Genomic DNA, 57,671 nt, shown 5'->3' with positions numbered 1-57,671 from the left:
ACCGGCTCGTTGTTCAGGCTGTTGACCGGGGCGCTGACCGAGCCGCTCATGTCGGCGGGGCTGGCGACGAAACCGCTGGTGACGTAGGTGTTCGAGTCGCCCTTGTCGCCCAGTTCGGCGTTGACGCCGGCGAAAGCGGTCCGGCCCGGCTCGAGGGTGATGTCCTGCGGCCCGCCCGGGATCTCGACGTTCTCGCTGGGAACTTCCTCGATCGGCTCGTTCGCCATGTTGGTGGGCGTCAGGTTCACCCAGCCGCCGAGCTCGCAGGCCTTGTCCGAGGTGTTGGTCATGGTCAGCAGGTACTGGTTCGGGTTGGGCTGGGCCTGCAGCTTGATCTGGAAGTCCGTCGCCGAGCAGTTGGACGCGGAGATGTCATCGCCCTGCGAGGTGCCGACGCCGACGGCGTTGACGGCCTGCGAACCGGATTGGGGCAACCCGGCCGGCGAGTTCGTCGCGGCCTGGCCGCTGCATCCGGCGATCAGCAGCGTTCCGCCGAGGAGGGCGGTCGCGGCACCGGCGGTACGAATTCGCTTCAGCATGATTGGGTCCTTCCCCCAGGGTGCTATCGGGTCTTTCTCACCCGCTTTTGATTCGTAAGACGTGCCGCCCCCGGCTCGGTTGCTCCGCGTTGGAAAAGGAATTTGAACAAGCCTCTCACCTGCGCGTTCGTTGACCGCGGGAAGTTTTGGGTCAATGTCCGCGCGGTATCGGGGGAATCCCTTGGGGGTTGTCCCCCATATATCCGGGATCGACGTGCGCGATTCCGGATCGTCGTGTATGCGGCGGGCGTCGCGGAATCAGGAGAAATTGCGATTCAGGGTCTGGCCCTGCGCGGGACCGACCGCGCGGGACAAGCGTGTCCCCCGGGCGCGGTCGGTGGATCGAGCCCCTCACAGCACGCGCATGGGAGCTTTCCTGTCACATGCTGGTGGCAGGAAAGCTCCCATGCTGCCTGGCGGCTCCGACGGTGACAGGAAAGTTCCCATGCACCTCAGTCGATGCAGGGGACCCCGTCCGCGGTGATGGGGTTGTTCCCGGTGTCCGCCTGCGTGCGCAGCGGTGCGGCCTTGTTCAGGCCGTCGAGGCGGAGGGTGGGGGCGCCGGCGAAGTTCGACTTGCCGGGGCCCTTGTAGTCCTTGCCGATGTAGACCTCGACGCTGCCCGGTGTGATGTTGGGGTTGACCTCGGTAGGCAGGCCTCCGAGGGACTCGGCGACCAACTTGCCGACGTCCTGCTCGCCGTTGGCGTAGTAGACGACGGAGGAGGCGCGGGTCTCGGAGTTGGAGCTGCTGCCTTCCTGGAAGCCCTGACTGGTCAGCTCCTCCAGCACGTTGGCGGCCAGCCCGCTGATGCCGGAGGCGTTGTAGACGCTGGTGGTGACCTTGGTCGGGGACTTCAGGGTCGCCAGCTTCTGCGCGCGCTGCTGCGGGGGCAGGAGCAGGTCGGCCGCGAACTGCTTGCTCTCGGCGATGTTGAGCGTGACGTCCTCCTGGCCGGACTCGCCGACCAGGTGCACCGGGGCGCTGTAGAACTGCACGTTGCCGCCGGCGATGCCCTGCATCTGCTCGGCGAAGCCGAGGATGTCGCTGGCCAGCGCTGGGTCGAGGGTCACCGACTTGTTGATCGCGTCGATCAGCGCGCTGAGCTTCGCCGGGTTGGCCAGGGTGCCGGAGGACAGGATCCGGTGCGCGAGCGCGGACATGAACACCTGCTGGCGCTTGCCGCGGGAGAGCTCGTTGAGCAGGCCGTGGCGCTGCCGGACGAAGGCGAGCGCGTCGGCGCCCTGGATCGTCTGCACGCCCTTCTTGAAGTTGGCGCCGGAGTAGCTGTCCTTGGTGGCGTCGTTGAGGCAGACCTCGACGCCGCCGACGGCCTTGGTGATCTCGTAGAACCCGAGCAGGTTGACCTCGGCGTAGTGGTCGATGCTGACGCCGGTGAGCTTCTCCATGGTCTCCAGCAGCGCCTGCTTGCCGGCCAGCCGCGACTTCTCGTCGAGCTCCTTGGGGTCGGTGACGCCCTCTTCCTGGAGCTTGGCGCGTTCGGCGTCCTTGCCGCGGTTCATGGTCTCGGTGAGCTTGTGCTTCTCCTCGCCGACACTGCTGTTGACCATGGTGTCCCGGGGGAAGGACATGGCGCTGGCGCTGTGACCGCCGTTGGGGATGCGCACCAGGATCATGGCGTCGGTGAGGTCGCCGCCCTCCTGCGTGGTGTGCAGCTCCTGCAGGATCTGCTTGGGCAGCGGGTTGCCCTGCGCGTCGGTGCGGCTGTCGTTGCCGATCAGCAGGATGTCGGTGGCGCCGTCGGGGGCGCTGAACCCGCTGCCGATGACGTCGGCGGTGCCGGTGCCGCCCGCGCCCGGCCGGAACATCGCCCAGGCGAAGCCGGTGATGCACAGGACGATGACCGACAGCAGGGCGGTGAGGGTGCGGGCGCCGTTGCGGGTGGTCTTCCGCTGCCAGAAGCCGCCTCGGCTCCAGACGTCGTCGGGATGCAGGTCGGCATCACCGCTTCGAGCAGATTCCCTGGCCGCAGCCTTACTCTGAGCAGTCGCTGAGCTGCTCCTCGCGGCACTCGCGGCGCCGGTCGCAGCGCCTGCCGCACCGGTGCGACGAGCACCCTGCGGTCGGCCGGCAGGAGCGCCGGAGCGGGCCGGTCCGCCTCCGGGGCCACGTGGCGGAACACCTCTTCCGGGTCGCCCATCAGGGCTCCCGGGCCGCCTCGGCCGGTCGTCCACGCGATTCCTCCTTGGGGGCTGCGGGGGCGAGCGTTACACCTACACGAGTGATTTTGCCCGACTTCTCGGAGAAGGCTAACGGTGATCCACTCGAACCATGACGGGTCCCTCGAGAACTGGTGATCTCACTCATAAGGGTGAACCACGTCTGTGACGGTACGTAACTCGGGAGTCGATGGGGTCGAGCATCGGCGCATGTCAGACTGCCCATCGCGGGCCGTGCGCCTACTGCCCGCGCAGGACGAGGAAGAGGCGGAATGCGGATTCTGGTCACCGGTGGGGCCGGCTTCATCGGCTCGCACTACGTCAGGCAGCTGCTCAGCGGGGCTTACCCGGCCTTCAGCGGTGCCGAAGTGATCGTGCTGGACAAGCTGACCTACGCGGGCAACGAGGCGAACCTGGCGGAGGTGGCCGACGACCCCCGGCTGCGGTTCGTGCGCGGCGACATCTGCGACCGCGACCTGCTCGGCGAGGTCATGACCAGCGTCGACGTGGTGGTGCACTTCGCCGCGGAGACCCACGTGGACCGCTCCATCACCGGTTCCGACGCCTTCGTGGTGACCAACGTGGTGGGGACCAACGCGCTGCTGCAGGCCGCGCTGGAAGCCGGTGTGGGCAAGTTCGTCCACGTCTCCACCGACGAGGTCTACGGCTCGATCGAGACCGGTTCGTGGCCAGAAGATCATCTTCTCGAGCCCAATTCGCCTTACTCGGCGGCCAAAGCGGGCTCCGACCTGCTGGCGCGCGCCTACCACCGCACGCACGGGCTTCCGGTGTGCATCACGCGGTGCTCGAACAACTACGGCCCGTACCAGTTCCCGGAGAAGGTGCTGCCGCTGTTCATCACGAACCTGATGGACGGGCGCAAGGTTCCCCTCTACGGCGACGGCATGAACGTGCGCGACTGGCTGCACGTCGGCGATCACTGCCGAGGCATCCAGATCGTCGCCGAGTCCGGGACTCCGGGTGAGATCTACAACATCGGCGGCGGCACCGAGCTGACCAACCGGGAGCTGACCGAACGGCTGCTCGCCGAGTTCGGACTGGACCGCTCGATGGTCGAACCCGTCGAGGACCGCAAGGGCCACGACCGCCGCTACTCGGTCGACCACGCCAAGATCGCCGAGCTCGGCTACGCCCCGCAGATCGACTTCGAGACCGGGCTGCGCGACACCATCGCCTGGTACCGGGACCACCGGTCGTGGTGGGAACCGCTGAAGGAGCGCGCGGCGGTGGCCCGATGACCCGCCTGGCGGTGCTCGTCCCGGGCGGCAAGGGACAGGTCGGCTCCGAGTTGTCGGCGATCCTCGACGCCCGCCGCGGGAGCCTGGTGCACGCACCGGGATCGTCCGAGCTCGACATCACCGATGCCGAATCCGTGCGCGACGCCGTCGAAGCGTTCGCCCAGGCCGCCGGCGACGCCGAACTCCGCCCGGTCGTGATCAACACCGCCGCCTACACCGCGGTGGACGCCGCCGAGTCCGATCCCGAAGGGGCGCACCGGGTCAACGTCGCGGGTCCTGCCGCGCTCGCCGAGGCGTGCCGGGACGGCGGGCTGCCGCTGCTGCACGTGTCCACCGACTACGTCTTCCCCGGCGACGCCGACCGCCCCTACGAGCCGGGCGACGAGACCGGGCCGCGCACCGTCTACGGCCGCACCAAGCTCGAAGGCGAGCGGGCGGTGCTGGAATCGGCTGCGAGCGCCTGGATCGTGCGCACCGCCTGGGTCTACGGCGCGCACGGCGGCAACTTCGTCAAGACCATGGCCCGGCTGGCGGCCCAGCGCGACGAACTGTCCGTCGTGAACGACCAGATCGGCTCGCCCACCTGGGCCGCGGACCTGGCTCGCGGCCTGCTGGAACTCGCCGAACCGGTCGCCGCGGGCACCGGCCCGCAGCAGCGGGTGCTGCACTGCACCAACACCGGATCCACCAGCTGGTTCGAGTTCGCCCGCGCCATCTTCGCCGAACTGGGCCTCGACCCGCACCGGGTGAACCCCTGCACCAGCGCCGACTACCCGACCAGGACCCCGCGCCCGGCCTACTCGGTGCTGTCCGAGAACGCCTGGAGGGACGCGGGTCTGACACCGCTGCGGCCTTGGCAGGACGCGCTGAAGGAGGCCTTCACCACCAGCGGGGAAGCCTTCCGCCTCCGCGGATGAGCGGAAGGTTCCCCTACGCCACGGCGCGCAGGTAGGCGGCACGGGTCCGGCTCGCGCAGTGCTCCCAGCTGAAGCTCTTCGCGTGCGCGCGACCGGCTTCGGCATCCGGTGGCGCGGCCAGCGCGCGGCGCAACGCCTCGCGCAGCGCGGCCGGATCCTCGGCCGGTGCGAAGACCGCGTGCGCACCGGCGACCTCCCGCAGCGCGGGGAGGTCCGAGCACACCACCGGCACCCCGCACGCCAGCGCCTCCAGCACCGGCAACCCGAAGCCCTCGTCGCGGGACGGCAGCACCAGCGCGCTCGCCCCGGCCACCAGACCGCGCAACTCCTCGTCGGTGAGGTAACCGGTGCGGATCACCCCGTCGACCTCGCCGGCCGTTCCCGGGCCCGCGATGACCAGCGGCGGGAGATCCGGAGCAAGAGCCGACCGCAGCACGTCGAGCCCCTTGCGCGGGCTCTCCGCACCCACGAACAGCAGGTACTCGGGCGGAATCCGATCGTCTGAGGCCCGTGCCGCCGAGAACCATGCGGGATCGACCCCCAAGGGCGTGACCGCGAGCTTCTCCGGCGAGACGTCCAGGCGCTCGGCGACCTGGTCGGCCACCGCCGCCGTCGGCGCGCACACCACGCGCGCCCGCTGCGCCGAAAGCCGCACCAGCGCGGGCAGGTCCTCGTCGGCCAGCGAAGGATCGTCCAGGAACGCCAGGTCGTGCACCGTCACCACACCCGCCGCGCGCACCGACGGGGGCAGCACGAAGTTCGTCCCGTGCATTACGTCGACGGTCCCGGACAGCAGCTCGACCGGCGGGAAACGCCCGCCCCGCCACAACATCCGCAACGCGCGAGCCGGGATCGGCGGCCCCACCACGTGAGTTCCGGTCGGCGCCTCGGTGCGCAACCGGCGCCACCCCCGGGCGCTGAAGCCGATCAACCGGACGTCCACCTCGGACGCCAGCGCCGCCACCAGCGACGCCGTGTAGCGGCCGATGCCGGTGCGCGGCCCCAGCAGCGGTGTGGCGTCGAGCAGAACCCGCAGGTCAGCGGCCACGGAGCCGTTCCCCGGCGATGCGCCGCAGCCGGCCGGTCGCGCGCTTGGCGACCTCGGCCGGACCACCGGCGTCGAGGTACTCCCGCAGCAGCGACAGATCCCGACGCACCGCTTCCACCCGTCCCGGCTGCTCGCTGCGCACCAGCGGGGCGGCGGCGGTGAGCCGGTCGGCCGCCGGACGCGGATCGCGGCAGAACGAGGTCAGCGGCGAGAGCACCGCCTCCCAGGTGAAGCGCTCGCGCACCGGCTCGATCCGGCGGCGGCACTCGGCGGCGAACTCCGCGTCGTAGAGGACCTTCTCCAGCGCGTCGGCGAGAGCCTCGGGATCCTCGGCGGGCACCACGACGCCGATGCCCTCGCTGCGCACCAGGTCGGCGAACGAATCACCGTCGGTGGTGATCACCGGCAGCCCCGACCACAGGTAGTCCAGCACCCTCGTGCGGAACGCGAAGGTCGTCTCCACGTGCTCGAAGTGCGTGGTGACACCGCAGTCGGCGTCCAGCAGGAAGTTCTGCCGCTCCTGGTAGGGCACCCAGCTCTCGTTGAAGAACACGAACTTGTCGGTCAGGCCGAGCCGCTGCGCCAGCGCCCGGGTCTGCCCGGCCATGCCCATCTCCGGCACGTCCGGGTTCGGGTGCTTCATGCCCAAGAAGAACAACCGCACATCGCTTCGCCGCTGCGCCAGCCGGTCGATCGCGCGCAGCAGGGTCAGCGGGTCGAACCAGCTGTAGACGCCACCCGCCCACAGCACGACCTTGTCGTCGGCCGAGATCCCCGGCCTGGTGCCCTTGATCGCGGGCGCGGTGCGGCGCGGAGCCACCGAAGGCAGCCCGAACGGCACCACCGACAGCAGGGACCGCACCGTCGGATCGTTGTCGTAGAGCCCCGGCGTCAACCGGCCCAGCGACGCGAGGTGCCCGAGCCAGAAGTGCCGCTGGCGCTCCGAGGCGCACAGGAAGAAGTCCCCGCGCTCCAGCTGGGTGTTGAGCACCTCGGTGACACCGGCGAGGTCCTTCGCGCGGCGCTCCTCGTCGGAATCCCGGCCCTGCTCCAGCAGTTCCAGGTGCATCGGGTCGTAGACGTCGCAGACCACGATCTTGGTGGAGTCCACGCGCTTGAGCGCGGGCACCATCTCCAGGACGTGCCCCTGCAGCACGACGATGTCGGCCCACTCGACGTGCTCGGCCAGCTCCCGCGGCTTGGCGGCCAGCACCTCGAACTCCGACTCCGGCGGATCCACCCGGGCGTTGACGCTGACCAGCCGGACCCGGTGCTCGGCGGCGAGCACCTCGGCCATGTGCCAGGCGCGGATCGCCGGACCGGCCATCCGCTCGGTGACCGCGTCGCCGGTGATCACCACGATCTTGCGCGGTCTGCCGAACACCTCGTCCAGCTCGAACGCCTCCACCAGCGCGTCGTGCGCGGCCAGGTAGCGGGGAAGCGGGTAGGCGGGCTCCATCGCCTTGCGCATCAGCGGCAGCAGGTCGGCATCGGTGCGCACCCGCTCCCGCTGCTCCTGCTCGCGGGAGATCTTCAGCGACGGCAGCAGCTCGACGAACTGGTCGATGGCCAGCATCCCCGCCAGCGCCGAGCGGTCGATCGGCACCGGGGAGTCGTCCTCGGTCTCGCCGCGCCGGGTGATCTCCAGCTGCGTCGGGTCGATCTCGCCGCGCGCCGTGGCCCGCCGCACCGCCAGCGCCATCGCTGCGGGCAGCGCCTTGGCGAGCGTCTCGTCGGAGAGGTTCTTGTACAGCGCGGCCAGCGCGTTGCGCTCCAGCAGGTAGTGCTCGCGGGAGGAGGAGACCTCGGCCATCGACGCGTGGTGGCGGTGGAAGGTCAGCGACCTCGGCTCGTAGCGGACCCGCCAGCCGCGCAGGTTCAGCCGCCAGCCCAGGTCCACGTCCTCGTAGAACATGAAGAAGCGCTCGTCGAAACCGTCCAGCGCCGCGAACAGCTCGGCTCGCACGAACAGCGCCGACCCGGTTCCGAACAGCACGTCGCGGGGCGCGTCGTGCGAACCGTCGTCGAGCTCACCGGCGTGCCGCTTGTAGCCCATGCCGAACCAGGTGAGGCCGCCGTCGACGAAGTCGACGCGCTCGCCGTCCCAGTCCAGCACCTTGCTGGCCACCGCGCCCACGGTCGGCTCCGCCCGCAGCACCTCCACGGCCGCCCGCGCCCAGCTGCGGTCCGGTCGGGCGTCGTTGTTGAGGAACGCCAGCACCTCCCCGGACGCCTCGCGCGCGGCCAGGTTGCAGCCACCGGCGAAACCGGTGTTGCTCGCCGACTCGATCAACCGCGCCTCGGGCACGGCGTCCCGGATGCGCTGCGCGGAGCCGTCACCGGAGGCGTTGTCGACGCACAGCACCTCCAGCTTGTCGGCCGGGTAGTCCAGCTCATCGCGCACCGCGCGCAGGCAGGTGATGGTGTCGTCCGCGCCGCGGTAGTTCACGACGATCACGGAGACGACGGGAAGATTCGCTTCGACCACGCCCCAAGCCTGCACCATCGCGAGTCCGGGCCGCCCGGGTGTTCGGTCAATTCGGTCGCCGTGACCGGCCTCGGAGGCGGTTCGGGCCTCGCCAGGGGACGGTTCCGGTCCGAACTGCCCGGGCGAATCGGACATCGATCGTGGACGGTTCGGACCACAACCGCCCGCTGCCCCTCACCTCGGGCCCTGGCTGAGCAGCTCCCGGAGCCTCGGCGTGTAGAGGGCCGTGATGTCGGCGGCCCCGGCGAAGGCGTCGAAGTAGATCGACGTCAACTCCTCGTCCTGCTGGATGGCGCGCAGCAGAGCCAGGCGCTGCTCGTTCGGCGGCGTCATCCGCGCCACCGACAGCGTCGCCTCGTACCCCGAGGCCAAGGTGCGGTCGCGCTCGGCCGCGAAGCCCCGCAACGCCGCGTCCAGCCTCCCCGGCGAGTCGAGGAACCCGCTGATGTGCCTGGCCAACGCCTCGGCCTGGGTGAACGCGTCGCTGATCCCGCGCGCGGTGATCGAGTCCTTGTGGTGGCCGGCATCGCCCACCAGCACCCAACCCGGACCGGCCGCCTCGCGGAAGAAGTTCTGCTGATCACCAGACCCGCGCAACCGCTCCACCTGTTCCCCGCCCTGCAAGCGCTCGTGCAGCTCAGGTGCGGTTTCCCGAACGCGATCGAGGTGGGCGCGCTGGGCGTCGGCGCGCACCGAGCGGAACCGCGACTGCGGGAAGTAGGTCAGCACCAGCGTCGCGTGCCCGTGCGTGGGCGTGGCCGCCACCCAACTGCCCGTCGACTCGTAGATCTCCAGATCGGCGGGCACACCCGTCCAGTACGAGTAGTAGGCGCAGGTCAACCGCTCGTCCCAGGTCGTGAACCCCGCACCGGCGTGCGCGGCCACCGACGAGCGCATCCCGTCCGCGCCGATCACCAGCGACGCGCGCTCGGTGAACTCCACCCCCCGGTGCTCGCCGCGCACCCCCACCACCCGGCCGCCGTCGTCCCGCAACAACCCGGTGACCCGGCACTTCTCCCGCAACTCCGCGCCCGCCGCCACAGCCGCCCGCGCCAGCAGCTCGTCCAGCACGAAGCGGCGCGGCGCGTACCCCGCGCGCTGCCCGGCCACGCCGCGCCCGCACCCGGCCAGCCGCGCATCGGCGACCTGGTAGCGGGCGTGCCGCAGCGGCGGGCAACCGGTGGCGCGCAACTCGTCCAACAACCCCCACCGCGCCAGCGCGGCCACCCCGGGCTGGTGGATGACGTGGGTGGAAACGGTGTCTGAGGGGAACGTCCCGCGCTCCAGCAGCAGCACCCGGTGACCCGCACGGGCCAGCAGCATTGCGGTGGGCGAACCCGCGCAGCGGGCACCCACGACGATCGCGTCGAACATCATCGCCTCACAGTTCGAGTTCGGTGCGCAGCGCCCGGCGGTCGAGCTTGCCGTTGGCGTTGAGCGGAAGTCGGTCCAGCACCGTGATCCGGCGCGGCAGCATGTACGGCGGCAGCCGGTCGCGCAGACCCGCCTGCAGCGCGTCGGGATCGCAGTCGCCCCCGACGGCCGCCGCCAACTCCGGTTCGCCCTCGGTCGGCACCGCCAGCACGATCGCGTCCCGCACGCCCGGCAGCGCGCGCAACGCGGCCTCGACCTCACCGAGCTCGATGCGATGCCCGCGCACCTTCACCTGCTGATCGGTGCGGCCCAGGTGCAGCAGCACACCGTCCTCGACGGTCACCAGATCCCCGGTCCGGTACCAGCCGCCCGGCGCGAAACGTCCCGCGTCGTCAGCGGGATCGAGGTATCCGGCGAACCGCTGCGGTCCGCGCACGCACAACTCGCCGCGCGCCGCCGGCCTGCCGGTGGGATCCAGCACCCGGAACTCCAACGAGGGGAAGCACTCGCCGATCGGAGCGACCCCGTTCGGCGTGCTCGGCCACCCCGACACCTCGCGCGGCAACCGGTAGCCGGTGCAAGCGATCGTCAGCTCAGTCGGCCCGTAGAGCACCTCGACATCGCTGTTCGGCGCCGCCCGGTTCCAACTCCGCAGCGCCTCCAACGGCACCGCCTCACCGCCGAAGATGCTGCACCGCAACGTCGGCATCGCCCCCGGCCGCAGCGTGCCGAGCCGCTCAGCGAAGGAGATCAGCGACGGCACCGAGAACCAGTGCGTCAACCGCAGCGCGTTGACCGCGCGCACCGGTGACAGCAACGCTCCCGCGCGCGGCACAACCAGCGTGCCGCCCTGGCAGAGGGTGACGAACATGTCGTGCACCGAACCGTCGAAGGTCAGCTCGAAGTTCCCCGAAACCCGGCTTCCCGGCCCGATCCCGTACCGCGCGGCGACCTCCGTCAGATACGCGTCGAGGTTGCCGTGCGAGACCGGCACCGCCTTCGGCGTCCCCGTCGATCCCGACGTGCAGATGACGTAGGCGATGTCGTCCGGCCCGACGGGCACCTCCCGCGCCCGTCCGAAGGGCTCGTCCGTCCCGGCGCGCAGCACGGGAACCTTCCACTCACCCCGAGCCCCGGACTGCTCGGTGAGCAGCAGCTCGACACCGGTCTTGGCCACCAGTTCGCGGATGCGCTCCGGCGGGTGCTGCGGGTTCAAGGGCACCACCGTCGCACCGGCGCGCAGCACCGCCAGGTATCCGGCGCAGGCGAGCACCGAGCGGTTCGCCAGCAGCCCGACCCGCCGAGGGGCGCCCGCCGCCTGCAGCCGCGCAGCCAACCGCTCGACCAGTTCGCGCAGCTCCGCGTAGGTCAGGGCGGCCCCGTCGACCTCCAGAGCCGGCTCGTCGGGGAACTGGGCGGCGGCCCGTTCGAACCACGTGAGAACGTTCATCGCCGAACCTCCGCCAGCTCTCGCGCCCAGCGGCACAGGTCCCGCACGGTGCGCAGCGCCGCAAGCTCCTCCGGATCGACCTCGCGCCCGGTGCGCTGCTGCACCTCCACCAGCAGTTGCAGCTTCGCCAGCGAATCGATGCCGATGTCGGCGAGCGCGGAATCCTGGTCGAACGCGGTGCGCGCGTGCTTGCCCAGCAACCACTCAGCCGGATCATCACCCGCCGGCTCCTCGCCCGGCCAGTAGCGGCGCGTCTGCCACGGGTACGTCGGCAGCGGCACGTGCCGTCCGGGCCCGAACAGCCCGTCCCGGTCCACCGACTCGGAACCGAGGAACCGGTCCAGCTCCGGCGTGCTGTCGGTGGTCAGCGACTCGACGAGCTCCCGGTGCGTCGCACCGATCGCCACCGCGCGGTGCTCGAAGCGCGTGCGGCGCAGCGCCGCGCTGCGGCACAGGTCGCGCACCGGGAAGTCCGCACCCGAACCCGAGAGATGCTCGACGTAGGCGCGGGTCAGGTCCGCCAGCGCTTCTGGAGTGCGCGCCGACAGCACCAGCGGCCAGCGCGTCCCGTCGTCCGGTGTGCGCGGCTCGTGCTCGGCGCTGTGCAGCACCACGTGCGCGTTGAGCGCCGACGACCCCTGCGCGGACACCCCGGCGATCGCCCGCGAGGGGATGTCGGTGAGCGCTCGCGGGATCGACAGGCCCGACCAGTCCACGTCGGTGCGCGGGAGCCCGGCGTGCAGGCTCGCAGGAACCTTGCCGTTCTCCAGGCACAACGCGGCCTTGATCAGCCCGACCAGACCACCGGCGGCCTCTGCGTGCCCGAGGTTGGACTTCACCGAGCCGACCAGCAGCGGCCGGTCCGGTGATCGGGAGGTTCCCATGAACCGGCCCAGGGCGGTCAGCTCCAATGGGTCCAGCAGCGGCGAACCGGACCCGTGCGCCTCCACGAAGTCCACCGCCGAGGGCTCCACGCGCGCGTCCCGGTAGGCCCAGCGCAGCACGTCCAGCTGTCCCTCCAGCGACGGGTTGAGCACCGAGTCGTTGCTGCGCCCGTCGTTGCCCACAGCGCTGCCGGCGATCACCGCGCGCACCCGATCCCCATCGGCCAGCGCCGCTTCCATCGGCTTGAGCACCACCACCGCGACCGCGTCGGAAGGCGCGTGACCATCGGCGTCCGCGCTGCCGAAACGGCTGCGGCCGTCCGCCGACATGGCCCCGGCGTGCGACATCATCACGGCCTCGTCGGGCCGCAGCGGCAGGTTCACCCCGGCGACCACCGCCGCCGGGATCTCCCCGGACCGCAGGCTCTGCACCGCCTGGTGCACCGCCGTCAACGCCGACGAGCACGCGGTGTCGACCACGACGCTCGGACCGCGCAGGTCGAAGTGGTGCGACAGCCTCGCGGGCAGCAGTGAGCGAACGTTTCCCAGCTGCGTCGCCGTGGCGGAGGAAAGGCCCTGCTGGAGGGCGGATTCGAGGAAATCGGCCCGGGAGTTGCCCACGAACACGCCGGTTCGGGATTCGCGCCACTGCTCCGGGACGACTCCGGCGTCCTCGAACGCCTCCCACGCGCACATCAGCAGCAGCCGCTGCTGAGGATCGAGCGCGGTGGCCTCGGCTGCGGACATGTCGAAGAAATCGGCGTCGAAATCCGCGATTCCGTCGACGAACCCGGCCCGGCAACCGGCGAGACCGCCGGGCCCCGAGGAACGCAGCGCCGCCGCGTCGTAGCGCTCAGCGGGGGTGTGCGCGGTCGCGTCGACACCGCCGCACAAAAGTTCCCACAGCCGGTCGGGGTCGGTCGCCCTGGGAAGCCGGCAGGACATCCCCACGATGGCGATCGAACGCTGGTGAACTCCTGTCGTAGTCATGCCCCCGAAGTGTGCGCAGGCCGCTTACAACCGCCTTGCACAGCACTGACGTCCGCTCACCGGCCCGCCCAGGCCTCCCACACCTCGCGGCGGGAAACCCGTGCCATCCGGCCGATCCTGCGACGGGCGCGCAGCGTCGCGGGCAGCACCGAGGAGACCTTCACCAACACCCGCAGCCGCAGACCGGCCCGCAGGTTCGGCGGGCGATGGGGCACATCGCGCCACGGCAGGAGCAGCGTGATGGCCGCGAACCTCGCCAGCTCGCGAACCGCCACCCCGGCGGGCGCGCAGCGCAGCAGGGTGAGCAGACGGTTCCCCTCGTTCCAGCGGTGGAACAGCGCCGACCCGGGCCGGGTGCTGGCCCCGTGCAGATGCGTGGCGGTCGCCTCCGTGCCCACCACGTCGAAACCCGCCAGCCGCAGCCGCCACGCCGTGTCGGTGTCCTCGTAGTAGCAGAAGAAGTCGGCCGGAACCCCTCCCACCTCGCGCAGCACGTCGGTGCGCAGCAACGCCGCCCCACCGCAGAACCCGAAGACCGCGCCGGTCGCCGTGGCATCCGCGCCGTGCCCGTCAGCGGTCAGCCGCACCCCCGTCGACTGCACACGGCCGTCCGGCGCCAGCAGCACGGACGTGGCCGCCGCCGCGGTCGCGGTGGCAGAAAGGTTCCCCTCCACCACCTCCAGCCAGTTCGCGGACGGGGCGGCGTCGTCGTTGAGCCAGGCGACGAAGGGCGTGTCCACCTCGGGCAGTGCGGCGGCCAGGCCGCCCGCGTAGCCGACGTTGCGCGGCAGCCGCAGCACCTCGATCTCGGGGTGGGCGGTGAGCAGTTCGGCCGTGCCGTCGTCGGAGGCGTTGTCCACCACCAGCGTCCGGTGCGGACGCGACTGCGCGGCCAGCGCCTCCAGGCAGGCGTCGATGTGGGCCCGGCCGCGCCACGTGATCACGATGACCGTGGTGCGCACCCCGTCTGATGTCACCGGGGAAACCTAGCGTCACGCATCGGCGGGTTTCCAGCGCGTGCGAAGCTGAGCGCGTGCCCGAGCTGGTTGCCATCGCCGAGCAGCTGCTGGCCCCGGTCCCCGGCGGCACCGGCCGCTACACCCGGGAACTGCTGCGCGCCCTCGCCGCCACCGCACCCGACGGATGGACGGTGACCAGCGCGATCAGCCGCAGCGGCGACCCCGAGGAGGCCCGCGTCCCCGGCGTCGCGGGACCCCGCGTGCTGCCGCTGCCGCGACGCGCGCTGATCGCCGCGTGGGAGCGCGGCCTGCCGCTGTGGCCGGGCGGCGACACCGTGCACGCGATGACGCCGCTCGCCCCGCCCCGCCGACGCGGACGCGGCCTGGTCGTCACCGTGCACGACACCGTCCCCTGGACCCATCCGGAAACCCTCACCCCGCGCGGAGTCGCCTGGCACCGGCGCATGATCACCAGAGCCGCCGGTCACGCGGACGCCCTGGTGGTGCCCACCCGCGCCGTCGCCGAAGACCTCGCGGGTCGAGTTCCGCTCACCTCCGAACCCCGGGTGGTTCCCGAAGGCGTGACCCACGCTCTGCTGGCCGACCCAGCACCCGCCACGCGTCTCGATCTGCCGCCGGAGTACCTGCTGGCGATCGGCACCATCGAGCCGCGCAAGGGCTACGAGCACCTCATCCGCGCCCTCGCCGAACCGAACGCCCCGGACATCCCGCTGCTGATCGTCGGCCGCCCCGGCTGGGGAGACCTCGACCTGCCGGCCCTCGCGGCCGACACCGGGTACGGCCGCCTGCGGGTGCTCAACGACATCACCGACGCCGAGCTCTCCGCGCTGCTGCGCGGCGCCACGGCGCTGGTCGCGCCGAGCCTCGCCGAGGGCTTCGGCCTGCCGCTGATCGAGGCGATGTCACTCGGCCTCCCGGTCGTCCACTCCGACGCCCCAGCACTGTCGGAGGTCGCCGGCGGTGCGGGAGCGGAAGTCCCCCGGGCCGACCCGCCCGCGCTGGCGGCTGCGTTGCGCCGCATCGTCGACGAACCGCAGCGCAGAGCCGATCTCGCCGCGGCCGGGCGGCGCAGGGCGGCCGAGTTCACCTGGGAAAGAGCGGCCCTCGACATCTGGGAACTGCACCGCGACCTCGTCGGTGACTGAAAGGTTCCCCTCCTCACCCTCGGACCGACGATCAGGTTGCGAGCCGGCGAACGGTGACCGAAAGGTTCCCTTGCTCACAAAGGCTGCTCCTCGCTCCCACGTTTTTCACGTACTGGGCACGAAGCCGTGAACCTTCGCCGTACTCTCTCCTGGTGCACAGAGGTGAACCGCACATTCTGATCGACGCCACCGCGGTCCCCGCGGACCGAGGCGGCGTCGGACGGTACGTCGATTCCCTGCTCGCCGCCCTGGATTCGGACGGCGCGCGGGTCACCGTGGTGTGCCAGCCGCGCGACGCCGCCCTCTACGCGACCCTCGCGCGGAACTCGCGGATCGTTCCGGCCGCCGAGGCGGTCGCGACCCGGACCGCGCGGTTGACGTGGGAGCAGACGACGCTGCCGGTGCTGGTCAACAAGCTCGGCGTCGACGTGCTGCACTCGCCGCACTACACGACGCCGCTGGCCAACCCCGCCGCGTCGGTGGTGACCCTGCACGACGCCACGTTCTTCACCAACCGCCGCGTCCACTCGCCGGTCAAGGCCCGCTTCTTCCGCGCGTGGACGAGGGCCGCGCTGCGCCGCGCCGAGATCTGCGTGGTGCCCAGCCAGGCCACCGCGGCCGAGCTCGCCCGCACCATCGGGGCGGACCGCAACCGCATGGCGGTGAGCTACCACGGCGTCGACCCGGACCGGTTCCACCCGCCGACCCCGGAGGAGATCGAGGTCGTCCGCGACCGCCTGAACCTCTTCGACCAGCCCTACGTCGCGTTCCTCGGAGCCCTCGAACCGCGCAAGAACGTTCCTGCGCTCATCCGGGCCTTCACCCAGGCCTGCCAGGGGCGCCGCGACGAGGCCCCCGCGCTGGTGCTCGCCGGGCAGCCCGGCTGGGACACCTTGGTCGAGCGGGCGCTGGAATCGGTTCCGCACCGGATCCGGGTGATCAGGGCCGGGTACCTGCCGTTCGACGAGCTCGCCGGATTCCTCGGCGGTGCGCGGCTGGTCGCCTACCCGAGCCTCGGCGAGGGCTTCGGACTGCCGGTCCTGGAAGCGATGGCCTGCGGTGCGCCGGTGCTGACCACGCGCAGGCTGAGCCTGCCGGAGGTGGGCGGTGACGCCGTCGCCTACTGCGGCGTCCGGCCCACCGACATCGCCGCCGGCCTGCGCGAACTCCTCGACGACCCGGCCCGCCGCTCGGCCCTGGCAACTGCCGCGCAGCTGCGCGCCAAGGAGTTCACCTGGGGCGCCTGCGCGACCCAGCACCGCGAGGCCTACGCGCGCGCCCACCACGCCCGCACCCGCTGACCCGGTGGCGACCGCGTTGCAGCAGAATGTGACGGCGTGACCAACGCGCGCACCTACGGCGACGAACTCGCCGTCGTCACCGTGACCTACTCGCCCGGCGAAACGTTGCAGCGCTTCATCGACACCCTGGACAAGGCCACCGAGCGCCCGGTCCGCGTGATCCTCGCCGACAACGGTTCGCAGGACGGCGCGCCGCAGCAGGCTGCGCAGCAGCACGCGAACGTCGAATTCGTGCCGACCGGCGGCAACCTCGGATACGGCGGGGGAGCCAACCGCGGAGTCGCCGCGCTCGGCCCGGAGTACGGCTGGGTGGTCATCGCCAACCCCGACCTGGAGTGGGGCGCGGGCTCCCTCGACGAGCTGATCGCGGCGGCCGGGCGCTGGCCGCGCGGTGGCGCTTTCGGCCCGCTGATCACCGAACCCACCGGCGAGGTCTACCCCTCCGCTCGGCTGCTGCCCTCGATCGGGCGCGGTGTAGGGCACGCGCTGTTCGTCAAGGTCTGGCCCGGCAACCCCTGGTCGCGCGCCTACCGCCAGTCGGACTCGGGGAGCGGTGAACGCACCGCCGGATGGCTGTCGGGATCCTGTCTGCTGATGCGGCGCGAGGCGTTCGACTCCATCGACGGGTTCGACCCGCGCTACTTCATGTACTTCGAGGACGTCGACCTCGGGGACCGGCTGGGCAAGGCCGGCTGGCTCAGCGTCTACGTGCCGGACGCCGAGATCATGCACATCGGCGGCGCCTCGACCTCCCAGGTCTCCAAGCGGATGCTCACCGAGCACCACCGCTCCGCCTACCGCTACCTCGCCGACCGGTACCCGGGCCTGAAGTGGGCGCCGCTGCGCCTCGCGCTGAAGCTCGGCCTGACCGCGCGCGCCAAGATCCAGGCGCGCTGATCGTCTAGTACTGCTGCGGGTACTGCTGGGTGGGCTGCGACCCGAGCGGTCCGAACTCGTGCGGTCCGCGCTGCGACTGGTACGGGTTGGGCGGCATGCCGTGCTGCGGCTGCCCGTAGTCCTCGGTCGGCCACCCGGTGTGCGGGTCGACGGTCGGGAACTGCGGCTGCTGCTGCGCCTGCATCTGCTGACCAGCGGCGGGCAGCATGTTCGTGTCGGTGTCCGCGCCCGCGCTGTTGACGATGTCGCGCGGGATCCGCACGGTGTTCGCCGCGTCCATCGGCGACGTGGCGTTGTCCGGTGTGACGACGAACGCGCCGCGTGCCCGCGCGCGAGCAAGTGCTTCGTCGGCTCGGAGGCGCGGGTCCATGTGGATGCCCTCTCAGTCGTTCGCAGTCGGTGGTGCCGAACCTGGCAAAAAACCAGGTGTGGCGTTGAACCGGGCACGGCCATCGGGCACGGACCCAGTGTCATTATGCCGTTGCCACTGCCAGAGTATTCCCCCCAATGGGTTTTCGTCATTGATCTAGGTCAGGTAGAGGAGGACGACGCCGATGTCCGCGGATGCGCAGACCCCGGTCGAACCGCGCCCGAAGGCGGAAGCGGTCGTGCTGGTGGGCGGTCGGGGGGTTCGGCTCCGGCCTTTGACCCTGTCCGCACCGAAGCCGATGTTGCCGACCGCCGGCGTGCCGTTCCTGCGCCACCTGCTGTCCCGGATCCGCGCGATCGGCATCGAGCACGTGGTCCTCGGCACCTCCTACAAGGCGGAGGTCTTCGAGGAGCACTTCGGTGACGGATCGGACCTCGGCCTGCACATCGAGTACGTGGTGGAGTCCGAACCGCTGGACACCGCGGGCGCGATCCGCAACGTCGCCGACCGCCTCACCGCCGACGACGTGCTGGTGTTCAACGGCGACATCCTCTCCGGCGTCGACCTCGCCGAGCTGCTCGACACCCATCGCGACGCGGCGGCCGACGTCACCCTGCACCTGGTGAAGGTCGACGATCCGCGCCGCTTCGGCTGCGTGCCCACCAACGCGGACGGGCGGGTCACCGACTTCCTGGAGAAGACCGAGAACCCGCCGGTCGACCAGATCAACGCGGGTTGCTACGTCTTCCGGAGAGAGGTGATCGAAGGCATCCCCACCGGCAGACCGGTGTCGGTCGAGCGCGAGACCTTCCCCGAACTGCTCGCCTCCGGAGCCCGCGTGCAGGGCTACGTCGACGCGTCGTACTGGCTGGACATGGGAACCCCTGCCGCGTTCGTGCGCGGCAGCGCGGACCTCGTCCTGGGCAACGCCCCGTCCGGCGCGCTGCCCGGCCCGACCGGGCCGGCGCTGGTGCTCGCCGGTGCGAGGGTCGCCGAAGACGCGGTCGTCGACGCGGGCAGCACCCTGGGGGAGAACTGCGAGATTGGTTCCCATGCCCACGTCAGCGCTTCGGTCCTCTTCGAGGGCGTGACGGTCGAGGACGGCGCGGTCGTGGAGCGCTGCGTGGTGGGAGCCGGTGCTCGCATCGGTGCCGGGGCCGTGCTGCGGGACGTGGTGATCGGTGACGGCGCGACGATCGGCGCCGACTGCGAGCTGCTGGCCGGGATCCGGGTCTGGCCGGGCGTCGAGCTTCCGCCGAACGGAGTACGGTTCTCGGCGGATTGAACGATATGAACGAACCCCTCACCCGTGACTGGCACCACGACTACCCGCTGGACCTGGTCCGCGTCCTGTCGCCGCTGCGGCGCGGCAACGGTGATCCGACGACCCGCGTCGAGCCGGGCGAGCTGTGGTGGGCCAGCACCACCGCCGACGGCCCCGCGACGCTGCGCCTGCGCCGTGCGAGCAAGGGAACCATTCGCGCATCCGCGTGGGGCCCGGGAGCCGAAGCGGTGCTGGAGGGCGTCCCGGACCTGCTCGGCGCCTCCGACGACGACAGCGGTTTCGCGCCCGCCCACGACGTCGTCACGCGAGGGGTGCGGGCGGCGTCGGGGATGCGGCTGTGCTCGTCGGGCAGGGTGTGGGACGTCCTCGTCGCCGCGATCCTGGAGCAGAAGGTCACCAACCGGGAGGCGTGGCGCTCGTGGCGGGAGCTGTGCCGCCGCTTCGGCCACCCCGCCCCCGGGCCGGTGGAGAAGCTGTGGACGGCGCCCGATCCGCGGCAGGTCCGCGAGATCCGGGACTGGGAGTGGCATCGCGCGGGCATCGACGGAGCCCGTCGCCGCACCCTGCTCGCCGCGGCCTCGTCGGCGCGCAGCCTGGAGAAGGCCGTGGTCCTCCGCGGTGAGGCGGGCCGGGACCTGCTGCAGAAGATCCCCGGCATCGGTCCCTGGACGGCGGCCGAGGTCGCGCAGCGCGCTTGGGGTGACCCCGACGCGGTGAGCGTCGGTGACTTCCACCTGCCCGCGATCGTCGGCACCGCCCTGGTCGGCCGCCCCCTCGACGACGAGGGGATGCTCAGCGCGCTCAGCCCCTACGAAGGCCACCGCCACAGAGCGGTCCGCTACCTCGCCGCGGCAGGGGTCAACCGCCCCCGCTACGCCCCGCGCTTCCCCGTGCGCGATTACCGGGCGTTCTAGCCATGACTGCATAATGACTCTATAATGAAGTCATGGCTGTTCTGACGATTCGCAACGTTCCCGAAGAGGTAAGAGAGTTGCTCACCCGGGCCGCAAAGCGGAGCGGTCAGTCCTTGCAGGCTTATCTGCTGGCTGTGCTGGAGCGTGAGGCGAGGTTCTCGCGCAATGCTGAACTGGCGGACATGGAGCCTGTGGGTGGCGGGTTGTTGAGCATGGACGAGATCGTTGATGCGGTCCGCGCTGCCCGTGGTGAGGCTCCAGGGGGCGATGGTCGGGCGGGTGTTGTGTGATCGTCGTCGACACTTCCACCTTGGTCTCGTTCTTCCTGGGAGCGAACCACAGTGGTCCCCAGGTCCGGAAACTCCTCGGGACGCATACCAGCTGGGCAGCGCCTCCGCATCAACCAGTTGAGATGCTCAGCGTGCTACGAGGGCTGGTCGCGGGCGGAAAGATTTCTGCGATGCACGCCGAGGACGTTCTCGGCAGGTGGGCGGTGACGTTCATCCAGGAACTCCCGTTCACCGCCGCGGTCAGAGGAAGGATCTGGGAACTGCGCCACAACCTTTCCTCCTACGACGCTGCGTACGTTGCCGTCGCGGAGCTGAACGAACTGCCTCTCGTCACGGGTGACAAGCGGCTGGCCGCTGCCCCGGGGATTCGATGCGAACTCCGGTTGGTGCAGTGACTCGGCCTTGGCCTCGCAAGCGTTCGAAGGGGAGTCAGCCTGCCATCGCCGCGGTGAGCAGCGGGCCGAGATCGGTGTTCTCCGGCGGGGTCGCCAGGGGCCACCAGCGCAGGTCGAGGGACTCATCGCTGCGGGTGGGTTCGGCGCCGGCCGGGGCGCGGACGACGTAGCGGACGTCGAAGTGGCGCGTCGGCTTGCCGAGCGAGCAGGTGATCGGGTGGACGTCGAGGTGCACCGGCTCCGGATCGACCACCAGGCCGGTCATCCCGGACTCCTCGGTGGCCTCGCGCAGCGCCGCACCGGCGAGGGTGTCGTCCTCCGGCTCGCAGTGCCCGCCCAGCTGCAGCCACCGGCCCACGCGCGGGTGCAGCGTGAGCAGCACGTTGTCGCCCGCCGAGTCCAGCAGCACCGCCGAGGCCGTGACGTGGCCCGGTTCACAGGCGCGCAGGCAGGCGTCCTCCCGGGCGTCGAGCAGCGCGAGGAACGCCTGGCGCAGGGCTTCTTGCTGCGGGTCGACCGGGCGCCAGTCGCCCAGCACCCGAGTCGTGTCCGCGTGCGGTCCGGTCACAGCTCCACCAATCCGTCGTCGAGGTCGCGCGGCGGTCGCGGGCCCTCGGCGGGCGTCGCCGGGTGGCCGACCGCGACGGCACCGAGAGGCTCCCAGGCGTCCGGCAGGTCCAGTGCCTTGCGGACCACCTCGGCGCAGAACATCGTCGACGAGACCCAGCACGAGCCGAGCTCCTCGGCGGCGAGCGACACCAGGAGTCCCTGCACCGCGGCACCGCCCGCGACGGTGAACATCTGCCGCTCGGCATCCGAGCGCGCCTCGTCCGGGTAGGTGTGCGCACCGTCGCGCACCAGGAACGGCAGCACCACTTCCGGCGCCGCGTAGAGCAGGTTCCCGCGGTTGACGCGGCGCTGGGCGGCCTGCTCGGACAAGCCGTCACCGCGCAGGTCCTCCAGCCACGCGGTGCGCATCGCGTCGAGCAGCTTGACCCGCAGCGGTCGATCGCGCAGCCACACGAACCGCACCGGGCGCGTGTGGTGCGGAGCGGGAGCGGTCAGCGCCGCGCCGACCGCGCGCCGCAGCGATTCCTCCTCCACCGGGGTGTCGGCGAACTCGCGCACCGAGCGGCGCACCAGCACCGCTTCCCGTCGTCCCCGCGCGATCGCCTCGGCCGTTCCCAGGTGGAACAGGTCCTCCTCGACCGGCCGGGCGAGGTCCCGCGCCGCCGAACCGTCGTCCACAGTGGTCAGTCCGCGCACCACGGCGACGGGGATGCCGCCGAGCTTGCCCTTGACCAGGTCCGCCGCACCGGCGATCTCGTCGGCGATCGCGACCTCGGTGACGGCCAGCTCGTTGCCCTGCGCGTCCGTGCTGCCCGCGTAGCGGTGCAGCACGGCCAGTCCGGCGGAGCCGATGGCCGCGTCGGTCTGCCCGACCCGCCAGGCACGGCCCATCGTGTCGGTCACCACTACGGCGACCCGCACGCCCAGCCGCGCGGCGATCCCGTCCCGCAACCGACGAGCGGAGGCGTCCGGGTCCTCCGGGAGCAGCGCGATCTGGTCCTGCGCGACGTTCGAGGCGTCCACGCCGGACGCGGCCTGCACGATGCCGAGCTTGTTCTGCGTGATCAGCGTCCGGCCCTTGCGGGCCAGCACCGACCGGGCCTCCGAGAGCACCAGCTCGCGCCGCAGCGCGTCGCGCTCCTCGGGATCGTCGGGCGCGGCGACCATCCGGCCTTCGACCTTCGACACGATCTTGCTGGTGACGACGAGGACGTCACCGTCGCTCAACCAGGGAGCGGTCGCCGAGATCGACGCCGCCAGATCGTCCCCCTCGACGAACTCCGGCAGCCCCGTCACCGCGAACAGCTGCAAGCCCCCGGTCGCCGCGTGGTCCCTGGGTGTCATGCCTTCTCCGAAGCCAGGTCGAACGCCGCCCGCGCCATCGCCGCGGTGGCGTCCACATCGGACATCAGCAGCGGCACCGAGCGCACCTTCACGCCGGGCACCTCGGCGGTGTCGTCGCTGTGCACCAGCCAGCCGTCCAGGATTCCCTCGGCATCGCCGCGCGCGCCGTAGTGGCGGCCGACGGCCTCCGCCGAGGTCTCCACGCCGATCGCGCTCAGGCACGCGTCGGCCATCCCGCGCAGCGGCTTGCCGCCGATGATCGGCGACAGGCCCACCACGGCGGCCTCCGTCTCGCGCAGCGCGTTGCGGAAACCGGGCACCGCCAGCAGGGTTCCGATGCTCACCACCGGGTTCGACGGGGCCAGCAGCACCACGTCGGCCTGCGCGATCGCGTCCAGCACCTCGGGGGTCGGCTTGGCCTCGTCGGCGCCGACCGGCACGATCGCGCGCGCCTCCGGCTCCGAGCGGTAGCGCACCCACCACTCCTGGAAGTGCACCGCCCGGCTCTCGCCGGTGTCCGGGTCGTCGATCGCCACGTGGGTCTCGACCCTGTCGTCGGTGACCGGCAGCAGCCGGACCCCCGGGCGCCAGCGGTCGCACAGCGCCTCGGTCACCGCCGTCAGCGAGTAGCCCGCGCGCAGCATCCGGGACCGCACGAGGTGGGTGGCGATGTCGCGGTCGCCGAGGCCGAACCAGGTCGGTTCCGCGCCGTAGGCGGCGAGCTCCTCCTTGACCGACCAGGTCTCGTCGACCCGGCCCCAGCCCTTGGCGGTGTCGATGCCGTCGGCGAGCGTGTACATGCAGGTGTCGAGGTCGGGGCAGACCCGCAGCCCGTGCATCCACACGTCGTCGCCCACGTTGACCACCGCGGTGATCTCGTGTTCGGAACTCTCCGCCTCGCCGATGGCGGGCAGCCCGAGCGCCGCCTTGACTCCGAGCAGGAAACGGGCGCCACCGACGCCGCCGACCAGAACTACGACCTTCACACCACCGATCCTCGCACGCCCATCCCCGGCGAGGTCTGTGAACCCGGACGCTCCCGGTCAGTGGACTCAGAGGCCGCCGAAGATGCTCCGGAAGAACGTCTGCCCCAGCGAGGTCATCGCGGAGTCCCCGCCGACCAGGTCGAACACGAAGTAGGCGAGCTCGAAGAACCAGCTGCCCACCAGCGGAACACCGATCAGCAGCAGGAACAGCACCAGCGGAGCCCACGGCCGGGCCTTCTCGCCGAACCGCCGCGCCGGCGCCGACAGCCACGGCTCGATCGCGCCGTACCCGTCGAGTCCGGGAACCGGCAGGATGTTGAGCACGAAGGCGATCACCTGCAGGAAGGCCAGGTAGGACAGCCCGGCCGTCAGGCCGATCGGCATCGGGACCAAGGCGATGATCGTCGTCAGGATCAGACCCAGCACGAGGTTCGTCAGTGGTCCCGCCAGCGAGACCATCGACTCGACCCTGCGGCCCCGCAGAGCGCCGTGGTTGATCCACACCGCGCCGCCGGGGAGCGGGATGCCGCCGATGGCCACGAAGATCAGCGGCAGGATGATGCTCAGCACTGGATCGGTGTAGCGGCGCGGGTCCAGCGTCAGGTAGCCCTTCGAGCGAACCGACCAGTCACCACCGCGGTAGGCGGTGATCGCGTGTCCGAACTCGTGCAGGCACAGCGAAACCGCCCAGCCGCCCAGCACCAGCAGGATCACGCCGCTGGTCAGGGCGGTGGTGTCGGTGAACGTCGTCAGCACACCGCCGAGCGCGGTGACGGCGACGATGCCGAGGAACAGCGGGCTGACCCGCGCGACGGAGGTAGTCACGCTCCAAGTCTCCACGACTCGCCGTGCGCGTGTTGATCGGATTCGGACAGCGGTGATCGCGGAGGGGTGGTATTAATGATCTTGGCGCAGCGCGATGCGCCGTACGGACCACTGGCCCTGTGCTGAACGCGCGGGTCTGGTTGGGGCGGCCGGACCTGGGGATCCGCAGATCCGGATGTCCCCCTACGGATGGTCCCGGCTTGACCGCAAGGAGCTACACGGGTGTAATCACAGCAGTGTCATTCGCTGTTGAAACCGAACCCCTCGCCACGGCGAGGTGGTCGTTTCGGCGGTCGGCCGGGAGCGGGAGAACCCGGCCGGACACGAGGTCGATCGGCGCGTCGCCGGCAGTGAGAGGGCGGCGATGTGAGCGGTCGGCGACGGCATCGCCGTCGATGCGTTCCGGTCCCGTCTGCGGGACCGGAAACCTGCGAGCAGGAGTGCGTCCTGTTCCGGTCCTGGGGAGGACCGGCGGGATAACGGGGAGAAATCGGGGGAGTCATGTGGGAATCAGGAGATAGCCGTCTCGCGGAGCGCGGGGACGCCACCGCCACCGCCACGGTCGCGGAGTTCGACGCGCTCGCCGAGCTCTTCGAGATGGAAGAAGAGCAGGAGTGGCAGGAGCGCGCGCTGTGCGCGCAAACCGATCCAGAAGCGTTCTTCCCGGAGAAGGGCGGATCCACTCGCGAGGCCAAGCGCATCTGCGCCGGCTGCGAGGTCCGCTCCGAATGCCTGGAATACGCGCTGCAGCACGACGAGCGCTTCGGCATCTGGGGTGGCCTGTCGGAACGCGAGCGCCGCAAGCTCAAGCGCCGCGCAGTCTGATCGGCTGCTTTCCGCGCTCGCCCCGCAGCGGTGCGAGCTGCGAAGGTCGTCTTCACGCCCGTCGCGTCCGGTCCGCACCGGCACGAGAGGTCGTCACACCCAGTCCGCTGGACGTTCCGCGTGCATTACCGTTCGGGCCGTAGTGGTTCGGACGAGCGGGAGGACCAGCGCGGGTGGACGAGCCGTCGAAGTCGCGGTTGCAGGTCGTGAAGTCGTTGCGCCGCTTCGTCTTTGAGCGAAGCGACCAGACCGAGCAGCCGACGCCGTCACCACGCGAGTCCTCGGACGCCCCGACCACCGCGGAAACCCAGGAGCCGGTCCGCCGCTCACCGCGCGAGCGGGCGCTGTCGGCCCTGCGGTCGCCCGGAACCGCGATGACCGCCGCACTGGCCGTTTTCGCGCTCGTCAACGCGCTGATCACGAATCGGTTCGGCGGAAGGCTGGCCGGCGGCCGGCTGTTGCCGACCGCTGATCTGGCCACCACTTGGAGCGACTACCTCAACGCGTGGCACGCCGTCGGCGGTGGCACCGGATCGCCCGCGTCGCCCTCGCTGGTCGTGCTGGCGCTGCTCGGCTCCGTCCTAGGTGGACCGTCGGTCGTGGTCGCCGCGCTGGTGCTCTTCGGTGTCCCGCTGGCCGGGCTGAGCGCCTACCTCGCCACTCGCGCGATCGACGCCTCCCCGCTGCGCCGCGCTCTGGTCGCCGGTGCCTACGCGCTGCTGCCGGTGGCCGCGATCTCGGCCGGGCAGGGACGGCTCGACGTCGTCGTCGCGCACGTGCTGGTTCCGCCGCTGCTGGCCGGGATCGCCGCCGTCATCCGCCGCTCCGACGGCCAATGGCTCGGCACCGCCTGCCTCACCGCGTTCGGACTGGCTGTCCTCGGCGCCTTCGCGCCGGCGGTGCACCTGTCGCTGATCGTGCTGGCGCTGCTCGCCCACGTGCTCGTTCCCGGCAACGGCCTGCGCGGACGCCGACGTGCCGCCGGACTCGTCGCGCTCGTGCTGCTGTCGGTGGCCTGCCTGTTGCCGTGGCCGGGACAGCTGCTCAGCCACCCCGAGGTGCTGGTGCACGGGCTCGGCGCCCGCGTCGTCGAGCAGCCCGCGTCGGTGCTGCTGGCCACGCTCAGCCCGGACGGCTCCGCGGTGGGCGCGCTCGGCGTGCTGCTGGTGCTGACCGCGATCCTGGCGCTGGCGGTCTGCTGGGACGCCCGGATGCTGGCCGGTGCCGGAGTCGCCCTGCTCGGCTGGCTGGCGGCTGTCGTCATCGGCACGGTGTCCACCGAACCGCTCACCGGCGGCGTCGCGAGCCCCGGCTGGACGGGCGGCCCGCTGGTGCTGGTCGCCGCCGGATGCGCCTGGATCGTGCTGATCGCGAAGATGCCCGCGCTGAGCTGGAAGATCACCGCGCCGGTGCTGGCGGTGGGCCTGCTCGCGCTCGGCGGTGCGTCGGCGATCGGCAGCGCTTCGGGCCCGCTGCAGGTTCACCAGGCCGCTCCCGCGGCCGGCACCCGCCTGGTGCTCGACCCGGGACCACAACCCGCCCGGCTGATCACCGGCAGCGGTCCGCGCTTCGGCGACGACGACCTCGCCCCGGCAGGAACCGCCGCCGACTGGCTGCGCCGGATCGACGAGGACCTGCGGAGCGACGACAGCGCACGGGTCCGCCGAGCGCTGGCCGCGGTCGCCGCCCGCGGCGCCGACCACGTCGTCGTCCCGGCGAACTCGCGGCTCCCCGAACTCGCCCACGACATGGTCGTCGACGACGGCCGCCTCACCGGCCCGGCCCGCGAGCTGCGGCTGCTGCTGCCCGCGACGCCGGTGAAGCTCGTCGGCCCCGACCTGTCCAGGCAGGCCCAGACCGAGCCCGGCCCGGCCCCGGAAGCGCGCCCGCTGCCGGTGGGCGCCGAGCTGCCGTCGTTCACGGTGCGGATCTCCGAGGGCGGGACCGGGCGCGCGCTGGTGCTCGGCGCCGAGAACGAGCCAGGCTGGTACGCCACCGTCAACGGCAAGCGCGTCCCGCTGGCCACGGCGTGGGGTCATCAGGTCGCCGTGCCGCTGCCGCAGCAGGCCGCCGAGGTCCAGGTCGGCTACACCGAGCTCCCGCGCACCACGCTGCTGGTGGTGCAGGCGGCGGTGGTGCTGTTCACGGTGATCGCGGCGATCCCCGGGCGGCGACGCCGGGGCGTCACTGCCCCTCGATGACGTCCGGATCCAGTCCCAGGTAGGTCGCGACCTGCTCGACGAGGACGTCGTGCAGCAGGTCGGCCATGTCCGTGCCGTCGCGGGCGCGCGCTTCCAGCGGTCTGCGGTAGAGCACGATGCGGGCGCGCGTGGGCAGGCCGCGCTTGTCCACGCCGGCCGGGACGAGCCGGGCGAGCGGGACGTTGGCGTCGACGACCACGTCGTCGTCCCAGGTCACCTTCTCCGGAGCGGTGTTGTTGATCTCCGGTACCTCGTCGACGGCCACATCGAGCTGGGTCAGTTCGGCGTGCCAGCGCTGCTCGATGGGTTCCAGCGCTTCCAGCACCAGCGCGTCGAAGCGCTGCGAACGGCTGCGCGAGACCGGGACCGAGGAGGGGTACAGCGGTCCGCGCAGGCCACGGCCGCGCCGATCCCGCCGGTAGCGGGTTCGACGCCGAGATCCACGTGCGGTCACCACGGGCTGAGGGTACGCCCTCCGCAACCCGGGCCGGGACAACCGTCACGGGGATTTCCGGTGGTGATCGCTACCGCCTGTTCGCCGAAAGCAGACACCCCATCAACTCGGTGCGAGGCAGGGTGGAAACTGGTGTTCGGCGTGGCTCGTGAAAGAGATTCCGCGTGCCTGCGCCGCGAGGTGGACAGGAGGCGCTATCGTGCGTGGCGTGCGGAGCGTGAGGCGGTGCTCGCGGACCGGGTGTGTCAACCCGGCCGTCGCCACGCTCACTTATGCCTATGCGGACTCGACCGCGGTCGTCGGACCGCTGGCCACCTATGCCGAACCGCACAGCTACGACCTGTGCGAGGCGCACGCGCTGCGGCTCACCGTTCCCAACGGCTGGGAGGTCGTCCGGCACGAAGGCGAGTTCGCGCCACCCACCCCGTCAGATGACGACCTGACCGCGCTGGCCGAGGCCGTGCGCGAAGCGGGCAGACCGGACAGGCCGGTGGAATCGCAGGTCAGCGCCCCGGGAGCCGGTCGCCGCGCGCACCTGCGGGCGCTGCCCGACCCCGTGGACGAGTGAACAGATCGTGACGAACAGCTCTGGTCAAACCGGATGCCGCCAACGACATGCCGATCGCCGGTAGGCTGCCAACCACGTTGGTTGGGAACCGGGGAGGGTGCAGCGTGCGGGACCTGTCGGGGATCGTCAAGGCTTACGACATCCGCGGAGTGGTCGGCGAAGGCATCGATGCCGACGTCGTGCGGGAGATCGGAGCGGCGTTCACCAGACTGGTCGGCGGACCGGCCGTGGTGATCGGTCATGACATGCGCGACTCCTCGCCCGGGTTGGCGCAGGCGTTCGCCGAAGGTGTCACCGGCCAGGGCGTCGACGTCATCAACATCGGGCTCGCCAGCACCGACATGCTCTACTTCGCCTCCGGCAAGCTGGAGCTGCCGGGCGCGATGTTCACCGCCAGCCACAACCCCGCCCAGTACAACGGCATCAAGCTCTGCCGCGCGGGCGCAGCGCCCGTCGGCCAGGACAGCGGCCTGTCCGAGATCCGCGAACTGGTCGGTCACGGCGTGCCGGAGTTCCTCGGGGCCAAGGGGTCGACCAGCGAGCGCGACATGGTCGCCGAGTACTCGGCCTACCTGCTCGACCTGGTGAAGCTGCGCGACATCCGCCCGCTCAAGATCGTCGTCGACGCCGGCAACGGCATGGGTGGGCACACCGTGCCCACCGTGTTCGCCGACCTGCCGGTCGACCTGGTGCCGATGTACTTCGAGCTCGACGGCTCCTTCCCGAACCACGAGGCCAACCCGCTGGACCCGGCCAACATCGTCGACCTGCAGGCCAAGGTCCGCGAGGTCGGAGCGGACGCCGGCCTGGCCTTCGACGGCGACGCCGACCGCTGCTTCGTGGTCGACGAGCGCGCCGAACCGGTCACCCCGAGCGCGATCACCGCGCTGGTCGCCGCCCGCGAACTGGCCAAGGAGCCCGGCGGGACGATCATCCACAACCTGATCACCTCCAAGGTCGTGCCGGAGATCGTCTCCGAGCTCGGCGGCAAGCCGGTGCGCACCCGCGTCGGCCACTCGTTCATCAAGCAGACGATGGCCGAGACCGGGGCGATCTTCGGCGGCGAGCACTCCGCGCACTACTACTTCCGCGACTTCTGGCGCGCCGACTCCGGGATGCTGGCCGCGCTGCACGTGCTGGCCGCCCTCGGGGGCCAGGACGCGCCGCTGTCGGAACTCATGGCCGACTACTCCCGCTACGAGGCCAGCGGCGAGATCAACTCCACGGTCGATGACCAGCAGGCCCGCATGCGCGCCGTCGCCGACGTCTTCGGTGACCGGAATGGCGCTTCTGTCGACGAGCTCGACGGGCTTACCGTGGAGCTGTCGGACGGATCGTGGTTCAACCTGCGCCCGTCCAACACCGAACCGCTGCTCCGGCTCAACGTCGAGGCAAGGGACACTGAGGCCATGGCCGCGCTGCGCGACGAGGTGCTCGCGGTCATCCGCGGATGAACCGGCGTCGACCCTGATGAGCGACACTCGCCGAAGCGCGCGAGTTTGGGAGGAAAACGTGGCCGTTGACCTGGAAGCGCAGTTGCTGGAGATCCTGGCCTGCCCGTGCGAGCAGCACGGCGCTCTGCGGCCCGGCTTGGCCGACGACGCGCAGGCCGACTACCTGACCTGCGCTTCCTGCGGCCGCGGTTTCCCGGTGCGGGACGGCATTCCGGTGCTGTTGCTGGAAGAAGCCGTCGGGGGCGGATCTCCCGGCGGCGCCGGGGAGGGGTGAAGCGCCGGTGCTGGACGACAGTCTGCTCGACGACCCGGCCAGGCTGGCCGACGTCGATTCCGGCGGCCTGCTGAGGCTGGCCGCGCTCTCCGGCGCGCAGGTGCGCGCCACCGCCGAAGTCGCGGCCGAAGCCGGCCTCGACGACCTGGCCGACGGCCGCCCGCGCGCGGTCGTGCTGCTGACCAGGCCCGGCGTGTCCACGAGCGTGGCGAACCTGCTGGTCGCGCTCACCGGCGCCCGCTGCCCGGTCCCGGTGGTGATCTCCGACGAGCTGCCGTCCTGGGTGGGTGCGCTGGACGTCGTGTTCGCCCACACGGACGACGTCGGTGACGTCGCGCTCGCCGAATCCGTGGCCACCGCCTGCCGCCGCACCGCCAGCGTCGTGCTCGCGGTGCCCTCCGAAGGTCCCGTCGCCGCTGCCGGCGCGGGCCGCGCGAAGATCCTGGTGCCGCGCGTGCCGGTGCCGCCCGCCCTCGCGTTCGCCTACGTCTTCGCCGCCGGGATCAGCACCTTCCGCGCCCTGGGCCTGCTGGACTTCGACACCGACGAGCTCGCCGAGGAGCTCGACCGGGAAGCCGAGCGCGCCCACCCCAACCACGAGTCGCTGAGCAACCCGGCCAAGTCGCTGGCGCTGCGGATGGCCGACCGCACCCCGCTGCTGTGGGGTCTGGGCCCCATCGCCGCCGCCGTGGCCGGTCACGGTGCGTTCGCGCTCGGCGCGCACGCGGGCGTTCCCGCCCACGTCGCCGAGTACCCGCACGCGGTCGTGGAGCGCGCGCGGCACCGCGCCGCCGCGTCCGCCGGCTCCGAGGCCGACATCTTCGCGGACCCCGAAGACGAGCCAGGGGCGCAGCTGAGGGCCTTCCTGATCAGCACGCGCCACAACGACCAGGGGGAGGTGTTCGAACGGTCCGCTGCACGGGACCTGCCCGGTGCCGACGTGGTCGTACCGGGGGACACGGTGCGCGCCGACCCGCTGCTGCGCGCGGCGGTCCTGGCCGCCCGGTTCGACCTGGCCGCCGTGTACCTGGGCCTGGCCGCGGGCACCCTCAGCGGTCCGGGCTGGCCGGCCCTGGCCATGAGCTGAGGCGAGCCGCACCGAGAACCCGGGATCTCCCCGATGCCGCACGCCCGCCCGGCGAGGTGTGCTTGGCCGGACGAGCAAGCGCGAGAACGAGGAAGCGAGAACGACTGTGGAGCTACTGCGAAACGCGGTGCGCCCCTACGCCTGGGGCTCGCGCACCGCTATTGCGGATCTGCTCGGTCGGCCCGTCCCCACCCCGCACCCGGAAGCCGAGCTGTGGATGGGCGCTCATCCCGGTGACCCGTCCCGGGTGCTGCGACCCGGCGGGGACGAGGTGTCGCTGCTGTCGCTGCTGGACTCCGAACCCGCGCACCACCTGGGCGACGAGTGCGTCCGCCGCTGGGGCGGCAGGCTGCCGTTCCTGATGAAGGTCCTCGCCGCCGACGAGCCGCTGAGCCTGCAGGCCCACCCCTCCGCCGAACAGGCCGCCGAGGGCTTCTCCCGGGAGGAGCGGGCCGGGATCGCGCGCAACGCGCCCAACCGCAACTACCCGGACCCGACGGCCAAGCCCGAGCTGATCTGCGCGCTCACCGAGTTCCACGCGCTCGCCGGGTTCCGCGAAGCGCAGCGCACCGTCCGGCTGCTCGACGCGCTGGACGTGCCCAGCCTGCGCGCGCACCGCGAGCTGCTGGCGGCGCAACCGGACGCCAGCGGTCTGCGCGCGCTGTTCACGACCTGGATCACGCTGCCCGAGCACTACCTGCGCGACGTGCTGCCCGAGCTCCTGGACGCCTGCGTCGCGCACGTCAAGGAGCGCGGCGAGTTCGCCCTGGAGTGCCGCACGGTGCTGGAGCTGGGCGAGGCGTACCCGCACGACGCGGGAGTTCTGGCGAGCCTGCTGCTGAACCGGATCGTGCTGCAGCCGGGCGAGGCGATCTTCCTGCCCGCGGGCAACCTGCACGCCTACCTGCACGGCACCGGCATCGAGATCCTCGCCAACTCGGACAACATCCTGCGCTGCGGCCTGACGCCCAAGCACGTGGACGTGCCGGAACTGCTGAAGGTCCTGGACTTCTCGTGCGGTGACATGCGGGTCCTCAAGGGCGAGTCGCTGGACGCCAACCTGACGGCCTACCGCACCCAGGCCGACGAGTTCGAGCTGTCCCGGTTGGACTGGACGCCGGCCGAGTCCGGAATCGTCCACCTGGACTCGCCTGGTCCGCAGATACTGCTGTGCACCAAGGGAAGCGTCCGCCTGACCAGTGGTCACCCGGGCAACGGCTCGCTGCCGCGCGAGCTGGTCCTGCACCGCGGGCACTCGGTGTGGCTCGCCGCCAGCGACCCGGCGGTGGAAGTCCGCCCGGCCGAACTGGATCCGGACGGACAGGCCCAGGTCTTCCGAGCCGCGGCCGGGTCCTTCACGAGATCGATCTCGCACAACGGTTAGGTTCACTCCGCCCCTGATGAGGCCGGTCAACCGGTAGATTCCTCCCGACATCGCAGCCGGATCGCCAGGAGGAGAACGTGTCAGCAGGGGGCGGGACCAAGGCCATCCTCGCCGCATTGGCCGCCAACGCGGGAATCGCGGTGGCCAAGTTCGGTGGATTCCTGTTCACCGGTTCGTCGTCGATGCTGGCGGAGTCGGTGCACTCGCTCGCCGACACCTCGAACCAGGGGCTGCTGCTGCTCGGTCAGAAGACCTCGCAGCGCAAGGCCTCCGAGGATCACCCGTTCGGCTACGGCCGGGACCGGTACTTCTACTCGTTCGTCGTCGCGTTGATGCTGTTCACCCTGGGCTCGGTGTTCGCGCTCTACGAGGGCATCCACAAGGTCGAGCACCCGGAGCCGTTGGAGTCGGCGTGGGTCGCGGTGCTCATCCTGGTGATCGCGATCGGCCTGGAGACCTACAGCTTCCGGACCGCCATCAAGGAATCGCGCGCGATCAAGGGCGAGTTGAGCTGGTGGCAGTTCATCCGCCAGTCCAAGACCCCCGAGCTCCCGGTGGTGCTGCTGGAGGACCTCGGCGCGCTGGTCGGCCTGGTGCTGGCGCTCGGCGGCGTCGGGCTGACGGTGCTGACCGGCAACGCGATCTTCGACGGCATCGGCACCGTGTGCATCGGTGTGCTGCTCGGGGTGATCGCGGTGGTGCTGATCGTGGAGACCAAGAGCCTGCTCATCGGCGAGGGCGCGAGCCGCGCCGTGCTCGACGAGATCATCGGCCAGGTGGAGTCCGAGCGGGTGGAGCGCGTCATCCACATCCGCACCCAGTACCTCGGGCCCGACGAGCTGCTGATCGCCGCGAAGATCTGCTTCACCGAGTCGCTCTCGGTTGCGGAAGTGGCCGCCGAGATCGATGGTGCTGAAAAGCGGATCCGAGCGAACGTTCCGGCGGCTCGTCTGATCTACCTGGAACCGGATCTCGACCGTGGCCGAACGACCACGGCCTGAAACAAGACAACGTCTTGTCATCACAACGGGTTAACGAAAGCGATGGCGAACACTAGCCGACCGTTACCTGGAGCGACACGGGCACGTTAGGGTGCGTTCCACCCCGCGACACTTGGGACTTGATGAGGAGGCGACAGTGCCAGGCACTGGGCTGTGGCGAACCAAGTCGGTAGAGCAATCCATTCTCGACACCGACGAGCCGGACACAAAACTACGCAAAAATCTGGGCACCTGGGACCTGATCGTCTTCGGCGTATCGGTCGTGATCGGTGCCGGCATCTTCACGCTCGCGGCACGTACGGCGGGTGACGTCTCCGGACCTTCGGTGTCGCTGGCCTTCGTGCTCTCCGCGATCGCCTGCGGGCTCGCCGCGCTGTGCTACGCCGAGTTCGCCTCGACGGTGCCGGTCGCCGGCAGCGCCTACACGTACTCCTACGCGACCTTCGGCGAGTTCATCGCCTGGATCATCGGCTGGGACCTGATCCTGGAGTTCGCGGTCGCCGCCGCGGCCGTCTCCAAGGGCTGGTCGGTGTACCTCGAAGAGGTCCTGGAGCTCATCGGGCTCAGCGTGCCCACCTCGCTGCCGCTCGGGCCGCTCCAGTTCGACTGGGGCGCGCTGCTGCTGGTCGTCGTGCTGTCCACGCTGCTGGCGGTCGGCACGAAGCTCTCCGCGCGGGTGTCGCTGGTCATCACCATCATCAAGGTGGCCGTCGTGCTGCTGGTGATCGTGGTCGGCCTCGCCTACATCAACGCCGACAACTACACGCCGTTCATCCCGCCGGGGCAGGAGGCCACTGAGGACAGCCCGGCGATCGAGCAGTCCCTGCTGTCGCTGATGCTCGGCGGCGAGACCAGCACCTACGGCATGTTCGGCCTGCTGGCCGGTGCCTCCCTGGTGTTCTTCGCGTTCATCGGTTTCGACATCGTCGCGACCACCGCGGAGGAGACCAAGAACCCCCAGAAGAACGCCCCGCGCGGCATCCTGGGAAGCCTCGCGATCGTCACGGTCCTCTACGTCGCGGTCGCGCTGGTCGTCACCGGCATGGTGCCCTACACCGACCTGGCGACCGCTGAGGACGGCACCCGGTCCACCCTGGCCACGGCGTTCGCGCAGCACGGCGTGACCTGGGCGGCGGCGATCATCTCCTTCGGTGCGCTGGCCGGTCTGACCACTGTGGTCATGGTGTTGCTGCTGGGTCAGACCCGGGTGCTGTTCGCGATGTCCCGTGACGGCCTGATGCCGAAGAGCCTGGCCAAGACCTCCACCGCCGGAACCCCGATGCGCGCGACCGTCCTGGTCGGCGTCGTGGTCGTCCTGGCGGCGGCCTTCTTCCCGGCGGACAAGCTGGAGGAGATGGTCAACGTCGGCACGCTGTTCGCGTTCATCCTGGTCTCGCTGGGTGTGATCGTGCTTCGGCGGACCCGTCCGGACCTGCCGCGCGGCTTCCGCGCCCCGCTGGTGCCGTTCGTGCCGATCCTGGCGATCCTGGCCTGCCTGTGGCTGATGCTGAACCTGACCGCCCTGACCTGGGTCCGGTTCCTGGTGTGGATGATCGCCGGTGTGGTGATCTACTTCCTCTACGGCCGGTCGCACTCGCGCCTGGGCAAGGAGGGCGACGTCGCCAACGGCGGCTCCGTCACCAGCTAGCCCGAGCAACACCCGACAGCGGCGCCGTCCTCCGGGATGGCGCCGCTGTCGCGTTCCCGGCCCGTCGGTCTCGGCGGCAGCGGGCGGTTGTGGTCCGAACCGATCCGGGCGAAACGGATGTGGATCATGGACGGTTCGGACCGCCCCCGGCCCAGGAACGCCGAAGCCGCGGTTCACCGCTGGAGCGGCCCTGGGTCCACGGTGGACGGGGCCACGCCTTCGGGGCGTGGCGCCCGGGGTGTCAGCTGTCGGTGGAGCGGAGGGAGGCACCGCGCTCCCAGGGGGCGATGCGGCCCCTGGGCTCGGTGATCTCCGGCAGCACCGAGGGTTCCGAGCGGGCCTCGGAACCCTGCTGCGCGGGCAGCGCCGGGGCGTCCTCGGCGGGCTCGGGGGTCGGCTCCTCGTGCGACTGCTGCTCCGGCACCTCGGCCTCCGACCCTCCCTTGCGGAACGGGATGACCGGCTTCGAGCGCTTGGTCCTGGCGGCCTCCGCCGTCTCACCCGGGGTGCGGCGGGGCAGGTCCTCGACCGGATCGGTGATCGACCCGCCGTCGTCGCCCTGCGGAGCCAGCGGTGCGCCGAACCCGTGCGGCTCCGGGGCGGACGGGATCTGCGGAGCCTCCGGCGTGGACAGCGGCAGTGCGGCACCGCGAACCGGCCGCTCCAGACCCGCCGCCATCGCCACGGCGCGATCCCACTCCGGATCACCGCTGTAGTCGGAATGCCCCAGCACACCGGGAACCCAACGGCGGCAGGAGAACGGGCCACGCTGCGGATCCGGCAACCAGTGATCGCCACCGAGCACCAGCGCACCGGTCGGCCCGCGCGTCGCCGCGGGCAAGGGACCCTCGGTGCCGTCGCCGCGAAGGCCGACGCCGATCAGCATCCCGTTGTAGACCTGCCGGTTCCACGTGGTCACGGCCCCGCCCAGCGGGTCGGTGCCGCGGCACAGCGACCGCCACCGGTCGCCCATCGACCCCGCCAGGTCCCGCAACGCCGAATGCGGCACCACACCCGGGAAAGCGCGCGGATACGCCCACTGCAACTGCGACCCGGCCGTCACCAGGCCGACCCGCTCGCGATCCTGCTCCGGCAGCTTCTCCAGCAGCCGCGCGGCCGCGACGGCGGCCAGCAGGCTGCCCTGGCTGTGCCCGACCAGCACCACGCGCGTGTTCGGATCGGACAGGTGCTCGGCGGCCCGGTCGGCCAGCTCGGGGATCACCTTCAGCGCGTAGCACGGCGGGACCACCGGGTGCGCCTCGCGCGGCCAGAACAGCGCCAGATCGCCCAGCACGCCCAGCACCCGCGCGGTGTCCCGCTTCGTCGCCGCCAGGAACACCGTGCGCAGCAACCCGACCGCCAGACCCGCCAGCGTCACCACGCCGATCGCGCTCAACCAGCCGACGCTGGCCATCCCAGCGAACCGGGCCGCCAGGCTCGCCGCGGTGCTGACCGTCAACACCCCGGCGATCACCAGGAACAGCTGGTGCGAGTACCGGCGCTGCAGATCGGCGAACTTCCAGGCGCTCGCGGCCTTGCGCTGGTCCTCCTTGCGGCCGGCGTGCAGCAGCGCGACCTCGTCCGGGATCGGGTCGCCGTCCTCGCTGCGCCGGAAGCGGCGGAACAGCAGCCACGGCAGCGCCAGCAGCAGCGACGCGGCCAGCAGCACCACGGCGCTGCCCCAGAAGAACGTCACGTCGTCGAACGCGGCGGGCAGCAGCAGCGGAGCGGCGCCCGGCGACCGCGGCACGCTCAGCGTCTCCCGGACGCTGAGCGCCAGGCCCGCGCCGAACCCGTTGCCGAGCATCGCCGCCAGCATCAGCACCGGCGCGCTCATCCAGCCGCCCGCCCACGGCCGCAGCTGCCTCGGCGAGGACTTCCACTCGGGCCGCGCCAGCAGCGACGCCGGGACCAGCAGCACGGCGACCGCAACGCAGGTCAGCACCAGCAGCGCGGTGATCGTGTCGATCGTCGAACCCGAACCGGGCAACGGACCCCTCAGCTCACCCGGAAGCAGCGCGACGGAAGCGACCAGCACACCGCCGACCGACATCAGCACCTGCCGCGCCCGCCGCCCGAGCAGCCCCCGGAAGACCTCGCTCGTCTCCCGCATCCCGGCCGGATCGTCCAGCCCGGCGGTGCCGACGACGGAGACGACCAGCAGCGCGGCGGCGACCAGCCAGCGCGGATCGAAACTCGGCGACAGCGGCCCGCCCAGCGCCACCAGCGCCACAGTGGACAGAGCGGCCGCCACGTGCAGCGCCCGCAGCGCCGGGGTGTCCGGATCGGACACCACGTTCTCGCCGGGCAGCATCGGCGCCAGCGCGGAGTGCTGCGGGCTGTCCTTCTTGGGCGCGGACACCCGCCAGGACACAGTGGACAGCCGGTGCATGAGCAGCACCACCAGCGCCACCGGCACCAGCAGCGCGTTCGAACGCAGCACGTCGACGCCGCGCAGCGCGTCCGGCACGAAGCCCATGCACTGCGCGCCGGGTGCCAGGCACTGCGCCGCCACCAGGTCCAGGGTGATCACGGTCAGCTGCGCGACCAGCAGCATCGTCAGCAGCAGCGCGGACAGCCGCAGCAGACCGCGCAACACCGAGCCCAGCATCCTGCTGAGCGGGTTCGCGGTCCGAGTCGGCGGAAGCATCCAGTGCGCCATGTTGGCCAGCGCGAACGGGAACAGCAGAGCCCAGGTCGCCTTCGCCAGACCACCCGAGGTCATCGCGCCCCACACGTAGCCCTCGACGATCCGGGGCACCGAGCGGTCGCCGGCGTTGAGCATCGGGCCCGGAACGGGTCGGCGCAGCCGGTCGGCCGGCCGCATGATGCGACCCACCCCGTCGCCGGCCACGTCCACCGACGCCACCGAATCGGTCAGCTCGTCGCCGGTGGTGCCGAGAATTCCGTGCACGCGCAGCTCAACGACGCGTGTGTCGGGCCCGGGTACTTGCACAGGGGTCCTCCCGAGCAGGTCGTGATCATCGAACGCCGAGGTGATTCTCCATCGTGGATGCACACCTGGCGACCTCTACGATCACGATTGTGATCGTCCCGGCAGGGGATGTCATGGGTTCGAAGGTTTTGCCACCGCGCCGCCGACGAGGGAGGACGCCGCCCGGCACCCCGTCGGCACCGTTCCGCTACCGTTTCCGACGTGGGACGACTCATCGTCATCGAGGGGCTGGACGGCGCGGGCAAGCGCACCCTGGCCCGGGGGATCACGGCCGAGCTGAACGCGCGCGGGTGCAGCGTGGCGAGCGCGGCGTTCCCGCGCTACGCCGAGGACGTGCACGCCGAACTCGTCGCCGAGGCGCTGCGGGGTGAGCACGGCGACCTCGGATCCTCCGTGCACGGCATGGCCGTCCTCTACGCCCTCGACCGCAGGGGAGCGGCCGACGCGCTGCGCGCCGACCTCGACTCCCACGACGTCGTCCTGCTCGACCGCTACGTCGCCTCCAACGCCGCCTACGCCGCCGCGCGGCTGCACCAGCACGCCGACGGCGAGGTCGTGTCCTGGATCCGCGACCTGGAGATCACCCGCTTCGGGCTGCCCGAGCCGGACCTGCAGATCCTGCTCCGGGTGCCGGCCGAGGTCGCCACCGGTCGCGCCGAGCACCGCGAGCGCACCGAATCCGACCGCCGCCGCGATCGCTTCGAATCCGACACCCCGCTCCAGCAACGCTGCGCCGAGGTCTACGCCGAGCTCGCCGACGCCGACTGGTGGACCCCGTGGGTCGTCGTCGACGGCGCCAACGAGGTCGATTTCGCGGTGCTCGTCGACAAGCACGTCCTGGCCTGAAGGTTGAAGCTGACACCACACGGGAGCTGCTCCATTCGGTGGTACCGGTTGCGCTGAACCGGCGTCGAGTTCGCTACCTGCGACGACACCCGGCGGGTGGATGCACGGACTCCAAGTGACAAGTGCAACGATGTGGTGCATGAAGGCACGCGTGCTCGTGGTGGACGATGATCCGGCCCTGGCCGAAATGCTGACCATCGTGCTCCGGGGAGAGGGGTTCGAGACCGCCGTCGTCAGCGACGGCACCAAGGCGATGCCCGCCTTGCGCGAGCTCAAACCCGATCTGGTCCTGCTGGACCTGATGCTGCCCGGCATGAACGGCATCGACGTATGCAAGGCGATCCGGACCGAGTCCGTGGTGCCCATCGTCATGCTCACCGCCAAGAGCGACACGGTCGACGTGGTCCTCGGCCTGGAGTCCGGCGCCGACGACTACATAGTGAAGCCCTTCAAGCCGAAGGAGCTCGTCGCCCGGCTGCGCGCTCGGCTGCGCCGCACCGACGCCGAGCCGGCCGAGGTGCTCACCATCGGCGACGTGATCATCGACGTGCCCGGGCACGAGGTCACCCGCGACGGCCAGCCGATCGCGCTGACCCCGCTGGAGTTCGACCTGCTGGTGGCCCTGGCCCGCAAGCCGCGCCAGGTCTTCACCCGCGAGGTGCTGCTGGAGCAGGTGTGGGGCTACCGGCACGCGGCCGACACCCGCCTGGTCAACGTGCACGTCCAGCGACTCCGCTCCAAGGTCGAACGCGACCCGGAACGCCCGGAGGTAGTGCTCACGGTCCGAGGAGTCGGCTACAAAGCCGGCCCTCCGTAACGAGGGTCTGTTGAGGGTCTGATTCAGTGGTTGCTTTGCTGGTCGGTGTCGGTAGCGGAACCTGAGACGCCGCCTGGACTCCGTGCGCCACTCCTGATGTATGTCCAATACGCGGCGTCGCGGCGTACTCGCCAGACGACGTCTCAGAACCTGCGGCGGTGCCAGCTGCGAGAGTGGGCACAGAGAAAGCGGCTCCGCCGCTTGCCCGTGGTGTTGGAACAGGGACGGTCACCGTGAGCGTGTGGACGCGCCAGAGCCGCTGGGTGCGGTTGTTGAGCAGTCGTGTCCGCGAGGAGACGCGCGCTCGCTGGCACCGCTTCGAGGCGCTGTGGCGGCGGTCGATGCAGCTGCGCGTCGTCGTCAGCACCCTCGCGCTGTCGCTGGCCGTGGTGATAGTGCTGGGCATGGTGCTGCAGTGGCAGATCACCTCCCAGCTGCTGGAGTCCAAGGAGCAGGGCGCGATCGCGCAGGCCGAGGTGAGCCTGCCCATCCTGGAGCGCGAGCTCACCGCCGTCGACCCCAACTCCGACAGCGTCTCCGAGCAGCTGCAAGCCGCCCTGAACCGGCTGACGACCTCGTCCTCCGGCCAGTCCACCAGCGATGTCGCCGGTGCGTTCACCGCCGTGCTGGTGGACGGTCGAGCGCCCGGCGCGCGCAACGAGCAGCCCGCCGCCGGTCCCATCGAGGACGTGCCCGAGGACCTGCGCGTGTTCGTCGAGCGCGGCCAGCTCGCCACCAAGATCCACACGGTGCAGCGGGAGAACGGCCCGGTCACGATGGTGATCGTCGGGACACCGGTGTCCAGCGCGACCCGCCCGTTGCAGATCTACCTGCTGTTCCCGCTGACCGCCGAGCAGCAGACCCTCGCCGGCCTGCAGCGGACCCTGCTGGTCAGCGCCGTGGTGCTGCTGGCGCTGCTGGGAGCGATCACCAACCTGGTGACCCGCCAGGTCGTGCGCCCGGTGCGGCAGGCCGCGCAGACCGCCGAGCAGCTCGCCGAAGGCGACCTGGACAAGCGGATGCGGGTGATCGGCGAGGACGACATGGCCCGGCTCGCCGAGTCGTTCAACGAGATGGCCGACAGCCTCAAGCAGCAGATCACGCAGCTGGAGGAGTTCGGCCAGCTGCAGCGCCGCTTCACCTCCGACGTCTCGCACGAGCTGCGCACCCCGCTGACCACGGTCCGGATGGCCGCCGACGTCCTGCACGCCTCCCGCGAGGAGTTCCCGCCCGGCCTGTCGCGCTCCACCGAGCTGCTGGTCGACGAGCTCGACCGGTTCGAGCTGCTGCTCGCCGACCTGCTGGAGATCTCCCGCCTCGACGCGGGCGTCGCCGACCTGGCCGCCGAGCGGCTCGACCTGCACGAGATCGCCGAACGCGCCGCCGAATCCGTGCGCGCCATCGCCGACACCAGCGGCGTCGAACTCCGCGTGCTCGCACCCGCCGACGGCACCGACCTCACCATCGTCGCCGACGCCCGCCGCGTCGAACGGATCATGCGCAACCTCGTGGCCAACGCCATCGACCACGCCGAAGGCGGCCCGGTCGAGCTGCGCTTCGGAGGCAACGAGCAGGCCGTCGCCGTCACCGTCCGGGACTACGGCGTGGGGCTGCGCAGCGGCGAGGCCGAGCTGGTGTTCACCCGCTTCTGGCGCGCCGACCCCTCCCGCAACCGGCGCAGCGGCGGCACCGGGCTCGGCCTGTCGATCAGCCAGGAGGACGCCCGCCTGCACGGCGGCGACCTCGACGCCTGGGGCGAACCCGGCGAAGGCTCCTGCTTCCGCCTGACGCTGCCGCGCAAACCCGGCAAGGAACCCGAGACCAGCCCGCTGTCGCTGCCGAGCACCCGCCGCATCGCCGCCCCCGAAGCGCTGCTGGCCACCGGCGTGGAACGGCCGTCCGAAGGGGACGGTGAGCAGGACGTCCGCGACAAGGGGCCCGCTCGCCTGACCGAAGAGTCCTGGGAGGAGAAGTGATGGACGCGCACCGGTCACGCCGACTGGCGGCACTGCTGGTCCTGCTGCTGTCGGTGTCGGCATGCGCGTCGATCCCGGAAACCTCCGAGCCCAAGGCGGTCAAGGAGGTCGACGGCAGCAACACGACCATCCCGATCAACCCGCCACCGGACGACATCGACCCGCTGGCCCTGGTGCGCAGCTTCGTCGACAAGGCCGCCTCTCCCGCCAGCAACCACGAGTCGGCCCGCAAGCACCTCGCGGAGTCGATGGAGCGCAACTGGACGCCACCGCCGGGCATGCTGATCGTGGAGAACGTCGACACCATCCCGGTCGCCACGCCGCAGCCGCTGCCCGACGGGGTCCAGCTGGTGACGCTGCGGGCCGACCGGATCGGCAGGCTGCTCGCCGATTCCTCGTTCGTGCCGGAGACCGGCGAGTTCGCCGTGGACGTGCGGGTGGAGCGCCAGAACAACGGCCAGTGGCGGATCACCACGCCGCCGCCGGAGCTGGTCGTGAGCAAGACGTCCTTCAGCTCCATCTTCCGGCCGGTGCCGATCTACTTCCTCGACCACGACCTCACCGGCGTCGCCTCCGACCTGCGCTACGTGGTGGCGCAACCGGCCACCACGCTGCCGCGCCGGGTCATCGACCTGCTGACCTCCGGGCCGTCGGAGGGCATGCGGCAGGCGATGCGCACCGCCATCCCGGCCGGAGTGCACCCCAAGACCAACACCACCGAGGCCGCGGACGGCGCCATGGAGGTCAACCTCAGCGAGCTTGGCGAGGTCTCGCCCGAGACGCGCAAGCTGATCGCCGCGCAGGTCGTCTACACGCTCGAAGGCGTGAGCAGCGCACGTGTCCGCATCAAGGAAGAGGGCGTGCCGCTGCTGCCCGACGGCAAGGACCTGCGGCCCACCGACATGGAGCAGTACGAGGCCGACAACGTGCAGCGCCCGGACCTGCCGGGCCTGGCGGTGGTCGACGAGCGCGTCCTGGTGCTCGACCGGAACGCGCGCCCGATCCCGGGACCGGCCGGTTCCGGCGAGTACGACGTGGTGCGCGCGGGGCGGTCGCCGCACGGCGACAAGCTCGCCGCGGTCACCCGCCGTCCCGGTGGTGTGGCGCTGCGCGTCGGCGACTTCGGCGAGCAGCTGGCCGAGCTGCCCACGGTCGGCAACTACATGAGCAAGCCGACGTGGCGCGGCGAGGAAGAGGCGTGGACGGTCGTCGACGGCCGCGGCGTGGTGCGCGTGGTCGACACCGGCGGCGAGTGGACCCCGCAGACCGTCGACACCCGCGCGCTGCCGCCCGGACGTCCCATCACCGACCTGCGGTTGTCCCGCGACGGCACCCGGATCGCGGCGGTCATCGACGGCAGCGTGGTGGTCGCCGGGGTCGCCGAGCAGGACGGCCACGCGGTGCTGCAACGGCCGGTGGAGCTGCGCGCTCCGCAGGGCATGCAGGTCACGTCGGTGGAGTGGCGGCAGGACGAGTCGCTCGTCGCGATCACCGACAGCAACAACTACCCGGTCTACGACCTGTCCGTGGACGGCTTCCGCTGGGAGCCCTACACGGCGGCGAACCTCGGGCAGCCGCTGACCGCGGTCACCGTCGGTCCGGGAGGCCAGGTGGTGGTCGCCGATCGCCACGGCATCTGGCAGTCCCGGGACACCGACGACGTCTGGTCCCTGACCGACGCTCCGATCGGAGGCGCGTCCATCCCGTTCTACCCGGGCTGATCGCTCGCCCCATTCCCGCTCAGAACCCCCGGCGGCGAGGGCGGTGGATGGGGCACCGGCTTCGCTGATCGCCGACGCGCGTCGGTGAGTCGGATCGGCGATCGGGCAATGATCGGCCGGTGCTGTCCTCCCTGCGCGAAGCGCTCTCCGGTCTGGCCGACCTGCTGCTGCCGCTGCACTGCGTCGGCTGCGACGTCGCGGGCACCGCGTGGTGCCCGCGTTGCGCGGGCGGACTCGGCGGGCTGCGCCGGGTCGACCGGCCGCTCTTCGGGAACTCGCCACCGGTGTTCGCCCTCGGCCGATACCGGGGCGCCGCCCGGCGCGCGGTGCTGGCCTACAAGGAGGACGGTCAGCGCGCGCTCGCCGCTCCGCTGGGCGCGCAGCTGGCCACGGGGCTGCGCTCGATCACCCTCGACCGATCGCTGGAACCCGGGTGGTGGCTGGTGCCCGCGCCCTCGCGCGCGATGGCCTCGCGGCGGCGCGGCGGCGCTCACATGGCCCGGATCGCGCGCTTCGCGGCGGTCGAGCTCAGCGCCGCGGGGATGCCGGCGCGCGTCGCCGACTGCCTGCTGACCGGTCCGGGCGCCGCGGATTCGGCGGGGCTCACCCCGCAGCAACGCCTCGACAACCTCTCCGGCCGGGTGCTGGTGCGCCCTGGCCGGCTGCCGCCGAGCGGGGCGCAGGTCGCGTTGCTCGACGACGTCGTGACATCGGGAGCGACGGTGACCGGCGCTGCGGCCGCTCTCGACGTGGCCGGACGCCCGGTCGAGGTGGCGCTCGCCCTGACCGCGACCGCCGGTTGATCTCGTCGAGTGATTTCGCCCGACCTGATCGGCCCAGGAACTGATCAGCGCTCGCGTTCGTTCTCCGTGTGTGAGCTGGCAAAAAACGCCAATCGCCACCATGCGCAGAGCTACTGCGCCTTCTACCCGAACGGGTGAACCACCCGTTCGGCGGCTCACTCCGGCCACGCCTGGCACGCAGCGTGATCTGCTGCTTTCGGCAGCAAACATCACTCTCGGTGGATGCTTGACTTCGCCCGTCTGAGGGGGTGTCACAAATCGATAAACCGAGCTAACGTGGCGAACCAATCCAGCCAATCGAGGCGGAGGGAAGGAGCGAAAACCCATGTCCCTGGCGCCTGAAGTGAGCTGATCTCCTTTCCAGGCGCCCCCGTGCACACCTCGCCTACGGAGCTTGCAAGGAACGGAGGTCGTGAATGGATATCGTCGTCAAGGGTCGTAACGTTCAGGTTCCCGATCACTACCGGGAGCACGTCAACACCAAGATGACCCGGCTTGAGCGGTACAACCGGAAGGCCATTCGGGCGGAAGTGGAACTGTTCCACGAGAAGAATCCCCGCCAGGCCAAGAACTGCCAGCGAGTCGAGATCACTCTGAAGGGCAAGGGCGCTCCTATTCGCGCCCAAGCTTGTGCAGGCGACTTCTACGCCGCGCTCGACGCCGCGACGACCAAGCTGGAGAGCAGGCTCCGGCGCATGCACGACCGTAGAAAGGTGCACTACGGACAGCACAACCCGACTTCCGTGGCAGAGGCGACCGCAGCGATGGCGGACCGGCCAGTGGTGACCGGCCCGATCGGGTCCGGCTCCGGTGGAGCCGAAGGCCGAACCGCGCTGCTCGAAGCGCCCCAGGAAGCTCCCGCGCACACCGCCGAGGTGCCGGGACAGCGCATGACCGAAGAGGACGGCTACGCCCCCGGCCAGGTCGTGCGCGAGAAGGAGCACTCGGCCAAACCGATGACCGTCGACGAAGCCCTCTACCAGATGGAACTGGTGGGGCACGATTTCTACCTCTTCTCCGACGCCGACAGCGGGCGTCCCAGCGTCGTCTACCGCAGGAAGGGATTCGACTACGGCGTGATCCGACTCGCCGACGCGTGAAAACCAATCTGGGCGGCTTGGCCGGCGGAACCTGAGGCGCCGTCTGTACTGCGAGTGCCACTCCCGACCCACGCGGAGTGGTCGTCCTCCCCAGATGACGCCCCAGAACCCGCAGCGGTGCGAGCTGCGAGAGCGTGAAGCAGAACGCGGCTGACGCCGCTCGCCTGACGGCCAGAGGGCGAGTCTGCGCCACGCCCGACCCACACGGCTGTCCCCCGCGTACGGTGGTTCGCGGGGGACAGCCGTGTGTTGCGGTCCGCCAACGCTGCATCGGACTACGGCACACCCCCACAGCCAGCTCTAATACGATGGCCACAAAGCGTCCGTGACGGACGCGTCACGATCAGCTAGCGAGGTCGACCGGATGGTCCTGTCCCGACTGCTCCGCGCCGGCGAGGGCAAGATACTCAAGCGCCTGCGTGCTATCGCAGCGCACATCAACGAGCTCGAAGACACCGTCGCCGGTTTGTCCGATACCGAGCTGCGGGGCAAGACAGACGAGTTCAAGCGCCGCCACAGCGAGGGGGAGTCGCTCGACGAGCTGCTGCCCGAAGCCTTCGCGGTCGCCCGCGAAGGCGCCAAGCGCACCCTCGGCCAGCGGCACTTCGACGTGCAGCTGATGGGCGGTGCCGCCCTGCACCTGGGCAACATCGCCGAGATGAAGACCGGTGAGGGCAAGACCCTGACCTGCGTCCTGCCCGCCTACCTCAACGCCATCACCGGCGAAGGCGTGCACGTGGTCACCGTCAACGACTACCTCGCCAAGCGCGACGCCGAGTGGATGGGCCGCGTGCACCGCTTCCTCGGCCTGGAAGTCGGCGCGATCCTCGCCGAGATGACCCCGGAGCAGCGCCGCCAGGCCTACACCGCCGACATCACCTACGGCACCAACAACGAGTTCGGCTTCGACTACCTGCGCGACAACATGGCCTGGAGCCTCGCCGACTGCGTGCAGCGCGGCCACCACTTCGCCGTGGTCGACGAGGTCGACTCCATCCTCATCGACGAAGCCCGGACCCCGCTGATCATCTCGGGCCCCGCCGACCAGTCCTCCCGCTGGTACCAGGAGTTCGCCCGGCTCGCCCCCATCCTCAAGCGCGACGCGCACTACGAGGTCGACGAGCGCAAGCGCACGGTCGGCGTCACCGAAGAGGGCGTGTCGATCATCGAGGACCAGCTCGGCATCGAGAACCTCTACGAGGCCGCGAACACGCCGCTCGTCGGCTACCTCAACAACGCGCTCAAGGCCAAGGAGCTCTACCAGCGCGACAAGGACTACATCGTCCGCGACGGCGAGGTGTCCATCGTCGACGAGTTCACCGGCCGAATCCTGGCCGGTCGCCGCTACAACGAGGGCATGCACCAGGCGATCGAGGCCAAGGAAGGCGTCGAGATCAAGGCCGAGAACCAGACGCTGGCCACGATCACGCTGCAGAACTACTTCCGCCTCTACGACAAGCTGGGCGGCATGACCGGTACCGCCGAGACCGAGGCGGCCGAGTTCCACGCCACCTACAAGCTCGGCGTGGTGCCCATCCCCACCAACGAGCCGATGGCCCGCATCGACCAGCCCGACCTTGTCTACAAGGGAGAGCCCGCCAAGTTCGAGGCCGTCGCCGAGGACATCTCCGAGCGCCACGAGAAGGGCCAGCCGGTCCTGGTCGGCACCACCAGCGTCGAGCGCTCCGAGTACCTGTCGAAGCTGCTGACCAAGCTCGGCGTCCCGCACAACGTGCTCAACGCGAAGAACCACCAGCGCGAAGCCGCGATCATCGCCGAGGCCGGTCGTCTCGGCGCCGTCACCGTCGCCACCAACATGGCCGGCCGCGGTACCGACATCGTGCTGGGCGGCAACGTCGACCACCTCGCCGACGCCGAGCTGCGCGAGCGCGGCCTGGACCCGGTGCAGAACCGCGAGCAGTACGAGGCCGAGTGGCCCGCCGTCGTCGAGAAGATCAGGGTGCAGGTCGACGCCGAAGCCGACCGGGTCCGCGAGGCCGGCGGCCTCTACGTGCTCGGCACCGAGCGGCACGAGTCCCGCCGCATCGACAACCAGCTGCGCGGTCGTTCCGGCCGTCAGGGCGACCCCGGCGAATCCCGCTTCTACCTGTCGCTGGGCGACGAGCTCATGCGCCGGTTCAACTCCGCCATGGTCGAGACCGTCATGACGCGCCTGAAGGTGCCCGACGACGTCCCGATCGAGCACAAGATGGTCTCCCGCGCGATCCGCAGCGCTCAGACGCAGGTCGAGCAGCAGAACATGGAGATCCGCAAGAACGTCCTCAAGTACGACGAGGTGATGAACCAGCAGCGCACCGTCATCTACGACGAGCGCCGCCGCGTCCTGGCCGGTGAGGACCTGCAGGAGCAGGTCATGCACATGCTCACCGACGTCATCACCGCCTACGTCGACGCCGAGACCTCCGCCGGCTACGCCGAGGACTGGGACTTCGAGAAGCTCTGGAAGGCGCTGGGCTCGCTGTACCCGGTCGGCCTGAACTGGGAGACGCTGGTCGAGGAGGACGACGACCTCAGCAAGGAACACCTGCTGGAGCTGATCACCGCCGACGCCAAGGACGCCTACGCCAAGCGCGAGGCCGAGGTCGACGGCAAGGTCGGACCCGGTGCGATGCGGGAGCTGGAGCGGCGCGTGCTGCTCAGCGTCCTGGACCGCAAGTGGCGCGAGCACCTCTACGAGATGGACTACCTCAAGGAGGGCATCGGCCTGCGCGCCATGGCGCAGCGCGACCCGCTGATCGAGTACCGCCGCGAGGGCTTCGACATGTTCGGTGGCATGCTGGACGCGTTGAAGGAGGAGTCGGTCGGCTTCCTGTTCAACGTCCAGGTCGAGGCCGCCGAGCCCGAGCCCGCACCTGAGCAGCCGGCCGTGCCGGTCTCGGTGAGCCAGGCGGGCAATGGTGTCCCCGAGGTCCCGCAGACGCCGCAGGTCCCGCAGGCGAGCGCTCAGCCCCAGGGCGCGCGTTCCCGGCGGGCCAAGCCCGCTTCGGCGGGCCCGGCCCTGAGCCAGCTCGCCGGAGGCCCCGGCGACGGTGAAGAGACCCCGCCCGCGCTGCGCGGCGGCGGTCTGCAGGCCCCCGGCAACCAGCGCCTGAGCTACTCCGGCCCGGACGAGACCGGCGAGGTGCAGAAGATCTCCGAGCAGGACGACCCGGAGACCCGGAGCGGCACCCGCCGCGAGCGCCGCGCGGCCGCCCGAGCCGACAACAAGAAGAAGAAGCGCTGAGGCTCCGCTCACGCGAAGGGCCCCGGACCGTGCGGTCCGGGGCCCTTCGCTTCTCGGGTGCGGCGGTTGCCGCCTCGATCACGAGTTGGGGCGCTTGCCGTGGTTGGCCTTGTTCTTGCGCCGGTCCTTCTTCTTGCGCGCGCGCTTGCCCATAAGGCGACTCCCTCGAAGTTCGAGTTTCACTCCAGCCCGGTGACCGCGAGTGATCAACTGACACCCGGTCTCCGCTGGGATTTCGAGGTTCCAGTCTGCCATGTCCGATACCTGCCGTCGGCGGGTGGTGGCGGTCGTGGTTTCCTAAGCAGGGGCCGGAGTCGGCCGCGACGAGGAGGAAGAGATGGCCGAGGAGATCCGCGCCGAGATGGTGGCCAACGTCATGGCGGTGCCGATGTCCGAGGGCGACGCGGTCCACGACGGTGACTCGCTGGTGCTCCTGGAGTCCATGAGCATGGAGATCCCGGTGCTCAGCGAGGTGTCCGGCAAGATCAGCACCATGGCTGTCAAGCCGGGTGACGTCGTTCAGGAGGGCGATCTGATCGCTGTCGTCGAGTGACGACCCGCTTCGATCCGAGCAGCCGACCCGGAGGACCGCCTTGTCCACGCTGAGTGATCTTCTCGCCGAACACACGGGACTGTCCGGCACTGCCGCCGACCACCTGCAGCTGGTGGTCGCCGAGTGGCAGTTGCTGAGCGACCTGTCGTTCGCGGATTTCATCATGTGGGTGCCGATCGGCCCCTCGGAGGCGCCCGAGGACCGCTTCCTGTGCGTCGCCCAGGCCCGTCCCACCACCGCGCCCACCGCGCACCCGGAGGACGTGGTCGGCTCCGAGGTCACCCAGGACGACCACCCGCAGCTCCGGCGGGCCGCCCTGGAGGGCCGCATCTGCCGCGAGGAGGACCCGCGCTGGCACCTGGGGGTTCCGGTGCGGCGCGAGACGATCCCGGTGAAGCTGGGCGACGAGATCGTGGCGGTGCTCAGCCGCGACACCAACCTCGCCGTGCCGAGAGTGCCCAGTCCGCTGGAGATCTCCTACCTGGGCAGCGCCGCCGACCTGTGCCAGATGGTCGCCGATGGCACGTTCCCCACGCCGGAACCGGCGCCCGACGTGCACACCAGTCCGCGCGTCGGTGACGGCCTGATCAGGCTGGACAACTCGGGAACGGTCGTGTTCGCCAGTCCCAACGCGCTGTCGGCCTACCACCGCATGGGCCACGCGGCCGACCTGGTGGGCGCCCAGCTGGCGCCGCTGACGAGGTCGCTGCTCAACGACCCGTTCGACGCGGACGAGGTCTCGCAGCGGGTCCGGCGGGCGATGGGCGGTGAGCCCAGCATGCGCATCGAAGCCGAGGCGCGCGGTGCGACGGTGCTGTTCCGCGCGCTGCCGCTGCGCCCGCGCGGCCAGTCCGCTGGCGCGCTGGTGCTGGTCCGCGACGTCACCGAGGTCAAGCGGCGGGACCGGGCGTTGATGTCCAAGGACGCCACGATCCGCGAGATCCACCACCGCGTGAAGAACAACCTGCAGACCGTGGCGGCGCTGCTGCGGTTGCAGTCGCGGCGCACCGGCAACAACGAGGCCCGGCTGGCGCTGGACGAGTCGGTGCGGCGGGTGACCTCGATCGCCTTGGTGCACGAGACGCTGTCGATGTCGGTGGACGAGCGGGTCGACCTCGACGACGTGGTGGACCGGGTGATCCCGATGATGAGCGACGTCGCCGTCGCCGAGACCGGGGTGAAGGTCAGCCGCGGCGGGAAGTTCGGGGTGGTGTCGGCGGAACTGGCCACGCCGCTGGTGATGGTCCTGACCGAGCTGGTGCAGAACGCTTTCGAGCACGCCTTCCCGGAGGGCCAAGGCGGGGAAGTGGTCGTGCAGGCGGAGCGTTCGGCGCGCTGGCTCGACGTCGTCATCTCGGATGACGGTCGTGGCCTGCCGAAGGGATTCTCCCTCGAGCGCGCCGAACGTCTCGGCCTGCAGATCGTGCGGACCCTGGTGGAGTCTGAGCTCCGCGGGTCTCTGAGCTTGCGTGGCCGCGGTCATCAACGTGGTACCGAGGCGGTTTTGCGGGTGCCTCTGAAGTACCGACGATGACGGCCCGTATATTGGGTGCCACGCTGGTGCGTCGATCACTCGGGTGACATCCCCACGCGCCGGGGACGTCGGGCCGATCGGGTCGGTTTCCCCGGTTCCGGCTACCCCGTGGTGATGGGGAGATCGGCTGGAACGTGCGGGACCGACATCGACGCTGATCGGCCGGAGCTGCTAGTCGGGGTCGGGTCAGTTCTTGCGGTGCGAGGCCGTGTGCGGCCGGGGCGAGACGGGCGGTCGGTCACCGGGGGTGCGACCGACCGGCCACGTCTCAGCGAGCTGCTACTCAGGCGTTGGTGCGCGCCCGGGTGCGAGCGTTGCGCCGCTTGAGGGCACGCCGCTCGTCTTCGCTCATGCCGCCCCAGACACCGGCGTCCTGGCCGCTCTCGAGTGCCCACGCCAGGCACTGAGAGGCAACCGGACAACGGCGGCATACGGCCTTCGCCTCGGCGATCTGCAGCACAGCAGGACCGCTGTTCCCAACCGGGAAGAACAGCTCCGGGTCCTCGTCACGGCAAACCGCATCGTGGCGCCAGTCCATTGTTCCTTGCTCCTCGCTAGGCGCGCCCATGCGCGCCGATAGTTCGTTCGGGGTGTTTGTGAATGCTTTCACGGAGTCCGTGTGCTTGTGAATGCTTTCACGAACTGCCGCGATGTCAAGAGGTCGATCTCGGGCGGTGAGCGAACTCACCTGAAAGATCGACGAGACTTGACCAGGGGTTTCGGTGTGCTCCCGGACTCAGACGGGGGTCATGAGTCGGCAGCGACGTCCATCCGTGACCAGAAGGTTATACAGCGACGCGGAGAGCGTTCGGGACTGAGGAGAACTCGATCGCCGATCGCTCACCCAGGCAATCGCCGTCCACCTGCAGGCGCAACGGCTCCGTACAGGTTACGCGTAGTTGGGGCACATCCGCAGCCTGAATTGAATTTCTTCCGTGTGGTTTCCCTCTGCCGCGCAGCATCTCCGCTACGTGTCGCAACACAGGGTAGGCAGTCATCTTCTTCAGCGCGAACACGCCGAGACCGTTGTCGAAGCTGGTCTCGGGGCTCATGCGGACCGGCGTCGAACCCAGGTAGGTCCACGGGTCGGTGTTGGAGACAAACACACTGTGTAGTAGCTCACTCGGGTGATCGTCACCGATTTGCAAGCTCAACTTCGGTTCCCCACGGGCCATCCGAACGTAGCAGGCCAGGGCAATCCGGGCATACAGGGCGGGGGTGGCTTCGCGGCCGCGCGACCGCTGGCGCTCCATCTCGGCGACGACCTCGGCGTCCCAGCCGATGCCGGCGTTGAAGGTGAACCACCTCTCGTCGGCCTTGCCCAACCCGACCTGGCGCGTGCTGCGATCGGCCAGCGCGCGCATCAGGTGGTGCGTGGCGTCGACGGGGTCCTTGGGGACCCCGAGCGCGCGGGCGAACACGTTCGCCGAACCACCCGGCACCACGCCCAGCGTCGGCATCGAGGGATCGCCGGGCTCGGCGACCTCGAACATGCCGTTGACCACCTCGTTGACCGTGCCGTCGCCACCGTGCGCGATGACCAGGTCGGCACCGTCCCGCACTGCGTCCCTCGCGGCCTCCGAGGCGTGTCCGAAGTGCCGCGTCTCCACGACGTCCAGCTTCAGCACACTGGCCAGGGCGGCGGCGAGCACATCGCGGCCACTGGCTGTGGTGGAGGTCGCCTGCGGGTTGACGACGAGAACGGCGCGCACAACCGAAGCCTAAGCGAGACGGTTTCGTGTCCGTCGGGCGCGGGGGCCCGGTTCCGCGTGCCGCGAAGTCTCAACTGGGCTGTCCGGTCACCTCCGAGTCCGATGCGGACCGGGACCGGCCGAGGTGCGCGGCACGGGCGGACGCGGCTACGGAACGCACCAGGAGCGGATGCGCCATGCCGCTGACCACCGGTTTCCGGTGACAACCGGATGCGTAACCCCGGAACGCACCCGACTGTTGTGCACCGGCTGCCGACGTGCACGCGGCGAGATCGACGGACACCCCGATATCCGCGAACGCCGCTTCAGCCATGAGTCGATCATGTCGTCTCGGGGCCTGCGGCAGCTATGCGGCGATCGGGCGGTATTACCATCGAAAGTGCACACGCAGAGTCACTGGCGGGGTCGTGGCCCCGTTCGAGGAGAGGGCGCCTTGTCTACCGAGACCGTTCCCCGCACGGTGCGCATCGCCGGCGTGCTGACCACCCTGCAGGCGGTGGCAGCCCTGGTGTTCGTCGTGGCGCTGCTGGTCCGCAGCACCTCCAGCGACCTCGGCGGCGTCGGTCAGCTCGAACGCAGCGAGACGTGGGGCGAGGCCGGCTACTACGCGCTGCTGGCCTCCGGTGTGCTCGCCGCGGGCATCGGCCTGATCAAGGGCAAGCACTGGGCCCGCACGCCCGCCCTGCTGCTGCAGCTGCTGCTGCTCGGCACCGCGTGGTACGCGACCGGCCCGTCCGGGCGGCCGCTGATCGGCCTGATCATCGCGGTGCCCGCCGTGGCGGTGCTGTGGTTCCTGTTCAACCGCGAGGGCCGGGAGTGGTCGTTCCACGCCTCGATGGCCCCCGACGCCCGCGAGGACTGATCGGTCAGCCCCCGAAGGAGCGCAGGGCGTCCCCGGTGAGCCGGTAGACGCTCCAACCGTCCATCGGGAAGGCGCCCTGGGCCTTGTAGAAGGCGATCGAGGGCTCGTTCCAGTCCAGCACCGACCACTCCAGCCGCGCGTAGCCGCGCTCGACGCACTCGCTCGCCAGCGTCCGCAGCAGCCGCTTGCCCAAGCCCGAACCCCGGTGCTCCGGCCGCACGTAGAGATCCTCCAGGTAGATCCCGTGGACGCCTTCCCAGGTGGAGAAGTTCAGGAACCAGAGGGTCAAACCGACGACAGCACCGTCCACTTCGGCCACGTGCCCGAACAGGGCGGGGTCGGACCCGAACAGCGCCGTCCGCAGCTGCTCCTCGGTCAGGTGGCAGGAATCGGGCTCCTCCTCGTACCTGGCGAGCTCGTGCACCAGCTCCACCATCGCCGCCACGTCGTCCTCGCGAGCCCGCCGGATCATCCCGTCCTCCACTGCCGACCGAACCTGGTGCTTCCAGGCCCATTCTGCGCGGTGGTGCGGCGGGGAAGGTGCTCAGCCCTGCTGCCAGGCGGGGATGTTGGACCGCTGGATCTGCGGAACGCCCCGGTCGTGGCCGAGAACGGTGATCCCGGCGGCGTCCAGGGCGAAGTGGACCCCGGAGGCGATGGGCAGGTTCAGCCAGCGGGCGATCAGGCACCGGCTGAAGTGGCCGTGCCCGACGAGCACCACGTCGGTGTCTGCCCCGCGCACGCGCGCCAGCAGGTCGTCGGCGCGGGTGGCGATGTTGGAGGCGGTTTCACCGCCGGGGCAGGGGTGGCTCCACACCGTCCAGTCCGGAACGGTCTCGCGGATCTGATCGGTGGTCAGACCCTCGTAGTCGCCGTAATCCCACTCCACCAGCAGCGGTTCGGTCATCACGTCGGCGAGCCCGGCGAGGTCCGCGGTGCGCTGCGCCCGCTTCCGCGGGCTGCACAGCACCGTGACGGGACTGGCGGGGCGCAAGGCGGTCAGGGTCTGCCCCGCCTGACGTGCCCGCAGCTCGCCTTCGACGGTGAGGGGGATGTCGGTGCGACTGGTGTGCTGACCGGTCAGGGACCACTCCGTGGTGCCGTGCCGGAGGATGTAGACGCGCTGTTCCACGGATCGCAGCGTACGGATCCGCGGCGCTTACGCAGAACGAGGTCACTCACGTCACGTCGTCCACATCGGTCAGTGCTCGTCGTAGTGCTCCCCGTGGGCGGCGTGGCGGTGCCCGTCGTGGACGTAGTCGACGTGGTCGCCGTGCGGAACCGCGACGTGCCCGCAGTTCTCGCCGTGCACGTGGTCGTGGGACCCGTGCTCCTGGTACCCGCCGACCTCGCACTCGTCGTAGTGCTCCCCGTGCGCGGCGTGCAGGTGCCCGTCGTGGGCGTAGTCGACGTGGTCGCCGTGCGGTACGGCGACGTGCCCGCAGCCGGGCCCGTGCGCGTGGTCGTGGCCGGTGTGCTCTCGGCATGCGGTGGTCATGAGCTCTCCCCAACTCCGCGAGACGTCGGTGTTCGTGCAGGCCAGCCTATGGCTGCCGAGAAGGCCTCGCATGATCGTCACCGGCGGAAGCGTGGGAACCTTTCGCGCAGCTCGGGCCGACGAGAGCATGGGAACCTTTCTGCCATCTGCGCTCTCGGGACGAGGGTGCGAAAAAGAAAACGCCGACCAGCGTTTCCGCTGGCCGGCGTTCTCGAAGGTCGCTGGAGATCAGCCCTTCTTGGTCTCCCAGAAGATCTTGTCGATCTCGGCGATGTAGTCCAGCAGCTCCTGGCCCTTGGCCGGGTCCATCGAACCCTTGGTGCCGGTCGCGCCCGCGGCCTTGGTGGCCTTGTTGACCAGCTCGTGCAGCTGCGGGTACTTCTCGAAGTGCGGCGGCTTGAAGTAGTCGGTCCACAGCACCCACAGGTGGTGCTTGACCAACTCGGAGCGCTGCTCGGCGATCAGAATCGCGCGAGTGCGGAACTCCGGGTCCTCGTTGCCCTGGTACTTCTCCTGGATCGCCTTGACCGACTCCGCTTCGATCCGCGCCTGCGCGGGGTCGTAAACGCCGCACGGCAGGTCGCAGTGGGCGGTCGCCTCCAGGCGGGGGCTGAGGATGCGCGACAGGAGTCGCATGATTCCTCCCTGACAAGTGAGTGCTCCGACGAGGCCGACCCTACTCTTGAAGATCCTCGTCGTCCTACTGGAGGTGCCGGTGAAATCGCTCGGACGGTGGCCGTTGCGCAGGTTGCGGGTGCGCGGACCGTCGATGGTTCCCACACTTCGGGACCAGGACGTGGTGGTGTTCCGGACCGGCGATCTTGCTCGTGCGGGTGATGTCGTGCTGGTGCGGTGGGAACAACGTCCCCATCAGCTGTCGGTCAAGCGGGCCGTGCGCCGCGAGGCCGGCGGCTGGCACGTGGAGGGCGACAACGGTTTCGGTTCGACGGACTCCCGCGACCTCGGCCCCGCGCAGGTGCTGGGCGTGGTGCGCTGGCGGTTGTGGCCATCGCCCGGCCGCGTGCGCTGAGGAGGGGAACCTTCCTGCCATCTTGTTCGGCGTGACAGGAAGGTTCCCGTCCTCACTGCTCGGTGCGCAGCGACTCGTAGTGCGCGAGGCAGGTGTTGAAGTCGGGGAGCAGGCCGTTCTCGGCGGCTTCGGCGAGAGTGGGGGCTTCGCGGTCCTTTTCGGACAGGATCGCCGGACCGCTGAGCTCGCTCGCCCAGGGCAGGCCGAGGTCCGGGTCCATCGGGTTGATGCCGTGTTCGCCGGAGGGGTTGTAGCCGGTGGAGCACAGGTAGGTCATCACGGTGTTGTCGGTGAGGGCCAGGAACGCGTGCCCGAGTCCTTCGGCGACGTAGAGGGCGCGGTACTCGGTCGAGTCGAGGCGGATCGCCTCCCACTGGCCGAAGGTGGGGGAGCCGATGCGGATGTCGACGACCACGTCCAGCAGCGCGCCCTGCGGGCAGTAGACGTACTTGGCCTGGCCGGGCGGGGTGTCGGCGAAGTGCACGCCGCGGATGACGTCGCGGGCCGAGACGCTGTGGTTGGTCTGGGCCAGGGTCATCGGGTGGCCGGTGGCTTCGGTGAACGCCTTCTCCTGGAACGGGGCCACGAACAGACCGCGGCTGTCGGGGAAAGCCTTTGGGGTGAATTCGAACGCCCCGGTGATCTCAAGTCGACGTACCTGCACGAGTGCCGAGCCTAGGAGGCGTGATCGGGGCCGGTTCGGTGGGGCGGCGGTGACAGGAAGGTTCCCCTGCTCGATCGCATCGCGGAAAACCAGAGGTCGGCACACGCATTTTCCAAACAGTTTCGATTCAGATGGCAATACCGGACACTCGTACCGCATAACTGCGAAATGCAAACAGGATGCGCGTACTGCATCTCGCCTTCGGAAAATATGACGCGCGTACTGTCCCAATTCGTAAAATTCTCGCCTTTTTGCTGGTGAGACGTGTGATCCCTGTCGCTGACATTGCTTCAAAGGGCTGGCAGACTAACCGCACCGCAGCGTCCGCCGAGCCGCTGTCCGAACAGGATGGCCGGTATCGGTATTTCGATAGACGTCTTCTTCTCCGGTACGCCCGGGAAGTCGGCGTTGACAGCGACCGTTCTAGGTCGCATCCGCCCGGCTCGATAGTGCTCGGGCCGCAGGCATGGCAATAGGAGGGACGCCGTGACCACCATCAACGAGGGCACCGCCAATGGAATCGGTGCCGAGCTGACCCACGAAGAGATCTTCGCCGCGCACGAAGGGGGCAAGCTCACCGCTGCGGTGACCGCCCCGCTCGACAGCGCGCGCGACCTGTCGATCGCGTACACCCCCGGGGTGGCGCAGGTCAGCCGGGCGATCGCCAGCGATCCGTCCTTGGCTGATCGCTACACCTGGACTCAGCGCCTGGTGGCCGTGGTCAGCGATGGATCCGCGGTTCTCGGTCTGGGCGACATCGGCCCGAAGGCATCGCTGCCGGTCATGGAGGGCAAGTCCGCCCTGTTCAAGACCTTCGCCGGGCTCGACTCGATCCCGCTGGTCCTGGACACCAAGGACGTCGACGAGATCGTGGAAACGCTGGTCCGGCTGCGCCCCTCGTTCGGTGCGGTGAACCTGGAGGACATCTCCGCGCCGCGCTGCTTCGAGCTGGAGCGCCGGGTCACCGAAGCGCTGGACTGCCCGGTCATGCACGACGACCAGCACGGCACCGCCGTCGTGGCGCTGGC

Annotated in this window: 52 protein-coding genes and 1 pseudogene (1 of these 53 running past the window's edge); 30 read left to right on the top strand and 23 right to left on the bottom strand. The window is 70.5% G+C overall.

Annotated elements, in window-relative coordinates; genetic code table 11:
- A protein-coding gene (locus AB0J78_RS16610) for a DUF4232 domain-containing protein (protein ID WP_363789803.1) crosses the window boundary here: on the bottom strand, positions 1-539 show its 5' portion. The gene continues 70 nt to the left of window position 1, outside the view; the window shows 539 of its 609 coding nt (coding positions 1-539); it begins with the start codon at positions 537-539; the stop codon falls past the left edge of the window.
- Between the two features lie 452 nt (positions 540-991).
- Positions 992-2,734 (bottom strand): LCP family protein, encoded by a 1,743-nt coding sequence (locus tag AB0J78_RS16605; RefSeq protein WP_363789802.1) that lies wholly within the window; start codon positions 2,732-2,734, stop codon positions 992-994.
- Positions 2,735-2,991: 257 nt separating this feature from the next.
- Between AB0J78_RS16605 and rfbB the strand changes: the two genes are divergently transcribed.
- Both rfbB and rfbD read left to right on the top strand, forming a co-directional pair.
- On the top strand, positions 2,992-3,978 hold the full coding sequence (rfbB, locus tag AB0J78_RS16600; protein ID WP_363789801.1) for a dTDP-glucose 4,6-dehydratase: 987 nt from the start codon (positions 2,992-2,994) through the stop codon (positions 3,976-3,978).
- A complete protein-coding gene (gene rfbD, locus AB0J78_RS16595) occupies positions 3,975-4,895 on the top strand; it encodes a dTDP-4-dehydrorhamnose reductase (protein WP_363789800.1) in 921 nt (306 codons plus the stop codon). Before rfbB ends, rfbD begins: the two co-directional genes overlap by 4 nt.
- Before the next feature lie 13 nt (positions 4,896-4,908).
- Here rfbD and AB0J78_RS16590 read toward each other — a convergent pair whose 3' ends face one another.
- From AB0J78_RS16590 to AB0J78_RS16565, 6 genes are all read right to left on the bottom strand, one after another.
- Complete coding sequence (locus tag AB0J78_RS16590) at positions 4,909-5,943, bottom strand: glycosyltransferase family 1 protein (protein ID WP_363789799.1); 1,035 nt, start codon at positions 5,941-5,943, stop codon at positions 4,909-4,911.
- Complete coding sequence (locus AB0J78_RS16585; RefSeq protein ID WP_363789798.1) at positions 5,933-8,431, bottom strand: glycosyltransferase; 2,499 nt, start codon at positions 8,429-8,431, stop codon at positions 5,933-5,935. Before AB0J78_RS16585 ends, AB0J78_RS16590 begins: the two co-directional genes overlap by 11 nt.
- A 174-nt stretch (positions 8,432-8,605) precedes the next feature.
- Positions 8,606-9,808 (bottom strand): NAD(P)/FAD-dependent oxidoreductase, encoded by a 1,203-nt coding sequence (locus AB0J78_RS16580; RefSeq protein ID WP_363789797.1) that lies wholly within the window; start codon positions 9,806-9,808, stop codon positions 8,606-8,608.
- Positions 9,809-9,812: 4 nt separating this feature from the next.
- Entirely contained in the window at positions 9,813-11,255 is a 1,443-nt protein-coding gene (locus AB0J78_RS16575) for an AMP-binding protein (protein WP_363789796.1), read from the bottom strand.
- Positions 11,252-13,129, bottom strand: a complete 1,878-nt coding sequence (locus AB0J78_RS16570; protein WP_363789795.1) for a beta-ketoacyl synthase N-terminal-like domain-containing protein — start codon at positions 13,127-13,129, stop codon at positions 11,252-11,254. The genes AB0J78_RS16575 and AB0J78_RS16570 overlap by 4 nt, the downstream gene beginning before the upstream one ends.
- Before the next feature lie 56 nt (positions 13,130-13,185).
- Positions 13,186-14,106: a glycosyltransferase gene (locus tag AB0J78_RS16565; RefSeq protein WP_363789794.1), complete on the bottom strand. Its 921-nt coding sequence runs from the start codon at positions 14,104-14,106 to the stop codon at positions 13,186-13,188.
- A gap of 56 nt (positions 14,107-14,162) precedes the next feature.
- Between AB0J78_RS16565 and AB0J78_RS16560 the strand changes: the two genes are divergently transcribed.
- The 3 genes from AB0J78_RS16560 to AB0J78_RS16550 all read left to right on the top strand — a co-directional run bounded on the left by AB0J78_RS16560 (position 14,163) and on the right by AB0J78_RS16550 (position 17,452).
- Positions 14,163-15,254 carry a glycosyltransferase family 1 protein gene (locus tag AB0J78_RS16560; RefSeq protein WP_363789793.1) on the top strand — a complete coding sequence of 364 codons (1,092 nt, stop codon included), beginning with the start codon at positions 14,163-14,165 and terminating at the stop codon, positions 15,252-15,254.
- Positions 15,255-15,427: 173 nt separating this feature from the next.
- Positions 15,428-16,555, top strand: coding sequence for a glycosyltransferase family 1 protein (locus AB0J78_RS16555; protein WP_363790423.1), 1,128 nt, complete (start codon positions 15,428-15,430; stop codon positions 16,553-16,555).
- Positions 16,556-16,591: 36 nt separating this feature from the next.
- A complete protein-coding gene (locus tag AB0J78_RS16550) occupies positions 16,592-17,452 on the top strand; it encodes a glycosyltransferase family 2 protein (protein WP_363789792.1) in 861 nt (286 codons plus the stop codon).
- A 4-nt stretch (positions 17,453-17,456) separates the two neighbouring features.
- Here AB0J78_RS16550 and AB0J78_RS16545 read toward each other — a convergent pair whose 3' ends face one another.
- The gene (locus tag AB0J78_RS16545) at positions 17,457-17,822 is read right to left on the bottom strand and encodes a hypothetical protein (protein ID WP_363789791.1); all 366 of its coding nucleotides are present in this window, start codon (positions 17,820-17,822) and stop codon (positions 17,457-17,459) included.
- A 184-nt stretch (positions 17,823-18,006) separates the two neighbouring features.
- Between AB0J78_RS16545 and AB0J78_RS16540 the strand changes: the two genes are divergently transcribed.
- The 4 genes from AB0J78_RS16540 to AB0J78_RS16525 are packed head-to-tail and all read left to right on the top strand — an operon-like array spanning position 18,007 to position 20,706.
- On the top strand, positions 18,007-19,107 hold the full coding sequence (locus tag AB0J78_RS16540; protein ID WP_363789790.1) for an NDP-sugar synthase: 1,101 nt from the start codon (positions 18,007-18,009) through the stop codon (positions 19,105-19,107).
- Positions 19,108-19,112: 5 nt separating this feature from the next.
- Complete coding sequence (locus AB0J78_RS16535) at positions 19,113-20,021, top strand: DNA-3-methyladenine glycosylase 2 family protein (RefSeq protein ID WP_363789789.1); 909 nt, start codon at positions 19,113-19,115, stop codon at positions 20,019-20,021.
- A 32-nt stretch (positions 20,022-20,053) separates the two neighbouring features.
- Entirely contained in the window at positions 20,054-20,311 is a 258-nt protein-coding gene (locus AB0J78_RS16530) for a hypothetical protein (protein ID WP_363789788.1), read from the top strand.
- The gene (locus tag AB0J78_RS16525) at positions 20,308-20,706 is read left to right on the top strand and encodes a type II toxin-antitoxin system VapC family toxin (protein WP_363789787.1); all 399 of its coding nucleotides are present in this window, start codon (positions 20,308-20,310) and stop codon (positions 20,704-20,706) included. Before AB0J78_RS16530 ends, AB0J78_RS16525 begins: the two co-directional genes overlap by 4 nt.
- A gap of 34 nt (positions 20,707-20,740) precedes the next feature.
- Here the strand turns inward: AB0J78_RS16525 and AB0J78_RS16520 are convergent, their stop codons facing one another.
- The 4 genes from AB0J78_RS16520 to AB0J78_RS16505 all read right to left on the bottom strand — a co-directional run bounded on the left by AB0J78_RS16520 (position 20,741) and on the right by AB0J78_RS16505 (position 24,431).
- The gene (locus AB0J78_RS16520) at positions 20,741-21,244 is read right to left on the bottom strand and encodes an NUDIX hydrolase (RefSeq protein WP_363790421.1); all 504 of its coding nucleotides are present in this window, start codon (positions 21,242-21,244) and stop codon (positions 20,741-20,743) included.
- Positions 21,245-21,270: 26 nt separating this feature from the next.
- Positions 21,271-22,620, bottom strand: a complete 1,350-nt coding sequence (locus AB0J78_RS16515; protein ID WP_363789786.1) for a coenzyme F420-0:L-glutamate ligase — start codon at positions 22,618-22,620, stop codon at positions 21,271-21,273.
- Positions 22,617-23,606: a 2-phospho-L-lactate transferase gene (cofD, locus tag AB0J78_RS16510; protein ID WP_363789785.1), complete on the bottom strand. Its 990-nt coding sequence runs from the start codon at positions 23,604-23,606 to the stop codon at positions 22,617-22,619. Before cofD ends, AB0J78_RS16515 begins: the two co-directional genes overlap by 4 nt.
- A gap of 66 nt (positions 23,607-23,672) precedes the next feature.
- Positions 23,673-24,431, bottom strand: a complete 759-nt coding sequence (locus AB0J78_RS16505; protein WP_363789784.1) for a site-2 protease family protein — start codon at positions 24,429-24,431, stop codon at positions 23,673-23,675.
- 597 nt (positions 24,432-25,028) lie between these two features.
- Between AB0J78_RS16505 and AB0J78_RS16500 the strand changes: the two genes are divergently transcribed.
- Both AB0J78_RS16500 and AB0J78_RS16495 read left to right on the top strand, forming a co-directional pair.
- On the top strand, positions 25,029-25,256 hold the full coding sequence (locus AB0J78_RS16500) for a WhiB family transcriptional regulator (RefSeq protein ID WP_145744635.1): 228 nt from the start codon (positions 25,029-25,031) through the stop codon (positions 25,254-25,256).
- A gap of 173 nt (positions 25,257-25,429) precedes the next feature.
- Positions 25,430-27,457 carry a hypothetical protein gene (locus AB0J78_RS16495; RefSeq protein ID WP_363789783.1) on the top strand — a complete coding sequence of 676 codons (2,028 nt, stop codon included), beginning with the start codon at positions 25,430-25,432 and terminating at the stop codon, positions 27,455-27,457.
- Here AB0J78_RS16495 and AB0J78_RS16490 read toward each other — a convergent pair.
- Positions 27,441-27,914 (bottom strand): metallopeptidase family protein, encoded by a 474-nt coding sequence (locus tag AB0J78_RS16490; protein WP_363789782.1) that lies wholly within the window; start codon positions 27,912-27,914, stop codon positions 27,441-27,443. The genes AB0J78_RS16495 and AB0J78_RS16490 overlap by 17 nt on opposite strands.
- Before the next feature lie 205 nt (positions 27,915-28,119).
- On the opposite strand from AB0J78_RS16490, the gene AB0J78_RS16485 reads away from it, so the two are divergent.
- From AB0J78_RS16485 to AB0J78_RS16455, 7 genes are all read left to right on the top strand, one after another.
- Complete coding sequence (locus AB0J78_RS16485) at positions 28,120-28,479, top strand: DUF3499 domain-containing protein (RefSeq protein ID WP_363789781.1); 360 nt, start codon at positions 28,120-28,122, stop codon at positions 28,477-28,479.
- A gap of 104 nt (positions 28,480-28,583) precedes the next feature.
- Positions 28,584-29,933 (top strand): phosphomannomutase/phosphoglucomutase, encoded by a 1,350-nt coding sequence (locus tag AB0J78_RS16480; protein ID WP_363789780.1) that lies wholly within the window; start codon positions 28,584-28,586, stop codon positions 29,931-29,933.
- 58 nt (positions 29,934-29,991) lie between these two features.
- On the top strand, positions 29,992-30,207 hold the full coding sequence (locus tag AB0J78_RS16475) for a Trm112 family protein (protein WP_165939659.1): 216 nt from the start codon (positions 29,992-29,994) through the stop codon (positions 30,205-30,207).
- Positions 30,208-30,214: 7 nt separating this feature from the next.
- Positions 30,215-31,294, top strand: a complete 1,080-nt coding sequence (locus AB0J78_RS16470; protein WP_363789779.1) for an SIS domain-containing protein — start codon at positions 30,215-30,217, stop codon at positions 31,292-31,294.
- Between the two features lie 106 nt (positions 31,295-31,400).
- Entirely contained in the window at positions 31,401-32,678 is a 1,278-nt protein-coding gene (manA, locus tag AB0J78_RS16465) for a mannose-6-phosphate isomerase, class I (RefSeq protein ID WP_363789778.1), read from the top strand.
- 77 nt (positions 32,679-32,755) lie between these two features.
- Positions 32,756-33,679, top strand: a complete 924-nt coding sequence (locus AB0J78_RS16460) for a cation diffusion facilitator family transporter (protein ID WP_363789777.1) — start codon at positions 32,756-32,758, stop codon at positions 33,677-33,679.
- 136 nt (positions 33,680-33,815) lie between these two features.
- Positions 33,816-35,327: an amino acid permease gene (locus tag AB0J78_RS16455; protein WP_363789776.1), complete on the top strand. Its 1,512-nt coding sequence runs from the start codon at positions 33,816-33,818 to the stop codon at positions 35,325-35,327.
- Between the two features lie 241 nt (positions 35,328-35,568).
- Here the strand turns inward: AB0J78_RS16455 and AB0J78_RS16450 are convergent, their stop codons facing one another.
- Positions 35,569-38,241: a hypothetical protein gene (locus AB0J78_RS16450; RefSeq protein ID WP_363789775.1), complete on the bottom strand. Its 2,673-nt coding sequence runs from the start codon at positions 38,239-38,241 to the stop codon at positions 35,569-35,571.
- Positions 38,242-38,484: 243 nt separating this feature from the next.
- On the opposite strand from AB0J78_RS16450, the gene AB0J78_RS16445 reads away from it, so the two are divergent.
- The 7 genes from AB0J78_RS16445 (at position 38,485) to secA (ending at position 48,790) form a co-directional block, all read left to right on the top strand.
- Entirely contained in the window at positions 38,485-39,129 is a 645-nt protein-coding gene (locus tag AB0J78_RS16445) for a dTMP kinase (RefSeq protein WP_363789774.1), read from the top strand.
- A 139-nt stretch (positions 39,130-39,268) separates the two neighbouring features.
- Positions 39,269-39,946 carry an MtrAB system response regulator MtrA gene (gene mtrA, locus AB0J78_RS16440; RefSeq protein WP_132672453.1) on the top strand — a complete coding sequence of 226 codons (678 nt, stop codon included), beginning with the start codon at positions 39,269-39,271 and terminating at the stop codon, positions 39,944-39,946.
- Between the two features lie 269 nt (positions 39,947-40,215).
- The gene (gene mtrB / locus AB0J78_RS16435; RefSeq protein ID WP_363790419.1) at positions 40,216-41,922 is read left to right on the top strand and encodes an MtrAB system histidine kinase MtrB; all 1,707 of its coding nucleotides are present in this window, start codon (positions 40,216-40,218) and stop codon (positions 41,920-41,922) included.
- Positions 41,922-43,643 carry an LpqB family beta-propeller domain-containing protein gene (locus tag AB0J78_RS16430; protein ID WP_363789773.1) on the top strand — a complete coding sequence of 574 codons (1,722 nt, stop codon included), beginning with the start codon at positions 41,922-41,924 and terminating at the stop codon, positions 43,641-43,643. Before mtrB ends, AB0J78_RS16430 begins: the two co-directional genes overlap by 1 nt.
- A 119-nt stretch (positions 43,644-43,762) precedes the next feature.
- On the top strand, positions 43,763-44,446 hold the full coding sequence (locus AB0J78_RS16425; RefSeq protein ID WP_363789772.1) for a ComF family protein: 684 nt from the start codon (positions 43,763-43,765) through the stop codon (positions 44,444-44,446).
- A 416-nt stretch (positions 44,447-44,862) separates the two neighbouring features.
- Positions 44,863-45,546 (top strand): ribosome-associated translation inhibitor RaiA, encoded by a 684-nt coding sequence (raiA, locus tag AB0J78_RS16420; protein ID WP_363789771.1) that lies wholly within the window; start codon positions 44,863-44,865, stop codon positions 45,544-45,546.
- Positions 45,547-45,910: 364 nt separating this feature from the next.
- Positions 45,911-48,790 carry a preprotein translocase subunit SecA gene (gene secA / locus AB0J78_RS16415; protein ID WP_363789770.1) on the top strand — a complete coding sequence of 960 codons (2,880 nt, stop codon included), beginning with the start codon at positions 45,911-45,913 and terminating at the stop codon, positions 48,788-48,790.
- A 78-nt stretch (positions 48,791-48,868) separates the two neighbouring features.
- Here the strand turns inward: secA and AB0J78_RS16410 are convergent, their stop codons facing one another.
- Positions 48,869-49,045, bottom strand: coding sequence for a hypothetical protein (locus AB0J78_RS16410; protein ID WP_165943688.1), 177 nt, complete (start codon positions 49,043-49,045; stop codon positions 48,869-48,871).
- Positions 49,046-49,127: 82 nt separating this feature from the next.
- Between AB0J78_RS16410 and AB0J78_RS16405 the strand changes: the two genes are divergently transcribed.
- Complete coding sequence (locus AB0J78_RS16405; RefSeq protein WP_363789769.1) at positions 49,128-49,343, top strand: biotin/lipoyl-binding carrier protein; 216 nt, start codon at positions 49,128-49,130, stop codon at positions 49,341-49,343.
- 40 nt (positions 49,344-49,383) lie between these two features.
- A complete protein-coding gene (locus AB0J78_RS16400) occupies positions 49,384-50,877 on the top strand; it encodes a histidine kinase N-terminal domain-containing protein (RefSeq protein WP_363789768.1) in 1,494 nt (497 codons plus the stop codon).
- Between the two features lie 283 nt (positions 50,878-51,160).
- Here the strand turns inward: AB0J78_RS16400 and AB0J78_RS16395 are convergent, their stop codons facing one another.
- Both AB0J78_RS16395 and AB0J78_RS16390 read right to left on the bottom strand, forming a co-directional pair.
- On the bottom strand, positions 51,161-51,415 hold the full coding sequence (locus AB0J78_RS16395) for a WhiB family transcriptional regulator (protein WP_093413759.1): 255 nt from the start codon (positions 51,413-51,415) through the stop codon (positions 51,161-51,163).
- Positions 51,416-51,662: 247 nt separating this feature from the next.
- Positions 51,663-52,589, bottom strand: a complete 927-nt coding sequence (locus AB0J78_RS16390; protein ID WP_363789767.1) for a diacylglycerol kinase family protein — start codon at positions 52,587-52,589, stop codon at positions 51,663-51,665.
- 433 nt (positions 52,590-53,022) lie between these two features.
- Here AB0J78_RS16390 and AB0J78_RS16385 point away from each other — a divergent pair, with 433 nt between their 5' ends.
- Positions 53,023-53,451 (top strand): hypothetical protein, encoded by a 429-nt coding sequence (locus AB0J78_RS16385; protein ID WP_363789766.1) that lies wholly within the window; start codon positions 53,023-53,025, stop codon positions 53,449-53,451.
- Between the two features lie 4 nt (positions 53,452-53,455).
- On the opposite strand, the gene AB0J78_RS16380 is transcribed toward AB0J78_RS16385, so the two are convergent.
- The 4 genes from AB0J78_RS16380 to sodN all read right to left on the bottom strand — a co-directional run bounded on the left by AB0J78_RS16380 (position 53,456) and on the right by sodN (position 55,585).
- Positions 53,456-53,923 carry a GNAT family N-acetyltransferase gene (locus AB0J78_RS16380; RefSeq protein WP_363789765.1) on the bottom strand — a complete coding sequence of 156 codons (468 nt, stop codon included), beginning with the start codon at positions 53,921-53,923 and terminating at the stop codon, positions 53,456-53,458.
- A 72-nt stretch (positions 53,924-53,995) separates the two neighbouring features.
- Positions 53,996-54,583 (bottom strand): histidine phosphatase family protein, encoded by a 588-nt coding sequence (locus tag AB0J78_RS16375; protein ID WP_363789764.1) that lies wholly within the window; start codon positions 54,581-54,583, stop codon positions 53,996-53,998.
- A gap of 69 nt (positions 54,584-54,652) precedes the next feature.
- On the bottom strand, positions 54,653-54,949 hold the full coding sequence (locus AB0J78_RS16370; protein ID WP_363790417.1) for a hypothetical protein: 297 nt from the start codon (positions 54,947-54,949) through the stop codon (positions 54,653-54,655).
- Positions 54,950-55,177: 228 nt separating this feature from the next.
- A complete protein-coding gene (sodN, locus tag AB0J78_RS16365; RefSeq protein WP_132619066.1) occupies positions 55,178-55,585 on the bottom strand; it encodes a superoxide dismutase, Ni in 408 nt (135 codons plus the stop codon).
- Positions 55,586-55,664: 79 nt separating this feature from the next.
- Between sodN and AB0J78_RS16360 the strand changes: the two genes are divergently transcribed.
- Positions 55,665-55,979, top strand: coding sequence for a S26 family signal peptidase (locus tag AB0J78_RS16360; RefSeq protein WP_363789763.1), 315 nt, complete (start codon positions 55,665-55,667; stop codon positions 55,977-55,979).
- Positions 55,980-56,031: 52 nt separating this feature from the next.
- Here AB0J78_RS16360 and AB0J78_RS16355 read toward each other — a convergent pair whose 3' ends face one another.
- Positions 56,032-56,643, bottom strand: a complete 612-nt coding sequence (locus AB0J78_RS16355; RefSeq protein ID WP_363789762.1) for a dTDP-4-dehydrorhamnose 3,5-epimerase family protein — start codon at positions 56,641-56,643, stop codon at positions 56,032-56,034.
- A 486-nt stretch (positions 56,644-57,129) separates the two neighbouring features.
- Here AB0J78_RS16355 and AB0J78_RS16350 point away from each other — a divergent pair.
- Positions 57,130-57,671: pseudogene (locus AB0J78_RS16350) on the top strand (NAD-dependent malic enzyme); the annotation flags it as partial.

It is taken from the genome of Saccharopolyspora sp. NPDC049426 (genome assembly GCF_040676935.1).
Lineage (GTDB): Bacteria > Actinomycetota > Actinomycetes > Mycobacteriales > Pseudonocardiaceae > Saccharopolyspora.
Note: the sequence above shows the minus strand (reverse complement) of the source record. Positions and strands in the feature narration are given on the sequence as shown.

Bases quoted from the DNA above. Each gene is read 5' to 3' on its own strand.
- AB0J78_RS16370 (WP_363790417.1), bottom strand. From the start codon at position 54,949: ATGACCACCGCATGCCGAGAGCACACCGGCCACGACCACGCGCACGGG.
- mtrA (WP_132672453.1), top strand. From the start codon at position 39,269: ATGAAGGCACGCGTGCTCGTGGTGGACGATGATCCGGCCCTGGCCGAA.
- AB0J78_RS16515 (WP_363789786.1), bottom strand. From the start codon at position 22,620: ATGACACCCAGGGACCACGCGGCGACCGGGGGCTTGCAGCTGTTCGCG.
- AB0J78_RS16430 (WP_363789773.1), top strand. From the start codon at position 41,922: ATGGACGCGCACCGGTCACGCCGACTGGCGGCACTGCTGGTCCTGCTG.
- AB0J78_RS16545 (WP_363789791.1), bottom strand. From the start codon at position 17,822: ATGGACCCGCGCCTCCGAGCCGACGAAGCACTTGCTCGCGCGCGGGCA.
- AB0J78_RS16395 (WP_093413759.1), bottom strand. From the start codon at position 51,415: ATGGACTGGCGCCACGATGCGGTTTGCCGTGACGAGGACCCGGAGCTG.
- AB0J78_RS16410 (WP_165943688.1), bottom strand. From the start codon at position 49,045: ATGGCAGACTGGAACCTCGAAATCCCAGCGGAGACCGGGTGTCAGTTG.
- AB0J78_RS16540 (WP_363789790.1), top strand. From the start codon at position 18,007: ATGTCCGCGGATGCGCAGACCCCGGTCGAACCGCGCCCGAAGGCGGAA.
- AB0J78_RS16530 (WP_363789788.1), top strand. From the start codon at position 20,054: ATGGCTGTTCTGACGATTCGCAACGTTCCCGAAGAGGTAAGAGAGTTG.
- raiA (WP_363789771.1), top strand. From the start codon at position 44,863: ATGGATATCGTCGTCAAGGGTCGTAACGTTCAGGTTCCCGATCACTAC.
- AB0J78_RS16535 (WP_363789789.1), top strand. From the start codon at position 19,113: ATGAACGAACCCCTCACCCGTGACTGGCACCACGACTACCCGCTGGAC.
- rfbB (WP_363789801.1), top strand. From the start codon at position 2,992: ATGCGGATTCTGGTCACCGGTGGGGCCGGCTTCATCGGCTCGCACTAC.
- AB0J78_RS16405 (WP_363789769.1), top strand. From the start codon at position 49,128: ATGGCCGAGGAGATCCGCGCCGAGATGGTGGCCAACGTCATGGCGGTG.
- AB0J78_RS16575 (WP_363789796.1), bottom strand. From the start codon at position 11,255: ATGAACGTTCTCACGTGGTTCGAACGGGCCGCCGCCCAGTTCCCCGAC.
- sodN (WP_132619066.1), bottom strand. From the start codon at position 55,585: ATGCGACTCCTGTCGCGCATCCTCAGCCCCCGCCTGGAGGCGACCGCC.
- rfbD (WP_363789800.1), top strand. From the start codon at position 3,975: ATGACCCGCCTGGCGGTGCTCGTCCCGGGCGGCAAGGGACAGGTCGGC.
- secA (WP_363789770.1), top strand. From the start codon at position 45,911: ATGGTCCTGTCCCGACTGCTCCGCGCCGGCGAGGGCAAGATACTCAAG.
- AB0J78_RS16500 (WP_145744635.1), top strand. From the start codon at position 25,029: ATGGAAGAAGAGCAGGAGTGGCAGGAGCGCGCGCTGTGCGCGCAAACC.
- AB0J78_RS16580 (WP_363789797.1), bottom strand. From the start codon at position 9,808: ATGATGTTCGACGCGATCGTCGTGGGTGCCCGCTGCGCGGGTTCGCCC.
- AB0J78_RS16380 (WP_363789765.1), bottom strand. From the start codon at position 53,923: ATGATCCGGCGGGCTCGCGAGGACGACGTGGCGGCGATGGTGGAGCTG.
- AB0J78_RS16570 (WP_363789795.1), bottom strand. From the start codon at position 13,129: ATGACTACGACAGGAGTTCACCAGCGTTCGATCGCCATCGTGGGGATG.